Annotated in this window: 44 protein-coding genes, 3 tRNA genes and 2 rRNA genes (1 of these 49 running past the window's edge); 27 read left to right on the top strand and 22 right to left on the bottom strand. The window is 44.3% G+C overall.

The window, feature by feature from the left end; translation table 11 throughout:
• A protein-coding gene (locus VB118_08105; GenBank protein MEA4832562.1) for a heparinase II/III family protein crosses the window boundary here: on the bottom strand, window positions 1-875 show its 5' end (the start). The gene continues 2,542 nt to the left of window position 1, outside the view; the window shows 875 of its 3,417 coding nt (coding positions 1-875); the start codon lies at window positions 873-875; its stop codon lies beyond the left edge, outside the window.
• 420 nt (window positions 876-1,295) lie between these two features.
• Between VB118_08105 and VB118_08100 the strand changes: the two genes are divergently transcribed.
• The 8 genes from VB118_08100 (at window position 1,296) to VB118_08065 (ending at window position 9,803) form a co-directional block, all read left to right on the top strand.
• Window positions 1,296-4,715 carry a heparinase II/III family protein gene (locus VB118_08100; protein MEA4832561.1) on the top strand — a complete coding sequence of 1,140 codons (3,420 nt, stop codon included), beginning with the start codon at window positions 1,296-1,298 and terminating at the stop codon, window positions 4,713-4,715.
• Window positions 4,716-4,865: 150 nt separating this feature from the next.
• Entirely contained in the window at window positions 4,866-5,042 is a 177-nt protein-coding gene (gene rpsU / locus VB118_08095) for a 30S ribosomal protein S21 (GenBank protein MEA4832560.1), read from the top strand.
• A 257-nt stretch (window positions 5,043-5,299) separates the two neighbouring features.
• The gene (locus VB118_08090) at window positions 5,300-5,776 is read left to right on the top strand and encodes a GNAT family N-acetyltransferase (GenBank protein ID MEA4832559.1); all 477 of its coding nucleotides are present in this window, start codon (window positions 5,300-5,302) and stop codon (window positions 5,774-5,776) included.
• A 30-nt stretch (window positions 5,777-5,806) separates the two neighbouring features.
• Window positions 5,807-6,883, top strand: a complete 1,077-nt coding sequence (asd, locus tag VB118_08085; GenBank protein ID MEA4832558.1) for an aspartate-semialdehyde dehydrogenase — start codon at window positions 5,807-5,809, stop codon at window positions 6,881-6,883.
• Window positions 6,884-7,033: 150 nt separating this feature from the next.
• The gene (locus VB118_08080) at window positions 7,034-7,420 is read left to right on the top strand and encodes a GntR family transcriptional regulator (protein ID MEA4832557.1); all 387 of its coding nucleotides are present in this window, start codon (window positions 7,034-7,036) and stop codon (window positions 7,418-7,420) included.
• Entirely contained in the window at window positions 7,413-8,312 is a 900-nt protein-coding gene (locus tag VB118_08075; protein MEA4832556.1) for an ABC transporter ATP-binding protein, read from the top strand. The genes VB118_08080 and VB118_08075 overlap by 8 nt, the downstream gene beginning before the upstream one ends.
• Complete coding sequence (locus tag VB118_08070; GenBank protein ID MEA4832555.1) at window positions 8,300-9,634, top strand: hypothetical protein; 1,335 nt, start codon at window positions 8,300-8,302, stop codon at window positions 9,632-9,634. Before VB118_08075 ends, VB118_08070 begins: the two co-directional genes overlap by 13 nt.
• Complete coding sequence (locus tag VB118_08065) at window positions 9,606-9,803, top strand: hypothetical protein (protein MEA4832554.1); 198 nt, start codon at window positions 9,606-9,608, stop codon at window positions 9,801-9,803. Before VB118_08070 ends, VB118_08065 begins: the two co-directional genes overlap by 29 nt.
• A gap of 143 nt (window positions 9,804-9,946) precedes the next feature.
• Here the strand turns inward: VB118_08065 and VB118_08060 are convergent, their stop codons facing one another.
• From VB118_08060 to VB118_08040, 5 genes are all read right to left on the bottom strand, one after another.
• Window positions 9,947-11,176, bottom strand: a complete 1,230-nt coding sequence (locus VB118_08060; GenBank protein MEA4832553.1) for a hypothetical protein — start codon at window positions 11,174-11,176, stop codon at window positions 9,947-9,949.
• A gap of 120 nt (window positions 11,177-11,296) precedes the next feature.
• The gene (locus VB118_08055) at window positions 11,297-12,511 is read right to left on the bottom strand and encodes a hypothetical protein (protein MEA4832552.1); all 1,215 of its coding nucleotides are present in this window, start codon (window positions 12,509-12,511) and stop codon (window positions 11,297-11,299) included.
• A 230-nt stretch (window positions 12,512-12,741) separates the two neighbouring features.
• Window positions 12,742-13,557, bottom strand: coding sequence for a diguanylate cyclase (locus VB118_08050; GenBank protein MEA4832551.1), 816 nt, complete (start codon window positions 13,555-13,557; stop codon window positions 12,742-12,744).
• Window positions 13,558-13,800: 243 nt separating this feature from the next.
• The gene (locus VB118_08045; GenBank protein ID MEA4832550.1) at window positions 13,801-15,741 is read right to left on the bottom strand and encodes a hypothetical protein; all 1,941 of its coding nucleotides are present in this window, start codon (window positions 15,739-15,741) and stop codon (window positions 13,801-13,803) included.
• 14 nt (window positions 15,742-15,755) lie between these two features.
• Entirely contained in the window at window positions 15,756-17,033 is a 1,278-nt protein-coding gene (locus VB118_08040; GenBank protein MEA4832549.1) for a methionine gamma-lyase family protein, read from the bottom strand.
• 278 nt (window positions 17,034-17,311) lie between these two features.
• On the opposite strand from VB118_08040, the gene VB118_08035 reads away from it, so the two are divergent.
• A complete protein-coding gene (locus VB118_08035; protein MEA4832548.1) occupies window positions 17,312-18,847 on the top strand; it encodes a hypothetical protein in 1,536 nt (511 codons plus the stop codon).
• A 29-nt stretch (window positions 18,848-18,876) separates the two neighbouring features.
• A complete protein-coding gene (locus VB118_08030) occupies window positions 18,877-19,698 on the top strand; it encodes an SH3 domain-containing C40 family peptidase (protein ID MEA4832547.1) in 822 nt (273 codons plus the stop codon).
• 115 nt (window positions 19,699-19,813) lie between these two features.
• On the opposite strand, the gene VB118_08025 is transcribed toward VB118_08030, so the two are convergent.
• Window positions 19,814-20,761 carry an aldo/keto reductase gene (locus VB118_08025; GenBank protein ID MEA4832546.1) on the bottom strand — a complete coding sequence of 316 codons (948 nt, stop codon included), beginning with the start codon at window positions 20,759-20,761 and terminating at the stop codon, window positions 19,814-19,816.
• 21 nt (window positions 20,762-20,782) lie between these two features.
• Window positions 20,783-21,559 carry an SDR family oxidoreductase gene (locus VB118_08020; protein MEA4832545.1) on the bottom strand — a complete coding sequence of 259 codons (777 nt, stop codon included), beginning with the start codon at window positions 21,557-21,559 and terminating at the stop codon, window positions 20,783-20,785.
• Between the two features lie 333 nt (window positions 21,560-21,892).
• Between VB118_08020 and cdaA the strand changes: the two genes are divergently transcribed.
• The 7 genes from cdaA (at window position 21,893) to VB118_07985 (ending at window position 32,792) form a co-directional block, all read left to right on the top strand.
• Window positions 21,893-22,747 (top strand): diadenylate cyclase CdaA, encoded by an 855-nt coding sequence (cdaA, locus tag VB118_08015; GenBank protein ID MEA4832544.1) that lies wholly within the window; start codon window positions 21,893-21,895, stop codon window positions 22,745-22,747.
• A gap of 101 nt (window positions 22,748-22,848) precedes the next feature.
• Complete coding sequence (locus tag VB118_08010) at window positions 22,849-24,102, top strand: CdaR family protein (protein ID MEA4832543.1); 1,254 nt, start codon at window positions 22,849-22,851, stop codon at window positions 24,100-24,102.
• 155 nt (window positions 24,103-24,257) lie between these two features.
• Window positions 24,258-25,694: a hypothetical protein gene (locus tag VB118_08005; protein ID MEA4832542.1), complete on the top strand. Its 1,437-nt coding sequence runs from the start codon at window positions 24,258-24,260 to the stop codon at window positions 25,692-25,694.
• Complete coding sequence (locus VB118_08000) at window positions 25,678-27,459, top strand: phospho-sugar mutase (protein ID MEA4832541.1); 1,782 nt, start codon at window positions 25,678-25,680, stop codon at window positions 27,457-27,459. The genes VB118_08005 and VB118_08000 overlap by 17 nt, the downstream gene beginning before the upstream one ends.
• Complete coding sequence (locus VB118_07995) at window positions 27,446-27,829, top strand: ribonuclease III domain-containing protein (protein ID MEA4832540.1); 384 nt, start codon at window positions 27,446-27,448, stop codon at window positions 27,827-27,829. The genes VB118_08000 and VB118_07995 overlap by 14 nt, the downstream gene beginning before the upstream one ends.
• A gap of 162 nt (window positions 27,830-27,991) precedes the next feature.
• Window positions 27,992-30,787, top strand: coding sequence for a transglutaminase-like domain-containing protein (locus tag VB118_07990; GenBank protein MEA4832539.1), 2,796 nt, complete (start codon window positions 27,992-27,994; stop codon window positions 30,785-30,787).
• A gap of 10 nt (window positions 30,788-30,797) precedes the next feature.
• On the top strand, window positions 30,798-32,792 hold the full coding sequence (locus VB118_07985) for a hypothetical protein (protein ID MEA4832538.1): 1,995 nt from the start codon (window positions 30,798-30,800) through the stop codon (window positions 32,790-32,792).
• Window positions 32,793-33,174: 382 nt separating this feature from the next.
• Here the strand turns inward: VB118_07985 and VB118_07980 are convergent, their stop codons facing one another.
• The 4 genes from VB118_07980 to VB118_07965 form a co-directional block, all read right to left on the bottom strand.
• Window positions 33,175-34,353, bottom strand: coding sequence for a hypothetical protein (locus VB118_07980; protein MEA4832537.1), 1,179 nt, complete (start codon window positions 34,351-34,353; stop codon window positions 33,175-33,177).
• A gap of 81 nt (window positions 34,354-34,434) precedes the next feature.
• On the bottom strand, window positions 34,435-35,466 hold the full coding sequence (lgt, locus tag VB118_07975) for a prolipoprotein diacylglyceryl transferase (GenBank protein MEA4832536.1): 1,032 nt from the start codon (window positions 35,464-35,466) through the stop codon (window positions 34,435-34,437).
• Window positions 35,467-35,481: 15 nt separating this feature from the next.
• Window positions 35,482-36,780: a pitrilysin family protein gene (locus VB118_07970; protein MEA4832535.1), complete on the bottom strand. Its 1,299-nt coding sequence runs from the start codon at window positions 36,778-36,780 to the stop codon at window positions 35,482-35,484.
• Window positions 36,781-38,100 (bottom strand): pitrilysin family protein, encoded by a 1,320-nt coding sequence (locus tag VB118_07965; GenBank protein ID MEA4832534.1) that lies wholly within the window; start codon window positions 38,098-38,100, stop codon window positions 36,781-36,783.
• A gap of 389 nt (window positions 38,101-38,489) precedes the next feature.
• Between VB118_07965 and VB118_07960 the strand changes: the two genes are divergently transcribed.
• The 3 genes from VB118_07960 to VB118_07950 are packed head-to-tail and all read left to right on the top strand — an operon-like array spanning window position 38,490 to window position 42,599.
• On the top strand, window positions 38,490-38,924 hold the full coding sequence (locus VB118_07960; protein ID MEA4832533.1) for a MarR family winged helix-turn-helix transcriptional regulator: 435 nt from the start codon (window positions 38,490-38,492) through the stop codon (window positions 38,922-38,924).
• A complete protein-coding gene (locus VB118_07955) occupies window positions 38,921-40,678 on the top strand; it encodes an ABC transporter ATP-binding protein (GenBank protein ID MEA4832532.1) in 1,758 nt (585 codons plus the stop codon). Before VB118_07960 ends, VB118_07955 begins: the two co-directional genes overlap by 4 nt.
• A 4-nt stretch (window positions 40,679-40,682) precedes the next feature.
• Entirely contained in the window at window positions 40,683-42,599 is a 1,917-nt protein-coding gene (locus tag VB118_07950) for an ABC transporter ATP-binding protein (GenBank protein ID MEA4832531.1), read from the top strand.
• A 189-nt stretch (window positions 42,600-42,788) separates the two neighbouring features.
• Here VB118_07950 and VB118_07945 read toward each other — a convergent pair whose 3' ends face one another.
• From VB118_07945 to VB118_07935, 3 genes are all read right to left on the bottom strand, one after another.
• Complete coding sequence (locus VB118_07945) at window positions 42,789-45,386, bottom strand: PBP1A family penicillin-binding protein (protein MEA4832530.1); 2,598 nt, start codon at window positions 45,384-45,386, stop codon at window positions 42,789-42,791.
• Between the two features lie 79 nt (window positions 45,387-45,465).
• Window positions 45,466-46,182, bottom strand: a complete 717-nt coding sequence (locus VB118_07940) for a DUF2975 domain-containing protein (GenBank protein ID MEA4832529.1) — start codon at window positions 46,180-46,182, stop codon at window positions 45,466-45,468.
• Window positions 46,183-46,255: 73 nt separating this feature from the next.
• On the bottom strand, window positions 46,256-49,852 hold the full coding sequence (locus VB118_07935) for a DNA polymerase III subunit alpha (GenBank protein MEA4832528.1): 3,597 nt from the start codon (window positions 49,850-49,852) through the stop codon (window positions 46,256-46,258).
• Window positions 49,853-50,024: 172 nt separating this feature from the next.
• On the opposite strand from VB118_07935, the gene tadA reads away from it, so the two are divergent.
• The 7 genes from tadA (at window position 50,025) to VB118_07900 (ending at window position 53,900) form a co-directional block, all read left to right on the top strand.
• Window positions 50,025-50,525, top strand: coding sequence for a tRNA adenosine(34) deaminase TadA (tadA, locus tag VB118_07930; GenBank protein MEA4832527.1), 501 nt, complete (start codon window positions 50,025-50,027; stop codon window positions 50,523-50,525).
• Window positions 50,526-50,636: 111 nt separating this feature from the next.
• A tRNA-Asp gene (locus VB118_07925) sits at window positions 50,637-50,713 on the top strand.
• Window positions 50,714-50,717: 4 nt separating this feature from the next.
• Window positions 50,718-50,793 (top strand) — tRNA-Thr (locus VB118_07920).
• A 405-nt stretch (window positions 50,794-51,198) separates the two neighbouring features.
• Entirely contained in the window at window positions 51,199-51,576 is a 378-nt protein-coding gene (locus tag VB118_07915) for a hypothetical protein (GenBank protein MEA4832526.1), read from the top strand.
• Window positions 51,577-51,625: 49 nt separating this feature from the next.
• Window positions 51,626-52,735, top strand: a complete 1,110-nt coding sequence (locus tag VB118_07910) for a hypothetical protein (protein ID MEA4832525.1) — start codon at window positions 51,626-51,628, stop codon at window positions 52,733-52,735.
• 350 nt (window positions 52,736-53,085) lie between these two features.
• Entirely contained in the window at window positions 53,086-53,322 is a 237-nt protein-coding gene (locus VB118_07905; GenBank protein MEA4832524.1) for an EamA family transporter, read from the top strand.
• Window positions 53,323-53,564: 242 nt separating this feature from the next.
• Window positions 53,565-53,900 carry a hypothetical protein gene (locus tag VB118_07900; GenBank protein ID MEA4832523.1) on the top strand — a complete coding sequence of 112 codons (336 nt, stop codon included), beginning with the start codon at window positions 53,565-53,567 and terminating at the stop codon, window positions 53,898-53,900.
• A 200-nt stretch (window positions 53,901-54,100) separates the two neighbouring features.
• Here VB118_07900 and VB118_07895 read toward each other — a convergent pair whose 3' ends face one another.
• The 7 genes from VB118_07895 to VB118_07865 all read right to left on the bottom strand — a co-directional run.
• Window positions 54,101-54,310, bottom strand: a complete 210-nt coding sequence (locus tag VB118_07895; GenBank protein MEA4832522.1) for a ferritin family protein — start codon at window positions 54,308-54,310, stop codon at window positions 54,101-54,103.
• A gap of 239 nt (window positions 54,311-54,549) precedes the next feature.
• The gene (locus tag VB118_07890; GenBank protein ID MEA4832521.1) at window positions 54,550-55,293 is read right to left on the bottom strand and encodes a LysM domain-containing protein; all 744 of its coding nucleotides are present in this window, start codon (window positions 55,291-55,293) and stop codon (window positions 54,550-54,552) included.
• A 254-nt stretch (window positions 55,294-55,547) separates the two neighbouring features.
• Window positions 55,548-56,387 carry a tocopherol cyclase family protein gene (locus VB118_07885; GenBank protein ID MEA4832520.1) on the bottom strand — a complete coding sequence of 280 codons (840 nt, stop codon included), beginning with the start codon at window positions 56,385-56,387 and terminating at the stop codon, window positions 55,548-55,550.
• Window positions 56,377-56,616 carry a hypothetical protein gene (locus VB118_07880; protein ID MEA4832519.1) on the bottom strand — a complete coding sequence of 80 codons (240 nt, stop codon included), beginning with the start codon at window positions 56,614-56,616 and terminating at the stop codon, window positions 56,377-56,379. Before VB118_07880 ends, VB118_07885 begins: the two co-directional genes overlap by 11 nt.
• 668 nt (window positions 56,617-57,284) lie before the next feature.
• A 5S ribosomal RNA gene (rrf, locus tag VB118_07875) occupies window positions 57,285-57,401 on the bottom strand.
• A gap of 32 nt (window positions 57,402-57,433) precedes the next feature.
• Window positions 57,434-57,509 (bottom strand) — tRNA-Lys (locus tag VB118_07870).
• A 74-nt stretch (window positions 57,510-57,583) separates the two neighbouring features.
• Window positions 57,584-57,671 (bottom strand): 23S ribosomal RNA (locus VB118_07865); the annotation flags it as partial.

Genomic DNA, 57,671 nt, shown 5'->3' with positions numbered 1-57,671 from the left:
ATGGCGCCGCCAAGCGCCGTCCAGAACGGATACTGACCGGAAGCAAGGTATGCCGGCGGATTTTTCATGTATTTTGGCATTTTAAGCGGGTATTCGTACGTGACCATATATCCGCCGTAGTAGGAGCATTCAATGCTTTTTTCCGAAGCAAATACATCCGCGCTTGAAACGATACTGCGCGCAATCGCAGCCGTCGAAACTCCGGCGTAATTTATATCTTCGTTTTTTGATCTCGAAATAAATTCTAACTTTGTAGACACAGTATAAAACAGTCTCGGGTGTCCGTTTTCAACGGCGGTATATTTTACCTCCTGCTCGGTTTCCTGCTGCTTTGGGGTTTTCCGTACGGAAACACAATCATAATAAGCGAATCCGACATTCGATCCGTGCAGATAAAGCAGGACTGTCATATAGCTTACGCCATCCGGCGCGTCCGTTTCCGAAATATAAGTATTCCATGACGAACCCGCTGAGGCGTTTATAATATCTACATTTTTATCACGATCGCCCGAGGGATACCAATATTCAACATAGTATTGTGCCGCTCCTCTTCCGACCTTCATGTCAACGCTGACGGTATAATGGCCGCCGGGATCGACCGGAATATGCTTTGTCCTGAGCCCCGCGCCGCGTTCCGAGCTTTCGTCGTTTATTTTTACACATTTATCTGAGCCGTTATCTCTTTGGATTATCTCGAATGTCTGGTCGTACAGCTCCCATCCCGCAGGAACAGCCGGGGAGCCGGGTTGATCGTCCTCAAAGGATGAATAAAAAAGGTATTCAATCCGTTCTTTATTTTTTACAACATCGGTTGCCTGCGCCGATGTACCGAGAACGAACAGCACAATAAGAACTACAGCGGCAAGCCTTTTCATATGAAATTCCTCATTTACAATTATATTGTTGCCATAATATTAACATATTGAATCAGAATTTTCAACATTAATATTATTAAGACGGCAACTAAATGTTGAATAAACAGCCACGGCCTTCAGTATCCATTGATTTCCTTCTGCGCAATTATTGCTTCTCATGCTTTCCATTACTGTCGTATATGTTTAATAATTGTTCGGCAGACATTAAACAATCCTAGTTTTACAAAAGAAAAAGCCCATATACCAGAGCCTTTTCTCTCTTTTAGCGGTAATTATTTAAATGCCGAGTTAATAATAATATACCTGCCCTAAATGTTGCAATTTAATAATTTTTATCCGCAAAATATTGTTTTTTTACTCTGTTTAGGATATAATTACTGAATGTCTTGATATGCAAATTTAATATATGACGGAGGAATCATGAAAAGAATCATGGCGGCCCTTCTGGCTGCATGTATGCTGTTCTGCATTTTCATCCCCGCGGCAGCGGAAGGCGGTAATGAAAACGAAGACAGCGGATATTTATTTTTCTCCTCTTTTGAGGATGAAGAAGTCGGAAAAGCGCCGAAGAACGGATGGACGCTTTACAGCGGAAACGGATATGTTATCGATACCGCCGCCAGCGACGGAAAGAAGTGTCTTTATCAGGAAGATAAAGACAACAATACCGCACCTGGATACCGCAGCGTGAATATTCCCGTCACGCCAGGTATAATGTATTCCGTTGAAGCCGATGCAATGCTCACCGAAGGAGATTGTCAGATGTATGTTGAATTCTGGAACGCTTCCACACGCCTTCCGGTAAACGACATATTCACATTCAATTCAAACGAATGGACAACCGCGACGTTAAACGCGGTGGCGCCGGAAAAGGCGCAGACAATGACGATCCTTCTATATCAAACCACCGCCAACGCCGGAACAGCGTATTTTGACAATATCAGAGTCAAAATTGGAAAGGATTATAACGAAGTGGGTTCTGAAAAATATGACCATCTCGTGAGCGGGTATCCAAGATTGTTCTTTACAAAGGACAATCTTCCATCCATAAAAGCTCTCAAGGACGACACAACGCCCAACTACGCTGGCACAAGCCCGAAAACGGTGGCTTCCGGAGTCATTTCAACCGCGGACGTTTACCTTGCCGAAAATTCCTTTACCTGTAATTATTACGGCAATTATACTGTTACATACCAATATCCGCTGATAATGCCCGGAAAGCTCGCAAATCCGCCGACATATCTTGCTTCCGAACAATATCCCTACTGGACCGCGCTGGGCACAGCGATCAACGCCCGTCTGCAATACCTCGCGATGGCTTATTTGCTCACGGACGACGAAAAATATGCGCGCAAGGCAACTGATATGTGCCTTTGGCTCTCTGAATGGACAAGCTGGTCGGATCCGACCTACGGCAACGGGATCGCCTGTCTTGACAGCGGATATATAACCACGGGCGTCTGCACGGCGTACGATATGTTATACGATTATATGACGGACGCTGAAAAGGACAAAATAAAAACGGCAATATACGAGCGCGCTCTCAAGCAGCACCTGAAGGCATGGAATCTTTCAACCGACCACAACATTCAGGTTGTCATAACCGCCGCTCTTGCCACCGCGGGATGCACTCTGCTCGGCGAATACCCGGAGGCAGACACCGCCATAGCAAAAGCTCTCGAGTATTTTAAATGGTATCTCGACCGCCGTCTCAATTCAGGTACTCATGAGGGCAATATGTATACCACGCTCTCAATGGAATACCTTATGACCGCCGCCGACCAGATAGCGCGCGCGGTGGGCGACAGGACGCTGGTGGAGCATAAATATATTTCAGATGTGCTGTTCAAATGGATGGTGACGGGCGGTGAAAACACAAGCGGTCTGTGCGCCGTCATTTCGGACGGATCGCTGACACCCGGTTTCTTTGTGACCGCTTCGGTCGCCAATAAGGTGTGTAAAAACGGACTTGCGGGATATTTTCTGCAGAGATCCAAAAATTTCCCCAATTCCCTGGAAGGACTCATATACGGTCTCAAAGACCTTTATGTAGAATATCCTGATCAAAGCCTGCAGGCGACTTATGTAAAACAAGTCGGATGGGGCAGCATGCGCACCGGATGGAGCTCCGGAGACACAACGCTTGTATTCACCTCAAGCACCTCGAATCTCGGTCATAATCACTTTGACAACAACAGCTTTGTCATAGCGCGCGCCGGTGTCTGGCTCGCGTCCGATCCCGGATATGAGGATTATTCTCCCGGAAACAACCGAGATTACACGCTTTATAACGGTCACAGCACAATTTATGTGGACGGCAAGCCTCAGAATGTGCTCGGCAGCTCAACTATTTCCGAACGTCTGACAAGCTCTTACTTCGGATATCTTATAGGCAAGGCATCCGGAGCATACCGCAGCCCGAAGCTTGATAAATTTGACAGATCCTTCATTATGGTAAACCACCCTGATTTTCCCTATTACGTAATAAAGGATGACATTTCAGCTTCGGTCGAACACACATATAATTGGCGCCTCAACGTTTCGAACGCGGTATATACAAAAATTCTGGGCCAGACCTCAAAGCGCGGAGATGTCATAGATGCTGACTGGTTCGTCTGTGAATATGATGCGTCAAAAATGCGCGTCGCCTTTGCCTCCGATGACCAGCTCAAAATCAAGTGGTTCAGCTATCCCGGAGACTGCGGCCTGCTCGTCGATGTCACGAACGATATCAAATCAAATTCCTCCGATTATCTCGCTCTCATCTCTGTGATCGCCTCGGGCAATCAGACGCAGAATCTCGGAGCGCTCATCGACAGCATAACGCTTTCCAATCCAGATTCCACATGCTCGGCCGCAAACGCAATATCTCAGAAAATGCTCTTCTTCAAGCCAAAGGCGGCGGGCGATTATTTAAGCGTTCCGTTTAACGTGCCGCTGACGGGAACGTATAACATCGTTCTGGAAATGGCGAAAGCCAGATCATACGGTTCGTTTGAATGCTATATCGGCGACACGCTTATTTGCGAAAAGGACATGTATGTCGACGATTATCTCGATACGGAAAAGATAAAGCTTGATAACGTATTGCTCCAGGGCGGAGACACAACTATTAAATTCGTATCCAAGGGTTCTGTCGAGAATCTCGAATCGTTCAATATTGGCGCCGCGTCCATAAAGCTCACGGCAACCGACAGCGATTCCGCATTTACGGTGGTCTCTGAGAATATCGACACTGACAGCGTCAGAGGAATGAAAGTCAGATACGGCGGCGCTTACGGAGAAGAGGATCTTCTTCTCTTTTCAAAAGGAGCTGAGATCGACACCGCGGGATTAACTTCCGATGGAAGCTTTGCAGCGGTATACGGTCTGTCAGGCACAGACGCCGCTCCGACACGCGGTTATACGCTTACGAGCGGAACAAAGCTTGTCTATAACGGCGCCAGCCTGATTGAGGCCGCTTCTTCCGCGAGCGTTGCGGTCACCTTTGAAACAAATTCCGGCAGCGTGATCGATTCCGATTCCGCCTGCGATGTAAAAATCCTCATACCTGAGAAATACAGAAACGGCGCAATAACCGGCGTGTCGGTCGCGGGTGAAAAAGTGTCGCTTAATATCGGAGAAGACGGATATCTGACGCTTTCCGTACCTAAGGGCAAGAGCTATATTGACTTTACCTTCGCCTCTCCGGAAGGCGGCAATGAAAATTCGGACGAGCCCGGAAATAATGACAAAGGCGGATTAACACCGCTCGTTATAGGGATCATCGCCGGCTTCGCTGTGGTTGCGATAACCTTAGGATGCTTCATTGCCGTAAAAAAGAAGAAAAACAAAAAATAATACTCGTCAGAATAACTTTTTTATGATTTTCTATTGACACAGACATTCTGAATGTTGTATAATTTACTGTAGTTATCCGAATATAAGCCTATAAAGGTATTTATCCTTTGGATAAAATCTCTTTGCTCGTGCGGAGGGAGGGAAACAGCAATGGCAGAAGTCAGAGTCAAGGAAAACGAGTCCTTGGACAGCGCTCTTCGCAGATTCAAAAGACAGTGCGCAAGAAGCGGGGTCCTCGCGGAACTTCGCAAACGTGAATGCTATGAAAAGCCGAGCGTGAAGCGCAAGAAGAAACAGGAAGCGGCAAGAAAGCGTAAATACAAATAAATCTTGATTTTACGTTTTTTATTAATGCCGGATTCGTCATCCTTGTCGTTACCGTTATTCACGCACAGTCTTCATTTATGACGTGCGCGGTACGACCGGATGCAGCTTGGTTCGCACAGTGAAAAACGGATGTTTACCAATTTCGATTTATGCCTTCGGCATATTTTGAAATTGGTTTTCGTTTAATATAATGTATCAGCATTATATTTTTAATTATTATAACAAACTAAATAACATTTTACAGGCGGTGGATTTTTATGCCGGATATGCTCGTAAACCTTTACAATATGCCTTCTCATGAAGCTTTGATTGAAAAACTCATTGCTGAGGATAATATAATAATCAAGCGCGGCATGACCCCGAATATGCGTATGATATGCCGCTGGATCGAAGAAAAATTCGGCGAAGGCTGGGCCAGCGAATGTCAGGCCTCCTTCACCCGCCATCCCTCTTCCGTATTTGTCGCCGCCGCCGACGGAAAAGATATCATCGGCTTCGCGTGCTATGATGCCACAGCCAAAGGATATTTCGGCCCGACCGGAGTCGATCCCGAATACCGCGGAAAAGGCGTAGGCACCGCGCTTTTATACAAATGTCTCGAAGCGCTTAAAAACGAAGGGTACGGATACGCCATTATCGGCGGCGCGGGTCCCATCGATTTTTACCGCAAGTCCTGCGGAGCAATGGACATACCAGTTCCGAGCCCCAATATTTATTCAAATATGTTAAGATAATTGATTTATCGAAAGGAGAAGCTGAATCCAATGAAAAAACTGAACGTCGGCGTCATCGGCGCCACAGGAATGGTCGGGCAGAGATTTATTACTTTGCTCATGGATCATCCGTATTTTAATTTAATGTACCTTGCCGCGAGCAAAAACAGCGCGGGAAAAACATACGAGGAAGCCGTCGGAACCAGATGGAAGCTCTCCGAACCGATGCCTGAATCGGTCAAAGGTATGATTGTTCACGACGCGGCAAACATCAATGAAGCGAAAAACGGAGTTAATTTCGTTTTCTGCGCCGTCGATATGAAAAAAGACGAGCTCATTGCGCTTGAAAACGCATACGCGAAGGCCGAGATACCGGTCATTTCAAACAACTCTGCAAACAGATGGACACCGGATGTCCCGATGCTCATTCCGGAAATAAATTCAGAGCATATAAAAGTCATCGACGATCAGCGCAGACGTCTAGGCACAAAATACGGCTTTATCTGTGTAAAGCCGAACTGCTCCATACAAAGCTATGTGCCGATGCTCAGCGCGCTTCTGCCGTTTGCGCCGAATAAGGTCGCTGTCACCACATATCAGGCTATTTCCGGAGCCGGGAAGACCTTTGCCGACTGGCCTGAAATAATCGACAACGTAATCCCGTATATCGGAGGCGAAGAAGAAAAGAGCGAACGCGAACCGATGAAGGTATGGGGCAGAATAGAGAACGGCGTTATCGTTCCGGTTTCCTGTCCGTCCATCACCGCGCAGTGCATACGCGTTCCGGCTTCTGACGGACATCTCGCCGCCGTTTTCGTCAGCTTTGATAAAAAGCCATCCAAAGAACAGATTATCGCAGCTTGGGAAAGCTATTCCGGTCTGCCCCAAAAACTTGAACTGCCCAGCGCGCCCAAGCAATTCATCAAATACTTCGAAGAAGACAACCGTCCTCAGACCGCGCTTGACCGCGGACTCGAAAACGGTATGGGCATATCAGCCGGACGCCTCAGAGAAGACAGCGTTTTCGATTACAAATTTATCGGCCTTTCTCACAACACTCTGCGCGGCGCCGCCGGCGGAGCCGTGCTCTGCGCCGAGCTTCTCTTCAGAGAAGAATATTTGAAATAATTCCATAACCCGAAAAACAATTAAGCCGTAACAAAACATTATGTTTTGTTACGGCTCCTTTTTTATAAAAATATATAAAACATCTTGACATATATGAGCACGCGTGATATACTACACTACATTAGTAATGTAGTGATGCGAGGTGATAACTTGAAAATCAACTTTGACAGCATAATACCTGTATATTTACAAATTGCCCAAGCTATTGAGGACGACATTCTCATGGACAAACTTAAGGAGGGCGATAATTGCTATTCGCAGCTTGTTATATCAAAAGAAATCGGCGTCAATCCGGCGACAGCAGCAAAAGGAATATATTTATTGGTGCAAAAAGGTGTTTTGGATAAACAGCGTGGGCTGTCAATGGTGGTTGCAAAAGGCGCAAAAGATTTAATATTGAATGACAAAATAAAGAATAATCTCTCGCGTTTAATTGAGGGCTTGATTAATGAAGCCGACAAGCTGAACTTTTCAAAAGCAGAATTATTTAAGCTGATCGAAACTCACTATACGGAAAGGGGCGAAAAAAATGAATAACGCGTTAGTTAAGTGCGAAAATCTCAAGAAACAATATGACAAGAAAACAGCGCTAAACAACCTCAGTCTATCAATAGAAGAAAACAGCATAACAGGACTTATCGGCCGCAACGGAAGCGGGAAAACGACCTTGATGAAAATTCTTTCCGGTCAGCTTGATAAAACAAGCGGTACAGCCTTGGTATTTGGAGAAAATCCGGCAGACAATATAAGGGTATTGGAAAACCTTGTTTATACATATCATAATTTTTCATATCAGAAGGATCTGACCCTCAAGGTTATACTTGAAAATTATGATATTATGTTCCCTGCTTTTGACCTCGATTTTGCAAATAAATTACTGAAATTCTTTGAGCTTAACGGAAAAATGAAGTATAAAGCTCTTTCACAGGGCATGGCAAGTATTTTCAATTTCCTTGCTGCTCTGTCCTGCAGATGCAAGCTTACTATGTTTGACGAGCCTGTGCTTGGAATGGATATAACAGTCCGTAAAGCCGCTTATGATATTTTACTGCGTGAATATGCCGAAAATCCGAGAACATTTATTATTTCAAGCCATTTGTTAAGCGAGCTTGAAGGCGTTTTATCAGATATTTTACTAATTGAAAACGGGGAAAAACTGCTGCACAGCAATATTGATATTATGAGGAACAGCGCATATCGCATAGACGGCGACTGGACAAAAATTCAAAAATACATCGCGGGTAAAAAGATCATAGCCCTGCAAAACAGCCCTATGCAAAGCTTCGCCGTTGTATATGAACCGCTTTCCGAAACGGTAAAAACTGATGTGTTAAATGCCGGACTTGATATTTCTCCTGTTCATGCGGAAGATTTATATGTATATTTGACCAAGCAAAACAAGGAGGAGGCTCTTAAATGTTTGTGGTAAAAGATGATGTCAAAAACACAATGAAGCTTGTTAAGGTAAAAACCCTCAATGCAAAAAAAGCCTTTATAGCTTTCCTGCTAATCTCTGCATTTATGCTTTTAAGCAATTTGATTCCTGCTGTTGTTATGATTTTTAAAAACACGGACGCTCCGAATATTATCAGATGTCAGGATTTTTCAGTAAGCTTTTTTATAGCAACCATCATTGCGTTCATTATATTGAATATTTTATATCGGACAAATAACGATTACCTTTCTGTTTTTCCTCAATCAAACACAAGCAGGTTTTTATCGACGCAAATTTACAGCTATCTTGTTGTGCTTGTGCTTGCGCTGTGTTCTCTTACCGTATATTTAATACAATTAGGTATATTGAAAATAATATCCGCGCTTTTTGTTCCGATTGTTTTTCTTCTCGATTTCAATATCGCCTTTGTTTTAACCGGCTTTTTTGCTTTCATTGTTTATGGCCTGATTTTTGTCTCCGTTTTCAACCTCATAGGTGCTTTGATAAGAAAATTCAGGATTTACGCGATTATTTTTTTTATCGCCGTCGGTACTGCATTGATCATAAACTTAACATGGTCCATAAAAGCTTTCAGTAATATATTCGGATTTTTATTCTCCGAAAAAAGCATAGCGGTATTCTTTTTAAAAGGGATTGTATTGTTTATAATAATTAATGCTTTGTCATTCGTGATAAACTACAATACTGTCTATTATAAATCGAATAAAAATTCAAAACAACTGATATTAATCTTTTCGGTGACAGGCCTTTTGATAGTCGTTCTCTTCAGTCTTTTTATCGGTATACTGCCGATCTCTGATTCTGCCAAAAATGAATATAATGGCAACACCGGAAGTGAGAACTCTGAATATTTGTATACATCAAAAGAAATAACCATTGATATTTCACATTTGAAAAAAGGCAGTATTATAAATATCATCACCAATGACAACATCATTGATAACATTGATAACTACGACAGCTCTTCAAGCAGGTATAGGATGTTCTTGAACAATCCGAAATCGCTTGAGGTCACCGACGGAAAATTGGTTGTGTCATATAATTTTCCTTTAAACACACAAAACGGCAAGAATATAACGGCTTTAACGAATCCGACATTTAAAGCAGAGCTGAAGGGTAATAACCTGTATTTGGAATATGAATATACCAGAAATATAAAGGCGGTGATTAATCCCGTCTGGTCAATGATTATGCAATTCAAGTCTTTTAGCGATAAAAACGTATATTACAGCTTTTTCATGAGCTCAGAATCAAGCGGAAGCGGTAATGTTTTTGTTCAGTGCGGCGAAGAATAAAATCACGCAATCATTCTCTAAACAGACCATTCTTGTAAGGCTTGAAAATACATGGGCATATAGGCCAGACTCCTCAGAGAAGACAGGCGGCGGTCTTTCTCACAACACACTACGCGGTATCGCCTGTGTCGTGCTTTGCGCCGAACTGTTTAAAAGGATATTGATATAAATCTTAACCCAGCAAACGAAAGAGCCATAATATAACAGCGTTAATAGAATCAGAACCGAAGCCTGCAATAAGCACGCATACGGTTCTGATTTTATATGATATTGAATAGGTTAAATTCGCAGGTATGCAATACTTGGTTAATTTTAATCTGTAATATAATCGCCGGTAAATATCTCGATATCCATCACAGAGCTTACGGAAACATTCTTTTCGAAGAATACGCGGTAACGTCCGCTCAACGGATCGGTAGTTGCGTATGACAGTTTAATTTCAGTTCCGTTAAACTTTAGCTTTATACAGGTTTTCAAAGCTTCTGAACTGTGGTTTATCAAATCAATCGACGTGAATTCCCATGTATATTTATAAGCAAGGCAGGATTCAAGCTGTTTATAAGGTGCAGGCTGTCTCACAAAGGAGTCATAACCGACATCCGATAAATCAATTTCTATCCGGTCGCTGCAAAGAGTTATTCCGGGCAGTCCCTTACTGTCTGTTTCTTTTTTCTTTATAATAAATGAAAGATCGCCCCTCCCGCTTCTTCTTTCAGCGTAAATATGAAGATTTCCTGTAAATGTGTCGGTCGCTTTCGTCGAACCGGATTTATTCAATATACCGATTTGCACGGGAACTATCGCTCTGTCGAGCTTATCTGCGAACGAATCCTGCCCGTATCTTTCGGAATACGTGGGAGCGCAGAGCGGCACGATGTTTCCGCCATATCGAATTTCAATTTTCTCGCCTATTGTATGCTGATTATCCTCGTACCAAAATATATAAACAGGCGAAGATTCGTCTCCGGATTTCGAAACATAATCGAATGGTATGCGCTGTCCGTCGGCTTCATACGACATTACGGTATTCACACACATGCGCTTTTCGTCGGGAGAACAGAGCTTTTTCCCATTCTCAAACGACACGCAGTCATCGGGTGCGTTATCCGTCACTCCGGTAAAATCAAGCTCTATTCTATTTTTATATATTTTCATTCCCGGCCGGGGAGCGTCATCCGGATTACAGACTGCAAAATATGTTTTATCTTCATAATTAATGGAAACGGTCATTACACCTGAAAAATTACCCGCAGACGGCTTTAATACTATAAAAGCAGGTGAATAGAGGAGATCGGGAAAGACCGTGCGGCCAACCGTTTTATATATCTCTTCGCGTACCTTTTCCCATTTTGAAACGGAAAGCGGCAACGGCGATTGTGTTGTATCGTTTGTCGTTGTTATAATTTTATCCGGTTCTGTATAATTTACTGTTTCTGCTGTGCCGTTTGTTTCCGTCGTGCTTTGAGATGGATTTTTATAACCGCATGAAGATAAAAGCAACAGTGAAATACATATTGATAAGCTCAGTATTTGGATTTTCATAAACAATTAAATATGTGTGGAGATAATTCCAACACTCTTTCCGAAAGGCTTCTGTAAATCAATTCTGTTTTATATGATATTGATTAGTATATTTCAAAAGTATGCAATGCTTGGATAATTTTAATCTGTAATATAATCGCCGGTAAATATCTCGATATCCATCACAGAACTGACGGAAACATTCTTTTCGAAGAATACTCTATATACTACCGAGCTATTCATTGGCTGACATAAGGAATATGAAAGCTTCATTTCGGTTCCGTTTAACTTCAGCTTAATACAATTTTTAAGCATTTCAGAGCAAAAGTCAAATTCGTAAATCGATTCAAATTCCGAATCATACCTAAACGTAAGACAGGCGTCAAGCTTTTTAAATGGAGATGGTTGTCTTTGAAGAGCGTCATAACCGATACCTGTCAAATCGATTTCTATCCGGTCGCTGTAAAGAGTTATTCCGGGCCATCCCTTTCCGTCTGTTTCTTTTTTCTTTATTTCAAATGAAAGATCGCTTCTCCCGCTTCTTCTCTCAGCATAAATATGAATATTTCCTGAAAACGCATTGGTTGCCGATCCGTATTTATTCAATATACCGATTTGCGCGGGAACTGTCGCTCTGTCGAGCATATCCGCGAACGAATTTTCTCCGTATCTTTCAACATACGAGGGCGCGCAGAGCGGCACGATGTTTCCGCCGTATCGGATTTTTATTTTTTCGATAAAGGACAGATTATCCTCGTACCAGAATATATAAACAGGCGAAGATTCGTCTCCGGATTTTGAAACATAATCGAACGGTATGCGCTGTCCATCGGCTTCATATGACATTACGGTATTCACACGCATACGCTTTTCGTCGGGAGAACAGAGCTTTTTCCCATTCTCAATCGACACGCAGTCATCGGGTGCGTTATCCGTCACTCCGGTAAAATCAAGCTCTATTCTATCTTGATAAATTTTAATCCCCGGCCGGGGATCATCCTCCGGATCACAGACTGCAGAATACTTTTTATCCTCATAATTTATGGAAACTGTCATTACGCCTGAAAAATCACCTTCCACTGGTTTTGTAATCAACCAGCCGTCGCCCATCATAATCGTACGGCCAACTGTGTTATATATCTCTTCGCGTACCTTTTCCCATTTTGAAACGGAAAGCGGCAACGGCGATTGTGTTGTATCGTTTGCCGTTGTTGTAATTTTATCCGATTCTGTGTAATTTACGGTTTCTGCTGTGCCGTTTGTTTCCGTCGTGCTTTGAGATGGATTTTTATAATCGCATGAAGAAAAAAACAACAGTGAAATGCATATTGATAAGCTCAGTATTTGAATTTTCATAAACATTTAATATGCACGAATTGACATATTTTTGATTTTCTTTCGTTATTTATTTGTATATTTATATATTATTCTCATAATATGAACATTTTGTATATATATTATCAACTTATTATTAATATGCATTATATAAACAACAAAATCAGAACCGAAGCCTACAATGAGTAGTGCATACGGTTCTGATTTTTAAAAAAACTTACAAGCTTCTTTTAAAGAAGCTGCGTATAAATTTAATATGAAACGCAATAACTCGCTTTTTCTGATCTCGCTTTTTCTATTGAATCCAACATGGAGTTTAGAATTTCAGAATAACTTAATCCTTGGTCTGGAATTTTTGTAACACCAACACGCAGATTTAACAAGACTTTATGTTCGTTGATTTCGAGTTCATGACTATTCAGATCGGTAATTCTTTTGGCAAGCTCAATTGCTTTTCCTTCATCGGTGAAACCTGTCAGAACGGCAAATTCATCTCTGCCAATTCTAAAGAAAATCATATTGTCATCAATACAGCTATCAATCCTTTGTGCAGTTTTTGCAAGCACAATATCGCCCACGGAAAATCCAAAGTTGTCATTTATTTGCTTGAAATGAACAATGTCACTGCATAAAACATAGCTGCCGCGCAGTTTCTTTATCTCATCATACATATCTGAGATATCAACCTTTCTCATATCGTTGCCTCCATTATTTAATTCTATTTTTGGGAACAAATTAGAAAGATACGGATTATTTCTATATGCCGAGGGCGTTATTCCTCGCAATCGCGTAAATGCCCGGACGAATACTTCCTGTGAATTATACCGGTATTTAACGGCGATTTCCAATACACTCAATTTACTGTTGATTAAATCACTGCACGCAAGGCTGTGTCGCCTTTTGGCAATATAGTCTTTAATAGAATAACCGAACGCATAGCCAAACAGCTTATGAAGTCCTGATAATGATACAGCGCAGTGATCCGCAACCATTTGCAGTGTAAAGTCTTCGCAGATATTTTCTTCGATATATTCAAGTACTGCCGCCAAAACATAGAAATTACGCATATCTTCACCGTTTGAATTTATTAAATACATGTATTATGATGTTATTATACATTAATACCAAAAAATATCTTGATGTTTTGTATACAAATTGCTCGCGATCTGAATATATTTCCCTTTTCGTTATTCTCGTTCATCAAGCCGGCAATTCGCATTGCTTTTTTCAACTGTACAGAGTGCTATTAAAGCATACACATGTCATATACGCTAAAGAGCCAATCCTTTAACCGGATCGGCTCTCGTTTTTTATTCAAGCTCAAACAAAAACGCTTCTTCCTTCGTCACGCAGACAACGCAGCCCGGAGATGTGAAAATCCCGGTAAAGCCCGGATTCGATGCGATCTCCATCCGGCCGCAGACCTTTTGGTCATATCTCCACAGCTCCGCTTTCCCGCCGCAGAGCGAACAGAACCAGCCCGGTTTTCCCGTATATTTGACGATTCCGCGTACATCGGATTCTTCCACGGGCTCGGAAAGCGAAAAATCTTTCTGTGAAAAAGTCAATATGCGTGAGCAAATATTTCCGGAAGAATAATACTCCATGACAAGATACTCGTCATCTGATTCGCATTGACCGAGTATCGGCGCGCTTGAAACTCCTTCCGGAAGCTCAATGGATTTGATAAGCCCGAGCGTATCCGCGTCAAAAAGAGCGATAAAACATCTGTCGGAAAGCGGTTTTGCGATTCCGCAGTCGGTATGATAATAAGAAGAACCAATTAAAACATCGTGCTTCTTATTGTAAAACAAAGAATAAAAATGCTGGCCCTTTATAGGATCGTCATTTGTGACAAGACATCCCATATTGGCATCGTATGAAGATATTTCACATCCCGCATGACCGTATTCATGGTTTGAAGACCAGTAAAAGCGATCTTTTCCCGTCGTATGACATACCGGGCGCATCGAATGAGCCGGACGCGCGGCTATGCGCGGATTTTCCGGGAACATTCCCGGGAGCTTGGGATCATATTCGGTTAAAATTCCCTGTGTATAGCTTGCCATATATATTTTTTCTTTGATCTCATCTACCTGTAGCACTTCCCCGCCGCCGGGCGCGGCGCGTCCGGCGTCTTTGCCGGTTTTCGTTTCGGGATCGTATGTCCAAAAACGCTGCGTAATAAACGGTGTGCCGACGATAATACCCGACGACGAGCGAAACAGGCAGTCCACCGTACCCAATGACATGCCGTGCGGTCCGGTGGCTTTAATAAGCTCTCCAGAGCAAGCAAATTTATAAAAATCGCCGTATCTTGTGACCGCGATGAAATCGCCTGCGCCAGTCATTCTTATTCCTGCCGGTATTCCGTCTTCAAAAGAACACAGCTCGTTAATTTCTTTGGTTTCTAAGGAATAGCTGCAAATATATGTTTTATCGTTTTTCCCACAGCCATACGCGCCGAACATCTCGTTTTCTCTGCGTTCAAACCAATAAGCCGACTTATCCGGCATGTTTTCTTTGGTAAATGCTCCGGTTTTCGGATCATACCAGCCTGACACCGAATTTAATATCCTGCCCCTAGCGTCGCGAACCGGAGAGCCGTATAAAAAGCCGCCCTCTGTCTTTATTCCGGAAAGGAAGGTTTCGTTTTTCGGATCCCATATGCCGAGTGTTGTTTTACCGAGGCCGGCCATCGTGTAATCTATAGAATAAGTGCCGTCTCCGTTGGGAAAGCTTCCGCGTGAGGTCGTCGCCTCAAAAACACCGTCATATATTTTCGCCGTTTTTCCAGTCCTTGTGTCAAACGACACGCTCACCTCGCGGGGTGGACAATAAGCAGAGAAAAATAACTTTCCGGTCAATTCGTCATATACCATACCGGCAAAAACCAGATTGCTCGGCGCGCCGGTCATAAAGCCGGTGAGCTTTCCGGTGTCCAGTTCGAGCCTGTAAATTTGAGCAAGATCTCCCGCAAGCCACATAATATCATTTCCGGCGTAACAGGCGCTGTAAAAACCGCATTGCGCCAGCGAGCTCGTGGCATCGCGGCGGAATCTGAATTCACGGGCATCTCCGTTTTCGTTGAACAGCAGTCCTGTCGATCCGACGTTGGCGTTCCAGGATGAGATAAAATACCTGTCAAGTCCCGTATCTTTTTCTTTTCCGGCAGGATAAAGCATCGTGTTTACATACGGATCCTTAGTAAGGGGTATTGCGAACCTTAATGTTTTATCGGTTATCTTCATTTACCCGCTCCTTGTTAAATTTTATATTTAATAACTGCGTGTCCGGCTTCGAGCAGCTTGTTTACGGCATGCAGAATACCTATTTTTGCGCTTTCGTAGGTAAGACCGCCCTGAAGATATGCTATATACGGCTCTCTGAGCGGAGCGTCGGCGGACAACTCGATCGACGAGCCCTGAGTAAACGCGCCGGCCGCCATGATGACCTCGTCCGCATATCCGGGCATAGCCCAGGGAACCGGCGTCACAAACGAGTCGACGGGAGATCCGGCCTGTATTCCTTCGCAGAACGCGATGAGCGGTTCCCTCTCTTTAAAGCGTATGGCCTCTATTATATCATACCGCGGCGCGTGCGGAAGCGGATCAACCTCGTATCCCATATCCGAAAAAACAGCTGCCGCCAGCATGGCGCATTTTTTCGCCTGAAGCACAGTGTGCGGCGCGTAAAACAATCCCTTTATTATACTTTTTGTCTGCCCTAAAGTGGCTCCGCATTCAAGTCCTATGCCGGGTGAAGTAAGGCGGTATGAACACAGCTCGACCGCCTTTTTCGTTCCGGCAATATATCCTCCGGATTCGGCGATGCCGCCGCCGGGATTTTTAATCAACGACCCTACGGAAACATCCGCGCCGTAATAACAAGGCTCGTGGTCCTCGCAGAATTCCCCGTAGCAGTTATCGACTATTATGAAAGCATCCGACCGCGATTTTACCGCATCGGCTACTGCTTTAACCGACGACGAAGAAAGCGTCGGGCGGGTGCCGTATCCGCGGCTGAGCTGCATATATACAGCTTTGACGGTCTTATCGCTTTTTAAAATCCCGACAAGACTGTCTATATCTATCGACCCGTCGGCACCGGTTGTTATTTCTCTGTATTTTACTCCGAAATCCTTAAGCGACCCCATTCCGTTTCCGCGCAGCCCGATGACTTCGTCAAGCGTATCATACGGTTTGCCGGTCACCGCCAAAAGCGTTTCTCCCGGACGGAGCAGCCCGAAAAGAGCAATTGTGAGCGCATGCGTACCGGATACTATTGAATGCCGTACAAACGCCGATTCCGCCTCCAGCGCATCCGCAAACACCGCGTCGCATACCTCTCTGCCCTTGTCGTTGTATCCGTACCCGCTTGTAGCATTAAAGCATTCCGCGCTGACGCGTCTGTCGGAAAACGCTTTCATAACGCGTTTCTGACACAAAAACGCTGTCTTGCTTTCCCTTTCAAAATCGGATGTAAGCGAACTCTCCGCCACTTCTATTAAATGCTCCGCAGATAAAACGGTCTCTGATTTCATTTTAAATCCTTCTTTTTTGCTCGCCGGTATTCAACCGTATATTATTATAAACACGGTAAATGATATATCATAGTAAGGTATTTGTCAAGAAAAGCATTGACTTTTTTATATAAAACTGATAAACTAAATGTGGATATGTGTTTATTAACCCGGCAATAAAATAATTACCGCTTAGAATGAGAAAAGACTCCGGTATATGAGCTTTTCTCTCTTATGAAACAATATTATTTAATTGACGCTTTAATAATTATTAATTAAGGAGAACGGACAAAACAGGCATGAAAAAATCTTTTACTATTTTATTGGCCGTCTTTGTCGCAGTTAATATGCTCGGCTCGTTTATTATTACCGCCTCCGCCGAGGATCGCAGCTATGACGCCGGTAAGGGCGGCATCGTCTATATTTCCGATTCCGGAAACGACTCCGGCAAAGGCACGAAAGATGATCCGTTCAAAACGCTTCCGTGCGCGTTCAAGGCGCTTTCCGATGAAGTTCGTACGGCAGATAATTCCGGCGGCTACATAGTGATTACGGACAGTCTCACTTTGATGGACAGCGAAGACGGCAAGATCACGAATACCGTTGATTCAAAAAGGTATTCGGTGGCTCTTACTTCAAAGTGTACAAATATGATCACTTTATGCGGGCTCAACGGCGATTCTGCGCTCATTTTCGCCAATTCATACGGAGAAGGACAGGATCACGGCAGTTATCAGGGAAATATTGAGTTTTCCTGTCCGTTCACATTTTCAGACATCAACATAACCTATTCGAATGGCAGACTTATATATAACTCAAGCTCTTTTCTTTGCTTTACAGACACCGCTGCTACTTCGACATCAAACGACGTTTATATTTACGGAAGCGGAACATTCAAATTTTCAGGCGGCTCTTTCAACCATATATTCACTCCTACTGTTGACAAGCCGACATGTGTTTTCTTAGGCGGAAATGCCGTAGTAAATTATTTATGGCTGGGGCTCGGGACCGTGACAAACAATCTTTCCGTAGATATTTCCGGAGAGGCGCAGATCAATACGGTTTATCTGGGCGGCCAGTCAACAAATTTCTCGGGTGACACAAATATCATAATAAGCGGCGGGTATATTTCAACTGTCACACCGTATTCCGGCGCCGTTATAAAAGGAAAAACAAATATCTTTTACGCCGGAGACTCTCAGAAAATGCCGGCATTATCCTCCGATGCGGACAACGTTTTTTTGCTTGATTATTATTTCAAGGACGGCATTTCCGACGAGCTTTTACCCTATTCCTTCAACGGCGTTTTAAAATACATGAGTGCCGATCTGCCCGCCGGCTTTTCCGCCGAAGAAGCCGAAACGGTCGCATACTACAAATATACTGCTCTTGACACCTCGAAAAACAAAATCGATTTCCCTTTTTCATCTTACGCTCTCAGAATTCCAGACGGATACCTGGCCTCTCCGGGATATGCGGTATATGCTTTTGCGGATGGCAAAACAGTTAAATGCGACTCCGTTATAACCGGGACCGACAGTAAAACCATGACCTTCGGAGCAGTTGCGGGTGCCGACGGATACGCGCTTGTCCACCTTGGAGGTCCCGCTCCTATAAAACAACAAGCCGAGCCGGATGAACCGGAAGAGACCGGATCGCCAGAAACCGGAAACAGCGACAATGTGCCAAGCACGGCCGGTACCGACACCAAAATTAACAACAATACCGCTCCGATCTCAAAAACCGCGGTGATTATAATCGCCATAGCCGGAGTAACCGCCGTTCTTGAAGCGCTTTTAATTCTGAAATTCAAAAAGCCCCCCAAAAAAACATGAGACAGACAAATAAAGGAACCCTTAACAACATGATCATCAGACAAGCCTCAGCGATAATTTATGAAACGGCACCGGACGGCCGGGCACCATGCCGCATTGCGGACGAAATCCTCATGGGATACCGAATAGACGTCATTTCGGACACCAACGCCACAGTAGCTCATATTAAAACAGAATACGGATACGAAGGATTCATTTTTAAATGCGCCTTTTGTGAAGAAAACGCAAAATATTCCGCTTTGCCAAAGCTCGTTGTTCGAGGCCGCTTCTGCGATGTCCTTCCGATTCCGGATCATAGATATCCGGCTTATATCACCTTGCCTAAGGGAGCCCGCGTAGGGCTTTTCGGCGAAACGGAAGAATATTATCGTGTTCTCCTTCCCAACAACAGAGAAGGATATGCGAAAAAGATCTATCTTAGCACGGATATGCCAATCAACTATAAAAACGGATATTCCGACTTTCCGGACAGTACCTCTGAAATCCGCAACGCCGTAATCGCATCCGCAAAGGAATATCTCGGAACACCTTACAGATGGGGCGGAAAAAGCACCTCCGGCATCGACTGCTCCGGACTTTGTTTTATGGCATATTATTTGAACGGCATAACTATATGGCGCGACGCCAATGTCGATACAAAATATACTTTAAAGATTCCATACGACATCGTAAAACCCGCCGATCTTCTGTATTTTCCCGGGCATGTCGGTATGTGTCTCGGCAACGGACAGTTCATTCATGCCTCATCAGCCGGCGGAGGTGTCTGCATCAACAGCCTGACGCCGGGCGCCGACAATTACAGCGAATACCATAAAATCAGGCTTGAATGCGCCGGCAGAGTACTCAAATAAAGTCTATAGTCCTTCGTATAAATTATTAAAAAGGTTTATATCCGCATAATTTCGATATAAAAATAGACATAAATCGCCGGGACAGGTAAATGCTGAATGCCTGTTCCGGCGTATTTTATTGTTTTTTTCTGAACCAAAGCCACGGAGACGCAATTATCGCCGGCACGGAGGAAAACATCTCTGTTATTTCCGCCCGCTGCGATTCGGTCAGCACCGTTCCGGTTGAGACCGCGATATTCTGCCTGACCTGCGCCGGATTTTCTGCGCCGAGCAAAAGCGACGTCACTCCTTCCATATCTCTTATATATGAAAAAGCCGTCTGGGCTATGGAAATTCCATGCTTTTCAGAAAAATTCCTGAGCGCCTGTAAGTAAGGACACGCTCCGGCAAGTATTCCCACGGGAAGCGTTTCCGGATCGCGGAAAAACAGCCCCTGCAGATAAACGCTTCGAACGAACACGGCCTTTCTGTCCTCAGAAAGCCTTTTTGATATACCGGACGTTATGGCACGCGACGACATCATGTTAATAGGCAGCTGAACGGATTCGAACAACTCGTCTCCAAGAAGAGATTCCGCCGCCTCGATACTCTCGACCGAAGCTCCCGCATGGCGTATCAATCCGGTGTTCAGCAGGCTTTTTATCGCCGGACGCAGCTTTTCACGAAACATGAGCACATCCGAATCGTTATGAGATAAAAACATCGGCAGAGAAGACATCCCAAGGCGTGAAAGAGAGCGTTCAAGCTGATCATTCAGCTGCTTTTCCACACCGTAAACGGAAATATCGCCGTCAGGATTGATTTCATATTTAGTCGTCACAAGAGGAAAAGCAGCCGTAGCTTGTGAAGACAGGAATTTTCCGATGATATCCTCGCTTGTGCCGTAATCACCGGAGGTATCAAGCGAATTCACTCCGCCCGAAAGCGCCTCGGAAAGAATGTTTGAAGCGGAGACCGCATCCGGCCGACCGGCGGGATTATTTATTCCATAGTCAAGCCCGAGTTGAACCGTCCCCAAAGTCATAACGGACACGGGCATGCCGTGGAAATCACGAAATATCATATTTTTCCATCTCCTTGCTGATCACTTCGCGCTGTATCCGCCGTCCGCGGGTATGACCGCTCCGGTTATATACAAAGACGCGTCGGAAGCCAGAAAAACCATAATACCCATAAGGTCTGTATCATTTGCCATACGCTTTAAAAACGTGCGGTCACAGTACTTTTCCGTGAAGCGCGGATCCTGACCGTTATAATAACCGCCCGGGCATACTACGTTGCACCTGATACCGTACGGACCGAGGACAGAGGCGGTAAAACGGGTGAAATTGACCATCCCGCCTTTGTGAAAGAAATAATCCGGAACATCTCCCGTGACATCCGTGCCGCGGTACATGCTGTCATCAGGTCCGAGCAGTCCCATGTATGATGCGATGTTAATTATACTGCCTCCGTCTTTCTTCATCGCCTCGCCGAAAGTGCGTGTCATTATAAACAATCCGTCGGCATTTATCCTCATGCTTTCAGTAAAAGCAGAAACGGGTGAGTTCCACGATTTCATAGCACGCGCAACGGCATTGTTCACCAGCACAGACGGAGTACCGGATTCTTTTTCTATACGGTCAAGAAGCTGTTTCGCGCTGTCTTCGCTGCTTTGATCCAATGACGCCGAAAGCACGTCTTGCCCTTTTTCACGAAGCGAAGCGGCATATTCTTCGTTTTTCGTTATATTACGCGAGGCATTGTATACCTTTGCTCCTGCCTGAGCGAGCGAAAGCACGATCTGCCTGCCGTAAAGTCCGCTGCCTCCTGTTACCACAGCAGTCTTCCCTTTCAGTGAAAACATATCAAGAACGGACATAATTTATCCTCCATGCTTCATTTTTTGTGTTAATTTATGAGATTAACGGACATATTTATTAAATTGGATTATAAGGCAGATTTACTTATTTGTCAATATAGGTTTAAATATATTGCATTTACGAACAATAATAGCGCTTTTAGTTCAAAATCACCAGTCTCTGCGTTTAGGTATTTTCATACCGGTAAAATATTTTCTTTCTCTCTTGCAGACCGGCATTCACACAAAATTAATAAATTTTCTATCCTGTTTTTCACAAAATCACTTTAAATTGTTATGAAATTATGATAATATTATATAATAATAATTGACCCTGAAAAGGACAGCCGTAAAATGAGCAATTTACAGGATGCAGCCGAATATTTTTGGAATTTAATATCCTCTATGAGGATCTCGGATATCATCGACATTATAATAGTGTCGGTGCTGCTTTATTATGTTTTTATTTTCATAAGAGAACGCCGCGCCGGAAAGCTCGCCATCGGCATATTGTTTCTCTTGCTCGCTCTGCTTGGCAGCGACCTGCTCGGCATGAACGCGTTGAATTTCATATTGCAGAATATAATGCAGGTGGGAATGATCGCAGTTATCATTATATTTCAGCCAGAGCTGCGAAGCATGCTTGAAAAAATGGGTGGAAATTCCATAAAAAACCTGAATCGAATAGGCGAAGCCAAAGATATCGGAGAAAAGCAGAAAGCTATTGAAGAAATATGCCTGGCCGCAAGCGACCTGTCAAAATCAAAAACAGGTGCGCTGATTGTGCTGGAACGCGGGACAAAGCTGGGCGATGAAATCAAGACCGGTGTAATAGTCAATGCCGATGTTTCCAGCTTCCTGATAAAAAATATTTTCTTCAACAAGGCGCCGCTTCATGACGGAGCCATGATAATACGCGATTCGCGCGTACACGCATGCGGCTGTTTTCTTCCGCTTTCACAGAATGCCGATATAGTCAAGGATCTTGGAACGCGGCATCGTGCCGGCATTGGTATAAGCGAGACAAGCGACGCGGTGGTCGTCATAGTCAGCGAGGAAACCGGATTTATTTCCACTGCTGTCGATGGCAAGCTTGTCAGAGGCTATGACAGATACAGCCTTAAGGATACTTTGAACAGTCTTATGATAACCGAAGAACGTGCCAACACACCAATTGACACAATTAAAAGATTTTTCGGCAAAAAGTAAGCCAATCATTATTTACGCGGCTATTCCCGCGCTTTTCGTTAAGCCCGAATACCGACATAAAAGCCGCCGCGCTTCCGAATATGGAAAGGATGAATGCAAAAATGGATATCAAAACCATTAAAACGCCCCGAGAATTCTTCAGGGATAAAAATATATGGCCCAGATTATTATCGCTTTTAGGTGCGTTTATCATATGGTTTTACGTTATAAGCATTGATAGTCCTGGATCTGAAAAAGAATTCAAGGGAATCAATATAGATTTACAGAACGAAAATCAACTGACTGAAAGTTACGGATTTTCCGTGCTCAACGGATACGGCTTCACCTGCGATATGACGTTATACGGCAAAAAAAGCGAACTCAACAAGCTCAAGACATCAGAGCTTTCCGCATATGTCGACCTGTCTTCTATTGATAAAGCCGGAAATTACGAACTTGATATAGTAATAAATGCGCCCAACGGAATGTCTGTAACAAACATATTTCCATCTACAATCAATGTATTCGTCGATAAAACCTCTACAAAAACCGTCCCGGTAAAGGTCATACCGACATATACAAAGGACAAGGATATAACTATCGAATCACCGAAGTTGAATTACAGTTTCATAACGGTGACAGGACCATTCACTGAAATAGAAGATATAACAGAAGCGAGACTTACCGTCGATCTCGGAAACGTGACAAAAAGCGTTGACGCCTCCGGTAAAATAGCCCTTCTAGACAAAGACGGTGAGACTGTCTCGAGTCCATATATAAAGACTAATGTTACCGACGTCGTTGCTACTTTTTCTGTATATAAATCAAAAACTGTTCCAATTACCGTTAATACAAAGCACGGACTGTTGGGGCCTGACGGCATTAAATTTGAAATTTCTCCTGCAACTGTTCGAGTCAAAGGTGATCCGGCGGCGATAGATGCCCTTGAAAAGGTGGTTCTCGCGACAATAGACGAAAAACAGATTGTCGATGACCAAAAAAGCTATGTTTTCTCTCTTGTTCTTCCCGTCGGAATAGAAAAAAACGACAATGTAGACACCGTAAATGTAGAAGCGTCTCTGATCAACAGCTCTCTGCGCACGATGAATGTAAATCTGGTCACCGGATCAAACGTATCTGTCATTTCGCCTCCGGGCAACCAAATGTATACGTTTAAATCGGCGTCTCTAAACGTTAAGATACGCGGTGACAGCGTTTCGGTCGCGACTGCCTCTGTTACCGACCTTAGAGTAGTGATAGACTTGTCACAGTTCAACCAGCCCGGTATATATTCGGTACCCGTTTCAGTCGAATTCAAGAATCAAACCGGCGCATATGTTATCGGAGAATATACGACGGAGGTGAATCTGATATAACGATCCTTATCAAGAATATACGTATTCCACTCCGCGTTGGAATAAACGAAGAAGAACGAATAACGGAATATCTGAAGAAATTCGGTATAAAAGATAAATTCACAGTCTACCGCAGGTCAACAGACGCGAGAAAAGCTCCGGATATTTATTCGGTTTTGTCTGTGCTTTGCGAAACGCAGCTTCAAAAAATACCGGATGCCCTCAAGGAAAATACCGAGGAATTTGTCACAGACGGATATCCTGAAAATATAAAATCATGTGCGTCAAAATCTCCCCGACCGGTCGTCGTGGGCTTCGGTCCATGCGGGATGTTTTGCGCATTGCTCCTTGCATTGAAGGGTTTCGCACCGATTGTGCTTGAACGCGGAGATGACGCGGACAAACGCGCGGAGAAAATCGCACGGTTCTGCTCCGGGAAAGAACTCGATGAGGAATCAAACATACAGTTTGGCGAGGGCGGAGCCGGAACCTTTTCAGACGGAAAGCTTCTGACGCGCATCAACGATCCGAGATGCGCGTTCGTCATACAATCATATTTAAAACACGGCGCGCCGCCGGATATCGCTGTCAATGCGCGCCCGCATCTCGGAACAGACAAACTGCCTTTAATTATTAAAAGCATCAGAAATGAAATAATTTCACTTGGCGGTGAGATACGGTTCGGCACGCGTCTTGATTCGATCGCCCCTCTCCGGGGCGGATATGAATTGTGTGCCGGATCTGATTCAATATTTACCGACAGCGTCTTTATAGCGGTCGGACACAGCGCTCACGGCACGATAAGAATGCTTGGAAGCCTCGGTATGGAAATATCTGCGAAGGATTGTTCGGTCGGCTTCAGGATTGAACACACGCGCGCCGAAACGGACACTTGTATATACCGTGGAGCAAATCTGGAAGACGGGGGAATCAATCTCCCACCGGCCGAATATAACCTTGCGCATCATATCAATAACAGGGGCGTTTATACGTTCTGTATGTGCCCGGGCGGCACCGTCACGGCGGCGGCAAGCGAAAACGGGCACGTTGTGACAAACGGCATGAGCGAATATGCGCGAGATGGCATAAATTCAAACTGCGCTGTCGCCGTTTCTGTAAAAAGCTCAGATTTTAACGGCAACCCGTTCGCGGCCATGGAGTTCCGGGAAAACATGGAACGCGGAGCTTTTTCGGCGGGAGGCGGAGGTTTTACCGCGCCATGTCAGAGACTCGGCGATTTTCTCGATCAGAAAGTCTCAACAGAATTCGGCAGCATTATGCCGACATATCCTCTCGGCGTACGCGGCGCCGATCTGGGGCTTTTATTTCCCGCTCCGCTCGCCGAAGCGCTGCGCATTGGGCTTCGGGTATTCGGGACGCGGTATTCGTTTTTTAAAAATCCTGACGCTCCTTTGACCGGAGTAGAAACCCGGACTTCGTCTCCAGTGAGAATATCAAGGGACGATATGTTTTTCGCAGTCGGTCCGGGGGGAATGTCCTTCAAAGGGATTTACCCGTGCGGAGAAGGCGCGGGATATGCGGGCGGCATAACGAGCGCCGCATGCGACGGGCTTCGCGCAGCCGAAAAATATATTGATGAGAAGAGTAAATAACATGATCCTTTACGAAAATACACTTTCAACCAATAAGACCGCGCTTTATGAAACGGCAAAAAATAACGCAGCAGAATGGCTGCGACGCGCCGAAATGACCGGCGTGGAAAAGGACGAACTGAACCGGCTTATTGAAAACCGTGACGCGCTTACGGCCAGATTCGCGCTGCTTCCCGAATTCGGCACTGCGGGAATCCGCGGTATTATGCAAAGCGGCACAACGCGCATGAATAAATACACGGTAGCTGTCGTGTCGCGTTCGCTCGCGGCATACCTGAAATCGTCGGAAACCAAGGGCGGAGTTGTGATCGCTTATGACAGCAGGAACAACTCGGAAATGTTTTCCGGAATTGCAGCGCGAGTCCTGTGTGAGGAAGGCATAAAGGTGTTCCTCTTCGATTCGCTGCGCCCGACCCCGGAGCTTTCGTTTGCAATACTTTATCATAAATGCGCCGCAGGAATTAATGTCACCGCCTCTCATAACACAAAGGAATATAACGGATATAAGGTTTTCGGAGAAAACGGTGCACAATGCTCACCCGAATGCGCGGCAGGCATTGCCGACGGATGCCGGAATTTTGATTTTCTCGGCTCTATGCCGCGCGTCACTCTCGAAGACGGGATAAAAAGCGGAATGATCACTCTGATCGGTGAAGAGACCGACGAGGCATATTGCCGCGCTGTTTTAAAATGTTCTCTTCTTCCCGCCGGCGCGGACAGGGGCATCGGGATAGTTTATACGCCGCTTCATGGCTCAGGATATCTTCTCGTCCCTCGCATTCTACATGCAGCCGGATTTACAAGCGTCTTGGAGGTTGAAAGCCAAAACAAACCGGACGGAAATTTCCCTACGGTGGAAAAGCCGAATCCTCAATATCCGGAAGCCTTTATTGAAGGAATCAGCGTCGCGGAAAAAGCGAATGCCGACATTGTCATAGCCACAGACCCGGATGGAGACAGAATGGGCGTTTCAGCTAAAGGCAAAGACGGATTCCGTACGTTTACGGGTAATCAAATCGGTCTTTTGCTGCTTGAATACATCATCACCGCCCGCCTCCGCACAGGAAAGCTGCCCTCTGACGCTTGCGTAGTCAAATCAGTCGTTTCTACAGGACTGGCAGATGTGATATGCCGCGCAAACGGCATCGAATGCGAGGATGTATATACCGGCTTTAAGTACATCGGTGAAAAAGCCGCATTGTACGAACAGACAGGAGAAAAAACATTTATTTTCGGCTTTGAAGAAAGCCACGGTTATCTTTCCGCGCCATACGCACGCGATAAGGACGCACAGGCCGCGTCGCTTTTAATCGCAGAGGCAGCCGTTTATTACAAATCGAAGGGTATGACGCTCTGCGGCGCACTTGAGGCCATATACAAAAAATACGGTTATATGACCGAAATGCTGGTCGACATACCGATAAAATCTCCGGATTTCCGCGCCGCTGTTTCAGAAATTATGAACGCTCTGCGCAATTCTCCGCCCTTCATACTCGGAGGTGTTAAAATAAAAACCATATCGGATTATCAAAAGAGATTGAAAACAGACATTGCATCGGGAAGCGTTTCCCAAATTAAGTTAAAAAGCGAAAATATGCTCGCTTTTGAAACAGACAGGGGCGACAGAGTAGTCGTCCGTCCATCCGGAACCGAGCCAAAGATAAAGCTTTATTTCTTTATAAACGGCACTAACGCGGCCGAATGCGCCGTTTATCTCGAAGCTCTTAAAACAGACTTAACGGAATTGTGCCATGAACGCAGCTGAACTGCCGGATATTTTATTGCTCGCGTATCTCGGCGACGCGGCAATGGAGCTTATTGTGAGAAAATACCTTATTTCAATTCCGGGAATGACACCGCAAAAATGCAACGAGCGATCTTTATCCTTTGTCACCGCCGTTAAGCAGGCGGAAGCCGCCCGGCGACTTAATGACAAATTCACCGAGGACGAGGCACAGATATTCAAATACGGTAAAAATGCAAAAAGCAATTCCGTTCCGAGAAGCGCCTCGCTTTATACATACCGCACGGCGACCGGACTTGAGGCAGTCTTCGGATATAATCACATAAACGGGCTTGATTCACGCAATGAAGAACTTTTTACCCTTGGCTTTCCCGAAAACGACGGCCAATGAAATTGAATGATCATCGATTATTATTTATTTGACAAGTTAATATTTCTTTTGTAAGATAATATCAATCTCCTTTAAAAATGATCCTTCGTTAACGCAGGCGGAACAGTAATGTTTTTATACGCGTAAGATAAGAGAAAGGAAAGCGGCAGGACATATTTGAAAATGAATAAACCAGAAATGAAATACGCTCCCGGCTGCGGCGGAAAATTTTCGCTTTCTGAGGTCAGCAACGGCGCCGGATTTGTCCAATATGACGAAGTAAAGGCAAATACGCTGTCCAATATTTTCGGGTATATCTCAAAAAGCCTCTGTTATATCGCTCTTGCGATATCTTTTTCGTTTTGTTTTACAGACGGCTTTGCTCTTATCCCGAGTGTGTTTCCCGTCATACTTTGCGCTGTTGTTACAGGAGCCGTGTATTCCGCGGCAATGCTGTCTGACAGAAAGCTTTTCCGACTTCTATTCATTCCGGCGCTCCTTGTGACCGTATTATTTGCAGGCGTATTTACAGAAGCTTCACCCGTCGATGACCTGCGTATTTTCGCGGCGTATGCTTCGGATATCCTTGTACGCCGGGGATATACTTTTATACCGCAGATCAATTCTGGAATTTTTCTTTCGGGATTTACGGAAAACATAACCTTGTTTTCTGACTTTTCCACTCGCATAACGGTCATATTACAAACCGTATTTACTGTAATCATCGGCTTTGCCATGATGGGAAAGCGCATGAGAATATGGTTTTTTACCGGCATATGCTCGGTTTATCTTATTTTTTCATTCTTTGTCGGCTTTTTCCCGTCTTCAAAGTCATTCGCTTTTCTGTTATGCACGATTACTTCCGTTTATGTTATGATGCTGTACGAAAATTCGATGACGACGGGAGCCGATCATATTTGTTTTAAACACAACAATAAAAATGCAGATACAGAATTACGTGGGAATACAGAACGCATCTTTTATCTTCGCGCGCGCCAGGGCTTTTCCGGTATAATCGCGCTTTCTATTTGTACTTCTGTTATGTTTGGATTGATTAAGCCCGAAAGGCTGGATACCATGCCGGAGATAGCTTTTATAAATGACGAAATGAAAATCGCAAGATCATACATATACAGCCTTATCGGCCGCGACGGAAGCTTAGCCATGCCGGAGCTTGGAGGAGGAATCAGCGGAGGAACCGTTTCCGACAGTCCGGTTATGTTCACCGGAGAACAGGAGCTGACGCTTTATTCATCAGGTAAGGCCTCGTGGTATCTGCGCGGATGGATAGGAAAAAATTACAGCGGCGGAGTATGGAATGACGCAACGACTTTAGAAGGGATAAGATTTCGCCAGAGCTTCGGAGCGGATTTTATTTCCGATTCTATATTCAGCAGCTTTATGCAATTCTCATGGAGCACATATTCGGACAAAGATATATTGAAAACAGTAAACACGATGAATTTTGGCTTCGTAGGACAAAAGGGTAGAATTGTCTTGAAGGACAGAAGCAGCAATCTTGCGCTTTTGCCCTCGTATTTATCCGATGAATCGTTTTCTTCTCCATCTGAAATTCTCATTCAACAGATCAGCGATTCACTTTTTACGTTTACCCGGGATAATAACACGAATTCTGACGCACAATATTCGTTTTCCGCGCTTTTGCCTATATATACCAACAGCGGTTTTCTCGTTAATTTTCAGAATTCGCTGATTAAATATAAAAAATGCGCCGATATAATTAAAAAGTTCGGAGCCGCCGAGACAGCCAGGCTGATTATTTCCGGATCTGACGATCCGGATATCGCCACACTCTTTTCAATCCTTCGCCTAAAGACATCAAATATACAAATTGCTGAAGCGGAGCTTACCAAAAAGCTCGAAAGAATGTCCGAAGACAGCGCGATTCAACAAAAATACGCAAGCTATGTTCGTTCACAGTATACTTCTCTTCCGAGAAAAATCAGCTCGTCGCAAAGGATCATGGAGCTATATCACAAAATAACAAAAAACGCTGACACCGATATTGAAAAAGCGTTTGCCATAGCTCAATATCTGAGAACAAATTATAAATATACGCGAACCCCGCCTAAATCGGACGCGGACGGCGGAGATTATATAGAAGGCTTTTTATTCGATACGAAGATGGGATACTGTACCCACTTTGCCACCGCGATGACCTTGCTATTAAGATTCGGCGGCATTCCGTCACGATATGTCGAGGGCTTTTATGTCTCGCCCGAGCTTGCTGAAAAAAGCGCCTCCGAAACGGCTTATGAATACAACGTCCGCGACGATTCCGCGCACGCATGGACAGAGGTGTATATTGACGGAGCCGGATGGCTGGTAATCGAAGCGACAGCAGGGTATGATCGCGAGCTTTATTCAGCCGAATACGACGGCCTCATCAATCCCCGCCCGGATGAACCGGTTGAAACAGACGCCCCCGATACATATGAAGAAGCATATACCGAGCCCCAAACAGAGGCCTCAATTACCGGAACTGACACAGGCATAATATACGTGAATCCCGGAAACACGAACGCTGATTCATGGAGAACGGTATTAGTTATCGCCGTTATCCTGGCCGCAGCCGTTCCACTGCTGATAGTATTTCAGAGCTTTTACAGGCGAAAAATCAGATACGGCCGTTTCCGTGTTGCGGGAAAAAGCGGAACCTATGCCATGCAAAGCTATATGTTGAAGCTGTTTTCCGCTTTTGGTGTCGAAGCCCAGAAGTGCGGCAGCATAGCAGCGCTTTCCGATTGCGCAAGCAATGCAATGAAAGGATGCGTGAAATCCGGAGAGCTTGTTCCCGTTATGCAGATCCTGCAAAAAGGCGAGTTTTCCGAAAATGGCAACACAAGAGAAGAAAAAGCAGCCGCACGCAAATTCATACAGAAAATGTCCGGAGATCTTTACAAAGCAATGAGGCTTTCCAAAAGACTTTGGTACAGATATATATTATGTTTGATTTAGGAGATATCATATGGACGAAAAAGCAATCGCAAGACCGCCATATTCAGCAAAAGTATATCCTCGCCGCATGGCAAGCTGGTGGAACGAGCCGGCGGATCTGACCTGGCCGGACATTACAGTAAAAAACAAAATCAAAAAACGCGCAAAGGCATTTCACGATGCTGGAATCGACTCCGTAATCAATTACGGACTCCATATGCGTTTTGATTTTTCAGATTATTTTCAGAATTATCACGGCTACATGAATGAAGTATGCGCGGAGCTTCATAAATACGGAATAAAATTCATCGATCATTATTCCTGTAATCTAATTGAGCGTCCCAGGGATCAGGCAGAATTTGAAAAGCTTCACCGCTCTCACCGTCACCATGTGCTCCTTCATAAGGATTTCAAAGCGGCCGAATACGCCTGTTATGAAGGTCATATGTTCCGCGATATATGCGAAGTCGATCTCAGAGACGGCAGCCGCGGATATACACCGAGCTATCAGACAGAGCTTTTTTGTCACAACAATCCCGGATTTCTCGATATGCATAAAAAATATCTCGAAAGACTCGTCGCAGAGGTGGATTTCGATGCCATCGAAGTAGACGACATGTGTGAGTACGGAAGCCTTGCCGTATGCGGCTGTGAATACTGCCGTGAAAGATTCCGCCGTGAATACGGACTTGAAATTCCTCCTCTGTCCGATAAATCCTTCTGGGGCGATATATCCGGTCATCCCAATTCTTGGGGAAATTATGAAAATCCCGCTTTCCGCGATTATCTGCGCATGAGAACAGATTCCGTGCTTGACCATATAAAAATGGTAAGAAGCGTCGTTTCTCCAAAGCCGCTCTTCACCTGCTGCTCCGCAACGGGGCCGATGTATCTCAACCCGCTTGCGCTGGATCTGGAAAAAAACGCCGACTCGCTCGATATCGTAATGCTGGAAAATTGCGGGCTTACCTGCTCGTCTACAAACTGGGTCGCAAAAGATGCGGAAGCTATGCAGCAGCGCGATATCGCCAAAAAAATGGGCAACGCGCCTGCAATCGCACTCAGTTATACGACTTTTGAGGACGGCGCATATCTCGGATGGGCTCTCGCGCGTTTCTGGGGCGCCGGAAACTGGGCAAGCACGATGCCGGGCCGCCTGGACGACGAGCCGGAGGATCTACCCAAGCTGGAAGAGCTTATGAAGCCGATATACACATGGGAATCAAGCCATAGCCCCGTTGATCCGTTCAACAGCGAAGACATCGTCAACGTGCGTCTGGTAAACAGCAGATATAACCGTGAAAACGGATATCATACGTCCTCAGGCGCGGACGCGTGGTCGCTTGTCAACGGATGGGCTCAGGAATTCGTCCTTGCCGATATTGGATACCGCTTTGTCAGATTCCGTGAGCTGGCAAGCGCAGAGGCGCTTTTATCGGAGACCACTCCGATAGTTGTGGAATCGTGCGCATGCGTTTCAGAAGCTCAGTTTGCCGCCGTAAAAGCATACCTTCAAAATGGCGGCATAATGATCATCGCCGGAGAATTCGGCATAAAAGATGAAAAGGGCTTTGCACGCGAAAAATCGTTCTCGGACGAGCTCAAAAAAGCCGGATATAAAGGGCTTGTGTTTGTTCCAGGCAGCTCGGAATTGCCGGAGCTTATAAAAAAAGGTATCATAAAACCGCTCGTAAATATAATAGCAGGAGATAAACGCAGAGTTTTCCGTGCGAAGACAGAAGACGGACGCCTGATAATTCATATAATGAATACCGGAATCGTCGGCATTCCGCATAAATGGATATCAACCTTCGGGACAAAGGTTCTGGATAAAATAGAAAACGTTGTAACGGATCATGAATACGAATTTGAAATTTACGGCAATCTTCCCGAACTTAAGGAAAAGAAAATCAAGTCCCCCGAATTCCCAGGAGCTGAAAAGGATATATTCGTTGAACCGATACCCGGCGGCTACCGTATTAAAGCCGATTTATCCGGCAGCGGTATATATGCCGTAATAGAATAAAGCACTGCGCAAAAAGTCCGGCCGCATTGTTATGCGGCCGGATTTTGCTTTTGTAAAATTACGTTCATTGTTCTTGAAAATCCGAATTTTTATTAAAGCGGCAATTTTTATACTTATCTATTATAATGTCTACTGAATAATGCCGTTTTCGAACGGCATAGGTTTTGGCAGTTGAAAAGCCAGCCAAAACCCTCCAAAATCATTGATTTTGGAGTTCAGCATTCATTGATTGCCGCCTGTTTTCTAAATTGGTCGGGAGTCGAACAATTTAGAGGTGCAAGGTTTTTGAGCTGTAAAGCTTAAAAACCTTGCACCTGAACAATCATTGTTAGCATCATTTCTTTACTGTTATATGTGTTTTATGATTGTTCAGCAGACATTATTATAGAATAATTTTATTGCCTTTCAACAACAGGGTTTCCTCATGTTCTGTATCGGATTCATGATTATTTCTGAGCATGACAAGATTGCTGCCGTTGGTATAAACTATCTCGTAGTCATAAAGTGTGAAACCGCATACGCCTTTTTTGATTACTTTTTCATTTCCGGATGGTTCACGGCATGCAAGCACCCAGCTGTTTGGGATAATACCAGGGAATTTCTCTCCGGTCGCAGCATTTTCTTTTTGTTCGCGGTCTGCGTTTATAATATTATTCTCAATAAATATTTGTTTTTCTGATTTATTTTTGGCCTTCTGCTCCTCGTTACTTTTCAGAGATTCGCCTGCGTATTTACACGTGAAAAGATCAAATGCGCCTCCAACTGCTTTTATAATCTTAAATGGCGCTTTAAGGATATTAACAAATCCGTTATCTTCGTTCCTCTTTTCTTTATAAGGACGTTTTATGTAATATAAATTGCCTTTGTCATCTGACTTTGGCGAGAAATAATCTATACTGTCATCCGATAACAGTTCATTGACCAAATGCGTTTTGAAATCATACGAGCATATAACTCTCGGCCCGATATCTATTACAATTCCGTTTATATCACGTGCGTTTCCACAGTAATCGAAATAGCATACCGAACCGTCCGGTGATATAAACGGATTGGCATCTCGCGTATCACCGTCGGTCACTGTCACATACGGCTTGTCTGAATAAAAGAGAACAATATGTGATTCTCCTCTTTTATATTCCATTTCCGCCACACATAAAAGAGAACCGCCGTATGCTTCAATCTGCGACCGGCAGGCGCATATTGATGAAACACGCCAATCGGTAGACGCCGCAACAAGACCCTCCGGGGAACAGCTGTCAATTTTTTTAGTATATATACATCCCGTCGATGAACAGGTACAGGCATAAACAAGCAATTCGTCTGAAACAGCTTCCGCCGCATTGAGTGAAAATCCTTCGTCCTCGTCTGCCGGCTTATACATGACTCCCATAAAAGCCGCGCCTCTTCCGGTGGATTTCCAATCGTTTCCTTTGTTAATCTGCCTTATCACATTTATATAAGTTTCTTGTTTCTTCAAGGTGAGAAATTCAGATTTGCCATTTTTGTAAACACCAAGCCTGCCATCGGAAATAAATGTTAGAGGTATAATTTTTTCTCCCATTATACATGATTCCTTTGCGGTCAGAAATGAAAGTTTTGATGCGTTCAATGCAGAATGCCAGTAATTAATAGTGAAATAATATCACGAATTTCGTCCCGTTTTTTCGTCTTCGGATGAAGTCTCGGAAGCCTCCGCAGACGCATCGGGCGCAGCCTCTTTCGATGGAGCGGTATCGGTATTATCAGTTTTTAAGTTCATTATATTAGCTTTTTCGCGAGCTGAATCAACCTCACGCTGATCCTCGTCGCTTTCTTTGATCATCTGTTTAAAGCTGTTTTCCTTTGAAAGAACAGCTTCCTCGTGCCGAAGCCCGCCCTTCTTCAGGGTTATATACAGTATCAAACCGACAATGAAAGAAAGAAGGCCGACAAGAGCGGAAATGCGGTATTCGGTTCCGAAAAGGTTGATATAAAGGCTGTCGGTACGCAGCATCTCAATAAACATACGTCCGAAACCGTACCATGCAATATACAGACAGAATATCTGGCCGTCAAACTTTTTCTTTTTATATACAAGATGTATGATTAAAAATCCGATTAGGTTCCAGACGGATTCATAGAGGAAGGTCGGATGATAAAACTCTGTTATAACGTTTGTGGATCCGATCCCCATTCTCCACGGAAGCCCGGTCGAACCGCCATGTGCCTCGGCGTTTGCGAAATTCCCCCAACGACCGATTATCTGTCCTATCAGAACCCCCGGAGCAACGATATCAAGAAGCTTATAAAACTTGATTTTCTTGATCTTTGAGAATGCCAAGACAACGATAAAGCCGCCGATAATGGCGCCGTATATCGCGAGACCGCCTTCCCATATTTTACACATATCCCAGAAGGAATCATATAGCTCGAGCTTTGTCAGAACAAAATACGTACGGGCGCAAATAATCCCGACCGGAATCGCGAATATGATAAGATCGAGAAAATCATCGGTGGATACTCCTTCATGCCTGGCGCGGTTATTAGAATACAAAAACGCCAGGATCATGCCACAGCATATGATTATGCCATACCATGCGATGTCTTTTCCGAAGATATTAAACGCTACAGTATCGATTTTAAAAGGTCCGATCCCGAGCCCCGGGAACGAAAGCCAATGGATGACCGCAAGCATTTTTACGTATACCTCTCATTTCTTAGGGATAATCAGGCTCGTGACGAGATTGTCCGTATTATAACTCCGTTTAAGCCGTGCGAATATATCGGCGGGAGTGATATCGGCGATTATATTGGGCGTATCGAGCATATCTCCTCCGACGAACAGCGTAAAGAGAAAATTCTCGGCTATGTCACTCGTAGAGTTCCATTCCTGAACCGCGTCAGAATAAACCACGCGTTTGCTTCTCTCAAAAAGCGTGTTAAAATCTTCGGAAAAATTCCCGGCACGCGCGGAAGCAATTTCGTTCGCGACCAATTCGTTCACCTTGTCGGGCTCACGTGTTTCGGCGGCGCAATAAAAAAATCCGTATGTGCGTCCGAGATTATATCCGGCGGAAAACTTGTCGTTTATAAGGCCTTTTTCATAAAGCGAATTGTAAAACGCGCTTGATTTACCGAATAACATTTCGCATATGATACGGTGTTCCGCGTCTTTTTTGACAAGCTCGGCTCCGAAGGACGACAGATTTATGTCCGGCTCCTTGATACCGGAATAAAACATCGGCAGCGCGATCGGAAATTCCTTGACAAGCTTTTTGGAAGCGGGGCGGTCCGGTTCGTCGGGAAATTGATGTGATATCTCGATATCGGGTGAATTTTTAAGTACCTTGTCGCATAATTTAGCGACTTTATCACAGTTAAAATCACCGCAGAGGCAAAGAGTCATATTGTGAAGATTGTAAAATGTGTTATAGCAGCGATAAAGAATGTCGGCTGTAATATGCGAAATTGATTCTTCCGTTCCGCCAACATCTATTTTTACATTGCTGTTCACATACATAGAATTTAACAATCCGTTATACAGCTGTCTGTAGGGATTGTCGAGATACATTCTCAGCTCCTGCGATATTATTCCTATTTCCTTTTCGACGGTTTCTTTTGTGAAATACGGAGTTGTGACGAATTTCAGTAATATTTCAAGATTCTCGTAATATTTATCAGTAGCGGAGAAAAGATAGGCGGTTATTTCATTCGAGGTAAAAGCGTTGCATGAAGCACCCATCGCTCCGAACAGCGAAAATGTGTCGGTGCCGTCCTCGTTTTCAAACAGCTTATGCTCAAGAAAATGTGCGACTCCGTCGGGCACAGTGATGAAATCCTTGTCCGCTCCGGTTTTAAAGGTGCGGTGAATGGAACCGTAACGCGTCCCGAGCAGAGCAAAGGCGCTCTTGTGATCCTTAGGTATTAAATAAATTTCAAGCCCGGATTCGTGCCGTCCGGTAAAGTACCGTTCTCCGAGCCTTTCGCTCTTTTTTTCAGTAAATATCATTTATTCTTCCTCCTCTTCCGGCTTTACGGTACCGTCAGGCTTCATAAGGTATACCGTATCAAGTTTGACCCGCGATGATACAGCCACAACTTCTTCCTTTGTAAGCGCTTCTATTTCTTCGGCAACAGTCAGCGGCGTTTCGTCAAACAGACCGTTGAGTATTCTGGGCAAGAACCAGCTCGCAAGAGCGCCGGGATTGTCGGGAAGACTGTTCAGAGAATTTATTAACGCGTTTTTCGATTCGCGAAGTTCGCTGTCAGTGATATCCGCGTCTGAAATAAGCTTCATCTGACGCATGATCTCGTCATACGCAGCGTCAAACTTTTTGTCATCTATACCGGCATATACGCGCATGATACCCTTTGCCGCGTCAGGCATGGAGTTTACTGTATAACAAAGCGAAAGCTTTTCACGCACATTCATGAACAGCTTGCTGGTGAGTGAGCCGCCGAGAACCGAGTTATAAAGTGAAAAAGCGCGGAAGTCGCGATCAGAGGTGGTAATTCCGGTGCGAAAGCCCATGACAAGATGGCTCTGCGTCACCGGCATCTGCTCTGTGACGCGTTTTATCTCTCCGACTGTTGAAATAACATGTGTTTCGGGAAGACAGGCAGGAGCGCGGCCGATATTTGAAAATGCGCTTGATAGCTTTTTGACAAGCCTGTCCTCGTCGCAAATTCCCGCGAAGAATATTTCAACGCGCGAGGTTTTTATAAGCTCGCGGTAAAATTCATAAAGAGAGACGCCGTCGGCCTCATCAACTATATCGGGATATCCGAGCGGATTTATCGCGTATGCCTCGCCTTCGCACATGATGCGTATCATGCGCTTTCTGGCATATTCGGATTTGTTGTTTATTTCGGCGCTTATCGCGTCCTTGACGTTGACTTTTTCACTTTCAACTATCGATTTGTCAAAGCCGCCTTCCACCAAATACGGCTTGAAAAGCATTTCCGCGCAAATATCAACCGCGGTGTCCGTAACTTTATCTGAGTCCATGGCATATTTGTCGGCAAGCGTTGACAACGAAAAGCCGAGCACTTCGTATTCGCCATGCTTGACCGCGCTTGCATTAGCTTCGGCCCCGTAACAATCGTCGAGCGTGCGGTTGAGCTCGACAGATGTCGGATATTTCGCGCAGGCGCGTGTGATTATTCTTGAAATAAGCTGAGTATATGACGCGCTTTTTTCAGTAAGTGTTGTAAGAAAATAAAAAGTGAGAAAGTTTGTCTTATATTTATCGGTTTTGATCAGATTTACGGCAATATTGTTGCCGATTACTTTTCTTCTTGGCTTTATATCCATTTGTCCGTTCTGCATCCTTTCATATTATAACTGTTTATAACTGTATTTATATAATATCTACTGAAGTTTTGGCAGTTGTTAAACCGACCAAAATCATTGATCTTGGAGTACAATATCCATTGATTGCCTAACTTGGTCGAGAGTTGACCAGTTTAGATGTGCAATCAATTGTATTTCATGTTTTTCTTACTGTTGTATGTGTTTTATAATTGTTCAACAGACATTATATAGGTAAAGTATAACATTTCCCGGCCCGGATATCAATAGTCAATTCCAAAAGACATAAATAATTCATGATCGCGTAACATGTGTATATTGATTATGCATGATACAGCCTTTATAATGTTTGATGTGATACTGTTTTATATGAAACTGTATGATATCAAACATATAAGGAGGATATAATGCCAAGAAGAAACATAGGCTTCGAGCTTCACACTCTCAATCACCGCGTTCACCGATTTGTCGATTGCTCGACTCATAAGAAATATATCGACAATATCACCGGCACGAACGGATGGATCATAGGATACATCGGCTCAAACAGAGACCGCGACGTATATCAGCGAGACTTTGAAAAGGATTTCGGTATTACCCGTTCAACCGCGTCTAAAGTCGTCAACCTGATGGTCACAAAGGGCCTTATAGAGCGTGTCGCGGTGCAGCATGACGCCCGGCTCAAAAAGCTTGTTCTGACAGACAAGGCAGAAGAGCTCGTTAAATTCATGGATGAGGATCACCGCGTGGTAAACGAAATGCTAATCAAAGGTTTTTCCGATGAGGAGCTTGACAACTTATATTCATATATCGAACGCATGAGGAACAATATAATTATATGATCAGAATTCTCGCCAAAAGGATCCGTCAGTATATGACCCAAACGGTCCTTACACCTGTTTTCGTAATTCTCGAGGTTGTCCTTGAGGTTATTATACCCCTTTTTACAGCGAATCTCATAGATTTCGGCATCGATGCCGGTAATATGCAATATGTTTTTAAAATGGGTATAGCTTTGTTGCTTTCATCCTTCGCTTCGCTGTTTTTCGGCGTCGCCGCCGGGCGAAGCTCGTCAATCTCCTCCGCCGGATTTGCCCGCAATCTTCGCGACGATATGTTCGCCAATATCCAGACCTTTTCATTTTCCAATATTGATAAATTTTCTACTGCGAGCATCGTGACACGCCTCACGACTGACGTAAACAATGTGCAGATGGCATTTATGATGCTCACGCGAATGGCGTTCCGGGCTCCTGTCATGATGATATTTTCACTGATTGTCTCCTTCGGAATAGACGCAAAGCTTTCTCTTATATTCATAGCCGCCCTTCCTGTACTTGCGGTCGGAATGTATCTCATAATAAGCCGCGTTCATCCCGTTTTCGAACGCATTTTTAAAACATACGACAAGCTGAATGGCATTGTTCAGGAAAATGTCCGCGGTATCCGTGTTGTAAAGTCCTTTGTCCGTGAGGATTATGAAACGCAGAAATTCAAGAAAATATCGGGCGACATATACCGCGATTTCTCAGGAGCCGAAAAAGTTCTCGCTCTCAATATGCCTCTTATGCAATTCTGCATGTATGCATGCATGCTGCTGATCTCATGGTTCGGAGCCCGCGCAATAATTGCGTCCGGCAACAACCCTGACATCGGCCTAAGCACCGGAGAGCTTATGAGCCTGATTACTTATGCCATGCAGATCCTGATGAGCCTTATGATGATATCCATGGTGTTTGTCATGATAACCATTTCACGCGCCTCCGCCGAACGGATTGTAGAGTTACTAAGTGAAAAGAGCAATATCGTAAATCCCGAAAATCCCATTGAAACTCTTGCGGACGGCAGCATAGAATTCGAAAACGTCGGGTTTTTCTATTCGGCAAAGGCCGACAAGGCGTGTCTGTCGAATATCAACTTAAAGATCGCCTCGGGAGAAACCGTTGGCATAATCGGCGCGACCGGATCTTCAAAATCCACGCTCGTACAGCTGATTCCGCGCCTTTACGACGCTTCTACAGGAATTGTCAAGGTCGGCGGCAATGACATAAAAAAATACGACCTCGATGTTCTGCGCGGCGGCGTCGCCATGGTTCTTCAAAAAAACGAGCTGTTTTCCGGCACTATCCGCGATAACCTTAAATGGGGCAACGAAAACGCCTCCGATGAAGACATCGCGGAAGCGAGCGCCTCAGCATGCGCGGACGAATTCGTTTCCGGCTTCCCGAAGGGATACGACACCGTTATCGAACAGGGCGGAACAAATGTGTCCGGCGGTCAGAAACAACGCCTTTGCATTGCGCGCGCACTGCTAAAAAAGCCTAAAATTCTGATTCTCGACGATTCCACAAGCGCAGTCGATATGAAAACAGACGCCAAAATCAGGCGAGCTTTGCATCAGTATTTACCCAAAACAACAAAAATTATTATTGCTCAGCGGGCGGCATCGGTAAAGGATGCGGATAAAATAATCGTTATGGACGACGGGCAGATTTCCGACGTCGGAACGCATGACGAGCTTATGAGCCGGAGCGGCATATACCGCGAGGTGTATGAATCGCAGACCAGAGAAAGCGAGGGCGATGACAATGAATAACGGCATGAAAAGGCCCGGTTCTATGGGCGCTCCGACCGGCAAAAAACTCGATAAAAAAACGCTGAAACGCCTTTTGAAATATTTCAAACCTTACAGATTCAGTTTAATCATCGTTTTTTTATGTATCGCTGCGAGCGCCGCCGTCGGCGTTGTTTCGTCAATATTCCTGAAAACGCTGATCGACGATTACATCAATCCTCTTCTGCTGGATTCCTCCGCGGATTTTTCGGCGCTTCTATCCGTCATAATTAAAATGGGCTATATATATCTGATCGGAGTCTTCGCCGGATTTCTTTACAGCCGGATCATGGCGATCATTTCTCAGGGCATCCTTAAAAAAATCCGCGATGAAATGTTCGTGCATATGCAGACGCTTCCGATCAAATATTTTGATGTTCATAACCACGGCGACGTAATGAGCCGTTATACAAACGATACGGACACGCTCCGCCAGATGATCTCTCAAAGCATCCCGCAGGTGTTTTCATCAATAATCACCGCTGTTGCCGTATTCTTCGCCATGCTCTCTTTAAGCATATGGCTAACGCTGTTTGTGATCATCTGTATATTCCTGATAATGATCGTCATGAAAAAGATCGCGTCTTACAGCGGTAAATATTTCGTGAATCAACAGCGCGCGGTCGGCGATGTCAATGGCTTTATCGAAGAGATGATCAACGGTCAGAGAGTCGTCAAGGTTTTCTGCCGTGAAAACAAAACGAAAAATATTTTTGAAGCTAAAAATTCCGAGCTTTGCGACTATTCTACAAAAGCGAATATTTACGCTAATGTATTCATGCCGATAATGAACAATTTCGGCTATATCCTTTATGTTTTGCTCGCCGTGACGGGCGGAGCGATGGCGATAGGCGGACTTACAAACGTTTCACTAGCCGGAATAAATACGCTTACACTCGGTATGATCGCGTCGTTTTTAAACCTTTCGCGCAGCTTTATCATGCCGATCAGTCAGGTTTCACAGCAATTAAGCTCCATCATAATGGCGCTTGCCGGGGCTCAGCGTATCTTTGAGCTGATCGACGAAGAAAGCGAAAATGATGCCGGATATGTTACTCTCGTAAACGCAGAATACAAGGACGGAGTTATTTGCGAAACAGACAAACACACCGAGCTTTGGGCATGGAAGCATCCTCATTCCGCGGACGGCAGCATCACATATACTCCCCTTGACGGCAAGGTTGAATTCTTCGATGTTGATTTCGCATATGAAGAAGGTAAAAATGTCCTCAACGGGGTTTCGCTTTACGCGATGCCCGGTCAGAAGGTTGCCTTTGTGGGCGCGACAGGCGCGGGAAAAACCACAATTACAAATTTGATAAACCGTTTTTATGATATAGCCGACGGAAAAATCAGATATGACGGTATTAATATAAACAAAATCAAAAAAAGCGACCTGCGCCGATCTTTGGGCATGGTGCTTCAGGATGTAAACCTGTTTACCGGAACCGTTATGGAAAATATCCGTTACGGAAAGCTGGATGCCACCGATGAAGAATGTGTTGCGGCCGCAAAGCGCGCGAATGCCGACGGTTTTATCCGCATGCTTCCCAACGGTTATGAAACAGTCCTTTCCGGTGATGGCAGCGGGCTTTCCCAGGGTCAGCGCCAGCTCATATCCATTGCGCGCGCTGCGGTCGCCGATCCGCCGGTCATGATCCTTGATGAAGCGACTTCCTCAATTGATACTCGTACGGAAGCGATAGTTCAGCGCGGTATGGACAGCCTTATGGACGGACGGACGGTTTTCGTGATCGCCCACAGGCTTTCCACCGTCAAGAATTCCGACGTGATTATGGTACTCGATCACGGAAATATCATAGAGCGCGGCAGTCACAGCAAGCTTATTTCCGATAAGGGAACTTATTACAGACTGTATACTGGAGCTTTTGAGCTGGAGTAAGAAATTGATACGCGGCTTCTTTGAAAAGAAGCCTGGCAAGAAACTCAATATTGGTTCTAGCAATATTATAGCGTTCTAAAGTTTTACTATGTCGTCATTATTTGATATGCGTCATATCCCTCAGAAGCTTATACATCAACCGGCGCTCCTAAGCTTATTGCTTAGGAGCGCCGGTTATTTAATAGTTATTTAGGGGGACGGGGCAACCGGAATCTTGTTGGGATCGCCTTTATCCGGCGGCCTGTTTGCGCTATAAAACTTGTCTGTCATTCCGTAATTATCCTCTACGCAGAACGAATTTGCCGGCCTTTGAACTCCGGCAGTCTTGCCGGGATACCGGTCAGAGGGATACAAATTGATATAATATGGCAGCGAGGTGTCAGATGGATAGACATAACCATCCGGAAGCTCCATATAGGTATACTGCGCGTCAACCACATATGTCTGTGTTTCAAATTCACGGTAAGGCGTTTTAACCAGCGCAACTTTATGCGTGTGCTTGCAGTTCGGGCCGGCGACACAATTCCAATCCTCGCAGTAATCCACGAGAACATGACAGTCGCAGTATTCCGTCGGCACGGTCGCTTGCGTGAAGTACGCTTTTTCCACACGGCATCCTTGGGGTCGACGAAGATCAAGTTTACAGTTCTCCGTCGCCAGCTTGCCGGAATCCTTGCAGATATACCTTTCAATAATCTTTGACGAATTAACGAACTTTTTAAGCGGCTCCCCTCCCGATTTTGCCGCGTCGATATACGGCTGGTGTATCTCTGTCATAATTACGTCCCAGAGATAAAGAGCTGGGCTTTCACCACCTGACGGAAGTTCCAGATTGGAATCGTAGCCATACCATACGGCTCCGGTGTAATAAGGAGTGTAACCGACATAGTAAAGGTCACGGCGGAGACTCGTCGTTCCGGTCTTTCCGGCACAGTCAACTGAATTTTGAAGTTTCAGCTTTTGTGCCGTACCGTTTGCGACCACGTTCTTCATCATGGCGACCATCAGCGCGTCTGTTTCCTCCGAAAGGATAACTTCGGGTTGTTCTTCGTTCGAGAGAATGATGTTTCCGTCCTTGTCGAGAACCTTGATATAAAGACGAGATTTATTATATACTCCGTTGTTGGGGAAGGTGCAATAAGCCGCCGCCATATCAATGACTTTGACGCCGTAGGTAAGACCTCCGAGCGCCATTGCCGAAAGGGTCATATCGGTTTTTACTTCACCGCTCGGCATCCTCAGACTATCCACAAATGTTGACATATGGAACTTCTCTGTAGCAAATTTGAACGCCGTCTGAGGCGTCAGCATGTTCATTATTCTGACGGCAACCGTATTCTTCGAGTTGGTAAGCGCGTAATTGAGATTGATTACTCCCTCGTATTTCGCCGGCGAGTTTGACGGCCACATTCGTTTAAGCTGAGTGTCGTATCTGAACGGTGTATCGTCAAAGGTGGTCGCGTAATTGACAAGCCCCAGCTCCAATGCCGGGGAATAAACGGTCAGCGGCTTTATCGCGCTTCCCGGCTGTCTTTTTGCCTGAGTGGCGCGGTTGAATCCTCGGGCCACGGTTTTTTCGCCGCGTCCGCCGACCAGTCCGACCACGTCGCCGTGCTCTTGATCCATGATGACCATCGCCGATTCCGGCTTTACGCCCGCGGATGAGGTATCGGGAAAGTTCGCATCGTCTTCATATACCTTTTCCATGATGCCCTGTATCCGCTTATCCATTGTCGTATAAATCTGAAGTCCGCCGGAAAAAAGCAGCTGTTTTGCGATTTCAGCTGAAACCTTATATTGCGCCGTATAATCCGCAATAAATTGATCCATAACGGCGTCGACAAAGTAGTTGTGAATCACGGCAACCTGTGTTTTTGTATCATCGGTGCCCCTTGAAAGGACAAGCTCTGCATTGTATGCCTCGTCGAATTCCTGTTGGCTTATAAGACCCTGCTGATACATTTCCCAAAGTACTTGATCGTTTCGGCGCTTCTTATTATTTTCCGGATATCTCACGGGATCCCATTTCGACGGATTCTGCGGTATTGACGCAAGCGCGGCGCATTCGACAAGCGTCAGATCCTTGACATCCTTGTTGAAATATACATGCGCCGCGGCCTGAACTCCATTGGCGCCCTGAGCAAGGTATATCGTATTGATATACATCTCAAATATTTCTTCTTTGCTGCGGCGCTTTTCCAGGTCGAGCGCGCGAAGAATCTCCTGTATCTTGCGCTGAACACGCACGTCGTCGTCGCCGGTGACGTTTTTTATAAGCTGCTGAGTTATCGTGCTTCCGCCGCCCTCGTCTTTGCCTGTGACAAATCCTATGATAGCTTTTACCATCCTATTGAGATCAACGCCGGGGTGTGTGAAAAACCGCTTGTCCTCAATTGCCACGAAAGCGTTGATGAGATTCTTAGGAAGCTCGTTGTAGGAAACCCAAAGACGGTTTTCGGTGCCGTGTATGCGTTCTTCCTCGTCCTCCTTCCATACGGTCTCTCCAAGCTCGTCGATATCGCGGAAATATATAGATGTGGTGAGATTTGAATCGACCCGCAGATTATCTATATCAAATGAGCCGTCTATATAATCCTTTATATAAAGCGCAAACACCGTGCCCATTATCGAGCCTGTTATAACAAAGATCAACACAAGCGTCATGACTATGTTAAGTGCGTAAGTCATGACCTTTGTGAAATATTTAAAAATAGTGCCGAAGACCGTTTCGGCCGCACGGACTGCACCCGGCTTTTTCGGGGCGCGGCGGGATGAATTGTGTTCCATATTTTTTACCTGTGCCTTATAAACATACCTTAAGTTCCCGGATTATCATTTTAATAATTTACTTATAAAGATCCGGATCTTATAAATCTGATTCCTGTTTGACAATTTCGGTATCAGCCGCGTTGCGGTCTAATGTGATCATCCGCGCTTTTTCGCACGAATAACCGTATACCGCGCCGAATAAAATAACGAGCGCGCCGAATACAAGCCCATAAAAATCAAATCCCAGAGACAACTGTATTTTCTCAGTCACCGGACGTACAAAGGTCGTCAACAGATAATAATTATAAAAGCGTCCGACGAAAAGAATAAGCGGATTTCCTATTAAAGCGCAAAGCCCGATGAACATCATGAGCCGCGGATTCTTTTCGTTGAATATGTCACCGGAGCCGATATTCTTCAATAAAAGCGATAAAAACTTTGTTATCGGCGCGATAACAAGCATAATAGCTAAAAGCGAGACGATCCCGGCATATATTACTGTTTTAATGTCCGAAAGCGCAACATTATTCGCGTCGGCGACGACTTTTACGCCGTTTCCCAAGAATATGTCAAATGAAACTGTATTTCCCGATGCATCGGATATCTGTTTCATAAACGGAGGAAGCAGCATCTGATCCACAGGAGTGTCTATCACGGCGATTATCGGAACCAGTATGACGAGCATGACCGCGGCGCCGACAAGCACGAAAAACAGAACATTGAATACAGGCGAAAAAAGCTTTGCCAAGCTCTTCGCGTATCCGTACGTTTTCAACTTCGGTGGCTCCGGCACGGAGCCTTTCTTTGCTTTCATTTAACTTCCTTTCAATTCATGAACACGAGCGGTCATTAATGTGATTATGAATGCCGGTGGTCATGATATGCAATCATGACTGCTTGTATACCACGTTGTCTTCTCCGGCGAGATGCCTCAGCTCGGCGATAAGCTTATCATCCGGAGCGCATCCGAGCCCCGAAAGCCGGTAAGATTTCTTTTCATCGCCGTAATATACGATAACTGGCGTCGATCCTTCGAAAATATCAAGAAGAGCCATGATTCTTTTCTCTATTTTAGTACCTTTCGACGGCAAACGCAAGTATATTTTATCCGATGCCTGAAAATTAACATTTTCCGGCTTTTCTGCGTATTTATCCGCGCTCGATATATCAGATGCTTTCGCGGTTCCGGCGGAGCCGATGTCTGTATTATTCCGGGGTCCGGGCTTTTTCGCGGCAACAACCGATCTGGCCAAAATTTTTATTTCATCACCTTTTGTCGAAACAGTGCCGGCAACAGTGACAATGCTCTCATCATAAAGCAGCTTTTCGCATTTAGCCAAAACGCTTTCAAAGAGTATAAGCTCTGTCTTGCCGGAAAGGTCCTCAAGCTCAACGAAAGCGACACGGGAGTTGTTTTTGGCGGGCTTAATCTTTTTTGAGGTAATCATACCGCATAACGTAACCGCATCGCCGTCCGAAAACGCGGGAATTCCGCTGTTTTCTTCACTTAAATATGATATTTGAGTAACGCCCGGAATATCCGCATACTCGTACATGGGATGGCCGGAGAGATACATTCCGCATACTTCCCTCTCCAGCGCAAGCTTTTCTTTTTCCGAAAGCGGCGGCAGAGCGGGATATTCTATGTCAAGACTCCCCCCTCCGTTATTTTCAGCCGATTCATATCCTGAGCGGTCTGCGAAAAGGTCGAGCTGACCGGATATATTTTGCTTTTTTGAACGCGCAACCGAGTTTATGGCGTTTTCCGTAACGGCAACAAGGCGGTTGCGCTCTATTCCAAAGCTGTCAAACGCGCCTGCCAGCACAAGGCTTTCAACTGTTTTACGGTTAAGCCCGGCTACGGACATACGCATGATGAAATCCGCGAAATCAGAAAACGGACGTGAAGCGCGCTCAATGAACATATCGTGGATAAAACCCTCGCCGACGTTTTTGACGGCAAGAAGCCCGAAACGTATAGCCGGCTTTCCTTCCCGTGTAATCGCGGAAAAGCCCATATTGCTCTCATTTATATCGGGAGGAAGCACGGGAATACCTGATTTGGCGCATTCGGCCATATAAAACGGAACTTTTCCGTCGATTAGCGCGGCGCTCAAGCGTGCGGCGAGATATTCTGAAGGAAATCTGCATTTGAGATAAGCCGTGCGGTAGGTAATGATGCTGTATGCGGCGGCATGGGATTTATTAAAGGCGTATTTGGCAAATTCGGCCATTTCATTAAAAATTTTATTTGCCGTGTCCTCGTCAAGTCCGTATTTAAGCGCGCCATAGCATTCCTCGATAACTCCGGAGCCATCCGGAGACAGGACGGTTTTCCCGTGAAGGAAATATTCGCGCTCCTTTTCCATTTCCTTCTGCTTTTTCTTGCTCATGGCGCGCCGGACCAGATCCGCGCGTCCGTATGAATACCCGGCAAGCTCGCGGAAAATCTGCATGACCTGCTCCTGATATACAATACAGCCGTATGTCACGCCGAGTATATTTTTAAATGCCGGGACATCATATTTAATTGCGTCCGCGTTTTTTCGGTTTTCGAGATATTTCGGAATGGAATCCATCGGACCCGGACGGTAAAGCGCGATTGCGGCGGTTATGTCCTCAATATTGCGCGGCTTCATCTGTACGCAGAGCGAAGTCATGCCGCCGGATTCCAGCTGGAACACTCCCGCATTTCGTCCGGCGGAGATCATATCAAAGGTTTCGGCGTCGTCATACGGAATATTCTCGATTGAAAAGCCGGGATTTTTGTATCTGATCAGCTCGACGGCGTCGCGGATCACGGTGAGATACCGCAGCCCGAGAAAATCCATTTTTAAAAGACCGATATCGGCTATCGTATTCATCGGAAACTGCGTCACGGTTACGCCGGAATTGACGGCAAGCGGGACGTATTCCATGACCGGCTTGTCGGTGATGACGACACCGGCGGCATGCATCGAGGCGTGGCGCGGCATACCCTCAAGCGTTTTTGCTATATCAATAAGCCGGTGCGCGTCCGCGTTGTCGTCGTATATGTGTCTGAATTCCTTTACCTCCGCAAGAGCCTTGTCCAGCGTCATATCAAGCGCGTGCGGTATCGCCTTAGCAACTTCGTCGACATCTGCGTAAGACATGCCCAGTACGCGTCCGACATCGCGGACAACGGCGCGGGACGCCATTGTATTGAAGGTTATTATCTGCGAAACGTGATCCTCGCCATATTTAGCCGCGACATATTCGATGACCTCGTGCCGGCGCTCATAGCAGAAATCAATATCAAAGTCAGGCATGGAAACGCGCTCCGGATTAAGGAAACGCTCAAAAAGAAGACCGTATTTTATAGGGTCGATATCAGTTATCCTGAGCGCGAAGGCGCATAGACTGCCCGCGCCGCTTCCGCGACCGGGACCTACGTATATCCCTTTATTTTTTGCATAATTGACAAAGTCCGAAACAATAAGAAAATACTCGCAAAAGCCCATTTTTATAATTACCGACAGCTCGTATTCCATGCGTGAACGGTATGCGCTTTCGCCGCTTGCCGCGATAGCGCCTGAGGAAAGCCTTTGTTCAAGCCCTTTTTCGCAGCATTCCCTCAGATACGCTTCCGCGCTTTTCCCGTCCGGAGCCTCGAACCCAGGCAGATAAAGCGTATCAAACGAAAATTCAAGCGAGCACATATCGGCAATTTTCTCTGTGTTTTCGATTGCCTCGGGATATTTTTCAAACAGAGCCGCCATTTCATCCGGGCTTTTCAGATAAAACTCGTCGTTAGGAAGCTTCATGCGGCTGTCATCGTCAAGCGTTGTGCCGGTCTGGATACACATCAGGACTTCCTGGCTGCGCGCATCCGATTTTTTCAGGTAATGTACATCGTTTGTCGCGACCATAGGTATGGAAAGCTTTTTTGAAAGCGACGCGAGCACGGCGTTGACGCGCATTTCGTCAGGCATGCCGTGGTTCTGCAGCTCAAAATAATAATCCCCGCCGAATATGCTTTTCATCCGCATTGCTTCCGCTTCGGCGGCCGCAAGCTCATTATTGAGTATCAGCGACGGTACGCGCCCGGAAAGGCAGGCCGAAAGCGCTATAATCCCCTTGCTGTGCGATTTGAGCAGGTCGAGATCAATCCTTGGCTTTCCGTAAAACCCCTCAATATAAGCAAGAGAAACCAGCTTTATCAGGTTTTTATATCCTGTCATATCTTTGCATAACAGGATCAGGTGATAATTTTCTCTGTCCGCGGAAAATTCTTTATCAAAACGAGTGCGTCGGGCAACATAAACCTCACAGCCGATTATCGGTTTTATTGCGTACTTTTTCGCGGCACGGAAAAAATCGATCACTCCGTACATGACTCCGTGATCGGTTATCGCGGCGGAGGTCATCCCGAGCTCCTTCGCGCGTATGACGGTTTCCTCTATGGGACAGGCTCCGTCGAGAAGGCTGTATTCAGTATGAAGATGAAGATGACAAAAGCCCATGCGCTCCCTCTTTTGTTTATGGATCAAAAATCTTGTTGCGGTTTATAACACAATTATGCTATAATACCATATAATAAAATGTGTTACTTCATTATATCATATCAAATAAATAAAATCAAATTCTCTTTACGGTTCAGAGAACCGGCACATTTTTATGGCAGGAATTGATTCAATGACAGAAAAAAAGCTGAACAACAACGATAAATATTTTATGGGTCGCGCTCTGCATTACGCGGCTTTGGCGGCACGCCGAGGAGAAACACCCGTAGGCGCCGTTATCGTATGCGACGGAGAAATCGTTTCGTGGGGATACAATCTGCGCGAGACAAAAAAAAGCGCGCTTGCGCATGCCGAAATAATCGCTCTGTCCCGTGCCAATAAGGCTTTGGACGGATGGCGGCTGCATAAATGCGATTTATATGTGACCATGGAGCCGTGTCCGATGTGCGCCGGTGCGATTGTAAACGCGCGAATAAGACGCGTTGTTTACGGATGCGCGGATAGCAAAGCGGGCTCTTTCGGCTCCGTTCTATCCCTCAACGATTTTCCTCTGAATCACAAGCCGGAAATCGTCGGAGGTGTTATGGCGGAGGAATCACGAAAATTGCTGTCGGATTTTTTTCGTTCTCTAAGGGCGAAAAAGTCCGCCGATAAAAACGCCGGTAAGCAATAAACACAAACTTTTTAAACGTAAATAGTATAAAATTTATGAATTTTGTGCTTGACAAAAAGTCACCGATATGGTAATATATTCGGGCAGCGATTTTTATTATCGCCAATATACGGTCCGGTAGTTCAGTTGGTTAGAACGCTAGCCTGTCACGCTAGAGGTCGTGAGTTCGAGTCTCATCCGGATCGCCATTTTGCTGACATAGCTCAGTAGGTAGAGCACATCCTTGGTAAGGATGAGGTCGGCCGTTCGATCCGGCTTGTCAGCTCCACGTAAAAGCATTGATTTGCAAGGATTTTCTTGCGAATCGTGCTTTTTTTGTTTTATCTATATTTTGAATTTGGTCTTTAATCGAATACCGAATCAAGCTTTTTTTCTCACTTCCTTATACCAGTTCTTTTGCATGTTCATCAAACACCATATCTGCGGTTTCGCCTGCGTCTTTGAGAGCATGTACATAACGGTTTGTTGTTGACAGTTGTGTATGGCCAAGCCTTGACGCAATATTTTTTTGTTTGTACCGTAAGACAATAGAAGCGTTGTCGATGTATGTCTGAGTGAAACTGAATAGGCAAATAATATAATCGACAAATTTTGTTTTTATATAGTTGATTTTAGGGACATTATGATATAAAATAAATATAATAGTGAATTTTAAAGTAGCGAGGAATGTATAATGTATATCGAAGATTATATAAGGAAAGATAAAATTTATTACATTATAAAATACAATAATGAATGTGTATGCTTTATTGCAATAAAAGACCCTGACGAAAAAGATAATCATTGGACAGTTTGGTCAGATGATATGAATTCAATTTCTTTAGAAGATTTCCCAATAGAAAAAGAGCTTAAAGAAATAGCTTGGAAACATGTTGACGGTTGCGGTAATTGCGGCTCATGTGGTGGTGGCAGACATAAAGTGATATTCGGTAAAGAATTCGATAAAGTCTGTGGGTGTACCTTTAGAATTGATAACCCTAATGTAGATGATCTACAGTTTATGAAAAAGATGGTCGAAATAAGAAAGAAAGAAATTTTTGAAAAGCAATAAGGAGCAATAACAATGGCTGGAGAATGCTGAATGATAAGGAGAATGAAATATGACAATTGATTATTATATCAGAAAGATTCACGATATTGTGCAGACCGAAGAATACGATCAATACTCTTATATATTGAAAGAATATATTGATTACTTAGAATCATTGTTAAAAAAGGAACCCGAAAATATAAAGGCTATTTGTCAATTAGCAATTATGTATTATGAAGATTGCCGGGAGAATGAAGATATTATTTCTTTACTGGAAGATGCAATAAGGAAATATGAGAATAAAATGAGTACCGAAGAATTATGTGAAATATTAAATGATTTAGCTTACATTTATGATAAAGAATGTTATGAACCGAATAAAGCAATATTGCTCTTGGAACGCGCAATAATTCTGGGTACGCCTTTTATTAACACATATTATGCTCTATCAACATTATACTTAGATGTGGATCTTAACAAAGCTCAACAAATGGTTCTTAAAATCCTGGAGTATGCCCCCCAAAATATTGAATACAAATATCAATTGGGTTACTGCCTTTTAAAAAAGAAGGATATTAACCAAGCACTTAATCTATTTAAACAGTTAGCCGGAGATTTGGACGATTTAAATGAATTAATTGAAAAGATACATTTTTGCTATGCCTTTGCCTTGTTATCACTGGGCAAAAAAAGAGAGGCAAGCATAATTGCCGACGATCTGTATATGAAGTATCGGTTCGGTAATACTAAGGTGATCGGCGTTTTTGAGCTGATGGATTTGTATTATTCTCTTGAGGAGTATCAAAAAGTAAACAAAATGTTCGAAGATAAGTATCGAGATTCCAACGGTAATGAATACAGTCTATCTTTTTTTGGCGAGGAAATACAAGTTATTTTATATACACTACACACGCTTGGATTTAATGAAAAATGCAAAGTTGTATTTGAATCAAAAATACAAGAAATAAAGGATACTATTGAGAACTACGAAACAGATGATATTTATTCGAAAGAAATTATAGCGTATTTTGAAAATGAGATGCTCGAATTAAAAAATGGTTATTACTCAATAATTGATTTTGACAAAAGGCCTGAGATTTCAGATATCACCAAAAACTTAAAAGTTGAACCATATTGCTATTTGATAGATTGTCCGAGACATATTAATAATTTTAAGTAATATAATCGCTATCCTTTCACCAAGGAGATACAGAGGGGTACGACATCTTTTTTTACCCACTCAAGGCACGTTGGGTGCGTGGTATTGATGGCAAGGGTAAAAAGGTATTTTTAGTGGTCTTTTATATCGAAAGCAAGGTGTTTACGGCCACAGATTTTCGTCCTGTGGGAATAAGTCCAAAGACTTGATTTTGAACGTAACAGAGCGATTTAGATGTCATAATCTGACGAGTGGTATGGTTAGGTGTCAGAGGTTTGTGAGTGGTCGCTTTAGATGTTTTTTGAAAAAGCCGAGGTTGTGAAGTCAGTTCGGATGTGGCGGTAAAAACACGAATTATGAAGGAACCTATTATGAGTAAAAAGAAAGTTACAGCTATTGTATACGCTGTCTTAGCAGCCGTATTATATGCGATAAATATGCCTTTTTCCAAGCTACTGCTTGCGAAAATCGAGCCGACATTTATGGCATCATTTCTTTACTCCGGCGCGGGGATCGGAATAGGAATAATATATTTTCTGGGTAGGAGCAGGCATAAAGCCTCAGAAGAAAAACTTACAAAAAAGAGCTGCCATATACAATCGGCATGATAGCGCTCGATATCAGCCCATCGTATTCGGTCAGAGCGGTGGGCTGCTCTCGTATATATGATCTTGTTTACTTGAACATTAAGTACTTGAAAGGCTTCGTTATAGTGTAAAAAGGTCCCATATGTCGGGCTTTATGCTGAACGAATTAAATTGATATACTCCTCATTGAGTAAACAAAATTTTGTCGCATTTTGTCATATTAGGGAATATAATATAACAGGTGCACCTCATAGGGAGATTTTATGGAAAATACTAATATAAATGAATTGTATTGTAATGTCGGCGAAACTATAACAATATTTACTAAAAGCGGCGGCATCTCAGGATCTGGGTTTACAGGGGTAGTTACTGCTGTTAACCATTGCTTCATTCGACTGATTACGAGATTTGGCCCTGCCCCCAGCTGTGCGTTAGGCAGTGCATGCAATCAAAAGTCACGTAGAGGATGCTGTGGCGGAAGCAATAACGGACTTTATGGCGGAACTGATTATTGCAATGGTTTTTGTAACTCAGGTGTTGGTTCTGTAACTGATATACCGATAGATGCTATAGTAGCCATTGTTCATAATGCAGTATAAAACGACTAGGATTAACTACGTAGTTCTGTGACGGAAGACGAATAAGGTAAAGTGGGGGAGCAGTAAGTACTAAAAGACTTGGTACAGTTCTAAAAGTCCGATGTGTGGGCTTGGATTGGCTCCATTATCACAGGTGTTTTGCTTACTTCTTGATTCTGCAATAAGAAACGGCGGCTGAGTATATTTTCAGCCGCCGTTTCTTATTTTTCATAGCTTTGAAGCAGTTTCAGCAGCTTTACTGCATGCAGCGCTTCATCCTCTGCATATTCGGCGAAAATCTCCGCCAATTTTTTGTCATCTTCCATTTCATGTGAATATTCTTGATAGTTGCGTACAAGTTCGGTGGAATTTTCCCATGCCCTTAGCACTCTGTCCCGGTTTGTAATGACAAACCCGCTTTTATCATCCATATAAAGTACCTCCTATACTTTATTATCCATCGTAAAAATCCGATTTATTCACAGACGTGACTTTGAATTGTCGAAGCGTACCGACTTATACCGGAACCTTTTTTCTAAAAGACCTGTGATTATTCACTTGACGTATTAATAATTCGCTAAATTGATCCATTCCCTTTTTTTCAGGAAGGAATCGGTAAAATCAAGAATATCTGTCTATAACATTTGTTTTATGATACCGAAAACGCTTTCTATTTGAAAAACTTTGAAAATTGCTTCACAATCCCTTGTGTCATGATATCGGCCATGGCCAGTGCTTCATGTTCGATATTTGAAAACATATTTATGCTGTCTTCGTATTTTTGGTCAAGAATATCAACGGCTTCGTCTTTTGTCATCGCAAGATGGTCATACAGCATATTCTTCCATTCCTGCACTGACCAATACTGATTTATGCTGCCAAGGAAGTCCGCAATCTCATCCGCATTTTCATACCATCGTTTTTCGGCATCGGCAGCTGCGGCGCTATCGTCTGCCTTTGCCGCTTTAATAAGCTCAGCAGCAATTGCAAGATGATTTGTTAATAGCTCAGCGAATTTTGCAGCAATGTCCTCCCCGTAAAATGGCCTGAGTGCATTTTCAAAATTCTTTGGGTTCTCTAAAAGTTGATTTGTAACATATTCTACATCCGGCAATCCAAAAGCCATACTGAGTATGGCCATCCTCGTCCAATAAACATGTTGTTCCCATAAGAGCCGCATATGATTGCTTAGCGTTTGTTCCGCCTTGCTGATGCCCATGGATATTGGCTGCGAAGGCTGGTTGTTTCTATTGGGAATACAGATAATCTGACCGATATAAAGATTGTTGACATCAAGTCTGGGATTTACTGATGCGATTTCATGAACGGTTAAACGGAAACGTTGTGCAATCGACCATAATGAATCTCCGGATTGTATTGTATATGGATATGTTCCTGCAGAACATGAGGGCATATGTATCACTGCCTTTCAAATAATAGTTCATTACTATATAGTATGTTATAAATTATAATATGTTCCCTTAGATAAATAATCCTCAAAATGGTTTCTCTGCAGGCTGACTCTATTATCAAACCGAAAGAACTTTGGAACGTAGATATTCATATGGTTTATAAAAACCGCAGCGTTTGTATAGAAGCGCTGCGGTTTTTCTTATATTACGAAAGAATCCAACCTGATTTTCCGGAAGTTGACCTGATCATATCATATTATTGCTCTGAATACCTAGGCAACAGCGGATATCCGAAACATTCGATCGCTGCGTTTTCGCTTAAAATGTCGCATACAGTTTTACCTTTACTGGTCAGCTTAAAAAGTACCTTTGCATTGTTGTTTTCTTTGATAATATCTTTTAATTTTCCTTCATGCGGCGACGCAAGAGAAAATCCAGTGCCATAAGACAGAATGTCTGCCGTAAGCCTGAGGTCGCCCTGACATAAAATAATAGAGTTTTCACATAATACCGCTTTTGCTCCGTGATAGGTAGCAATCCGGTATTCTGTCTCTCTGTTTAAAACAACGCATATGCAGCCTTCAAAATGAAGGCCTAAGAAAGGTATTTCCGCGACCGACAACATAACACTGCTGCCGTCTAAAAAATCGTTTGTCTGAAGCCAGACGTATTTTTCAGGAAACGATCTTCCGCTGTCACCCTCGATGTATCCCGTTCCACCATTAAAATCGTATATCTTGTTTTCAGCTCTGAGCGAACCGTTCAATTTATGACGCATGCTTACAATTTTATGCCTGCACTCCATAGGGAAAAAGCGAAACGGCCCCATGATATCTGACTTTATAGGTGTTACGTCCGAATACATAATATCGCCTTGAATCCCAGGTAGATCAATATGAATACCTTTAGTGGAAAAATGGCATTTGCCGATGGTTATTTCCTTTCCCATCGCAGCAGCCGAAAATTCAAAATGATAGGATCGGCTGTCAGTAATAACTTGTATGAACGCGCCTTGATCCGATATGCCTGGAATAAACGCGACCGTCCGTCCGTTTTTCTGATGTTTGAAATAATACCCGCTGAATTTACCGGACATCAATATCACCAGGCACATAATTGCCTATGAGCTTTATGCTTTTCTTTGAACACCAGCCGTGCTCTGGGCAGTACCATTCATTCCCGATATCGTTACATTTAAATGTGCAATCGCGATGCGGACAGAGCTTTGCCGGTATGATGCAGTTTTTGGGTGCAGTTATTATATTGTTTGTAAAAAGCTGTGCAGTCAGATTACTGTGTAAAAGGTCGAAACTAATCTTATTCAATTGCGTCCATCTCCATATTGCAGTTTTCTTTATTATTTGCTTCGATATAATTAAATAAACGTAGAAGCAATAATTATAATTCTTCAATATGGGTAACTATGGAGAATGAGCATAATCAGTAGCTCAAATTAAACTAAATTTATGAGAGCAGAGGTATCGAATTTAGCTTTCATTTACACTACAGACACCTAAAAAACTGATAAAATAATAGTCAGAAGAAAGGTGTCAGAAGATAAAAAAGTATTGAACCCTTCGTGATATGCTTCCGCTACTACTGTCTCTGCTGACTTCTTACAATTCATTTTTTTTTCTGATTTCTTCGTCTGTGAGACTTCCCCGGGTAAGCTCGTTCACTTTCACCTCGTATATTTGCTGCATTTACACCCCGAAATTTATACAGTATTGGATTTCGTTTTGTATGGGAAACTTGTCCGTTTTGGGTATGCCTTGTATGCAGTTTCTGTTCGTCTGATCAAGGTTTTGCCCGTGGGTTATTATCCTCCCCAGATCCGACTTCCTTCAGATTCCACCTCGCGATGGACACCCTTGTCTTCTGCTAACAGTTTCTGTAGCAGACTTTCACCGCTGAGTAAACGCGCTTGCAGGTCGAACGACAAAAAAAGCGATACATAACTGTATCGCTTTTGCGCCACCCTATTGGGGGCACATGTCAGCATCGACCTATTTTCCCGGGCGGTCCCCCGCCAAGTATCTTCGGCATAGAGAAGCTTAACTACCGTGTTCGGAATGGGAACGGGTGGACCCTTCTCAATATAGACACTGACTACTGTTTAAGGCAGTCAACTGACTTAAACTGTGGTGCACCTTCAGGGACTCGAACCCTGGACCCACTGATTAAGAGTCAGTTGCTCTACCAACTGAGCTAAAGGTGCAAAAATCTAAACTTGCACTCGTTCAGGTAATACCCTGAAAACCGAATAAAGAAGATGAAACATAAGGAATGTAGTAGTTCAAGCTATCGGTCAATTAGTATCGCTAAGCTGAACACATTACTGTGCTTACACATGCGACCTATCAAACTTGTAGTCTACAAG

It is taken from the genome of Oscillospiraceae bacterium (genome assembly GCA_034925865.1).
GTDB lineage: Bacteria > Bacillota > Clostridia > Oscillospirales > SIG627 > SIG704.
The sequence above is the reverse complement of the archived record's forward strand: the minus strand, read 5'-3'. Positions and strand labels throughout refer to the sequence as shown.

Excerpts from the sequence above, each read along its gene's own strand:
- VB118_07900 (MEA4832523.1), top strand. The coding sequence starts at position 53,565 with ATGGAAAATACTAATATAAATGAATTGTATTGTAATGTCGGCGAAACT.
- VB118_07950 (MEA4832531.1), top strand. The coding sequence starts at position 40,683 with ATGAAAAGGCCCGGTTCTATGGGCGCTCCGACCGGCAAAAAACTCGAT.
- VB118_08045 (MEA4832550.1), bottom strand. The coding sequence starts at position 15,741 with ATGAAGATAACCGATAAAACATTAAGGTTCGCAATACCCCTTACTAAG.
- VB118_08040 (MEA4832549.1), bottom strand. The coding sequence starts at position 17,033 with ATGAAATCAGAGACCGTTTTATCTGCGGAGCATTTAATAGAAGTGGCG.
- VB118_07945 (MEA4832530.1), bottom strand. The coding sequence starts at position 45,386 with ATGGAACACAATTCATCCCGCCGCGCCCCGAAAAAGCCGGGTGCAGTC.
- VB118_07985 (MEA4832538.1), top strand. The coding sequence starts at position 30,798 with ATGGACGAAAAAGCAATCGCAAGACCGCCATATTCAGCAAAAGTATAT.
- VB118_07955 (MEA4832532.1), top strand. The coding sequence starts at position 38,921 with ATGATCAGAATTCTCGCCAAAAGGATCCGTCAGTATATGACCCAAACG.
- VB118_07990 (MEA4832539.1), top strand. The coding sequence starts at position 27,992 with ATGAATAAACCAGAAATGAAATACGCTCCCGGCTGCGGCGGAAAATTT.
- VB118_08090 (MEA4832559.1), top strand. The coding sequence starts at position 5,300 with ATGCCGGATATGCTCGTAAACCTTTACAATATGCCTTCTCATGAAGCT.
- VB118_08030 (MEA4832547.1), top strand. The coding sequence starts at position 18,877 with ATGATCATCAGACAAGCCTCAGCGATAATTTATGAAACGGCACCGGAC.
- VB118_07895 (MEA4832522.1), bottom strand. The coding sequence starts at position 54,310 with ATGGATGATAAAAGCGGGTTTGTCATTACAAACCGGGACAGAGTGCTA.
- rpsU (MEA4832560.1), top strand. The coding sequence starts at position 4,866 with ATGGCAGAAGTCAGAGTCAAGGAAAACGAGTCCTTGGACAGCGCTCTT.
- cdaA (MEA4832544.1), top strand. The coding sequence starts at position 21,893 with ATGAGCAATTTACAGGATGCAGCCGAATATTTTTGGAATTTAATATCC.
- VB118_08060 (MEA4832553.1), bottom strand. The coding sequence starts at position 11,176 with ATGAAAATCCAAATACTGAGCTTATCAATATGTATTTCACTGTTGCTT.
- VB118_08055 (MEA4832552.1), bottom strand. The coding sequence starts at position 12,511 with ATGAAAATTCAAATACTGAGCTTATCAATATGCATTTCACTGTTGTTT.
- VB118_07890 (MEA4832521.1), bottom strand. The coding sequence starts at position 55,293 with ATGCCCTCATGTTCTGCAGGAACATATCCATATACAATACAATCCGGA.
- VB118_08075 (MEA4832556.1), top strand. The coding sequence starts at position 7,413 with ATGAATAACGCGTTAGTTAAGTGCGAAAATCTCAAGAAACAATATGAC.
- VB118_07965 (MEA4832534.1), bottom strand. The coding sequence starts at position 38,100 with ATGCAGAACGGACAAATGGATATAAAGCCAAGAAGAAAAGTAATCGGC.
- VB118_07995 (MEA4832540.1), top strand. The coding sequence starts at position 27,446 with ATGAACGCAGCTGAACTGCCGGATATTTTATTGCTCGCGTATCTCGGC.
- VB118_08100 (MEA4832561.1), top strand. The coding sequence starts at position 1,296 with ATGAAAAGAATCATGGCGGCCCTTCTGGCTGCATGTATGCTGTTCTGC.
- VB118_07910 (MEA4832525.1), top strand. The coding sequence starts at position 51,626 with ATGACAATTGATTATTATATCAGAAAGATTCACGATATTGTGCAGACC.
- VB118_08035 (MEA4832548.1), top strand. The coding sequence starts at position 17,312 with ATGAAAAAATCTTTTACTATTTTATTGGCCGTCTTTGTCGCAGTTAAT.
- VB118_08050 (MEA4832551.1), bottom strand. The coding sequence starts at position 13,557 with ATGCGTAATTTCTATGTTTTGGCGGCAGTACTTGAATATATCGAAGAA.
- VB118_07885 (MEA4832520.1), bottom strand. The coding sequence starts at position 56,387 with ATGTCCGGTAAATTCAGCGGGTATTATTTCAAACATCAGAAAAACGGA.
- VB118_08025 (MEA4832546.1), bottom strand. The coding sequence starts at position 20,761 with ATGATATTTCGTGATTTCCACGGCATGCCCGTGTCCGTTATGACTTTG.
- VB118_07905 (MEA4832524.1), top strand. The coding sequence starts at position 53,086 with ATGAGTAAAAAGAAAGTTACAGCTATTGTATACGCTGTCTTAGCAGCC.
- lgt (MEA4832536.1), bottom strand. The coding sequence starts at position 35,466 with ATGCTTGCGGTCATCCATTGGCTTTCGTTCCCGGGGCTCGGGATCGGA.
- VB118_07960 (MEA4832533.1), top strand. The coding sequence starts at position 38,490 with ATGCCAAGAAGAAACATAGGCTTCGAGCTTCACACTCTCAATCACCGC.
- VB118_07970 (MEA4832535.1), bottom strand. The coding sequence starts at position 36,780 with ATGATATTTACTGAAAAAAAGAGCGAAAGGCTCGGAGAACGGTACTTT.
- VB118_08010 (MEA4832543.1), top strand. The coding sequence starts at position 22,849 with ATGGATATCAAAACCATTAAAACGCCCCGAGAATTCTTCAGGGATAAA.
- VB118_07915 (MEA4832526.1), top strand. The coding sequence starts at position 51,199 with ATGTATATCGAAGATTATATAAGGAAAGATAAAATTTATTACATTATA.
- VB118_08020 (MEA4832545.1), bottom strand. The coding sequence starts at position 21,559 with ATGTCCGTTCTTGATATGTTTTCACTGAAAGGGAAGACTGCTGTGGTA.
- asd (MEA4832558.1), top strand. The coding sequence starts at position 5,807 with ATGAAAAAACTGAACGTCGGCGTCATCGGCGCCACAGGAATGGTCGGG.
- VB118_07980 (MEA4832537.1), bottom strand. The coding sequence starts at position 34,353 with ATGGGAGAAAAAATTATACCTCTAACATTTATTTCCGATGGCAGGCTT.
- VB118_08000 (MEA4832541.1), top strand. The coding sequence starts at position 25,678 with ATGAGAAGAGTAAATAACATGATCCTTTACGAAAATACACTTTCAACC.
- VB118_08065 (MEA4832554.1), top strand. The coding sequence starts at position 9,606 with ATGTTTTTGTTCAGTGCGGCGAAGAATAAAATCACGCAATCATTCTCT.
- VB118_07940 (MEA4832529.1), bottom strand. The coding sequence starts at position 46,182 with ATGAAAGCAAAGAAAGGCTCCGTGCCGGAGCCACCGAAGTTGAAAACG.
- VB118_07935 (MEA4832528.1), bottom strand. The coding sequence starts at position 49,852 with ATGGGCTTTTGTCATCTTCATCTTCATACTGAATACAGCCTTCTCGAC.
- VB118_08070 (MEA4832555.1), top strand. The coding sequence starts at position 8,300 with ATGTTTGTGGTAAAAGATGATGTCAAAAACACAATGAAGCTTGTTAAG.
- tadA (MEA4832527.1), top strand. The coding sequence starts at position 50,025 with ATGACAGAAAAAAAGCTGAACAACAACGATAAATATTTTATGGGTCGC.